This window comes from Acinetobacter sp. BEC1-S18-ESBL-01, from assembly GCF_014169935.1.
Lineage (GTDB): Bacteria > Pseudomonadota > Gammaproteobacteria > Pseudomonadales > Moraxellaceae > Acinetobacter > Acinetobacter pittii.
Genome location: NZ_AP022302.1, coordinates 458,851 through 516,521 on the forward strand (window position 1 = coordinate 458,851; position 57,671 = coordinate 516,521).

Below are 57,671 nucleotides of genomic sequence, written 5' to 3' on the forward strand. Positions count from 1 at the left end.
TTACGTCGCATTCTATTGTCTTCTTTACCTGGCGCTGCTGTGGTTGAAGTAGAAATAGAAGGTGTCGAGCACGAGTACAGTACTTTAGAAGGCTTGCAGCAGGACATCGTCGAGCTCTTGCTGAACCTAAAAGGATTGTCTATTAAGCTGTTCGATCAAAATGAAGCATATTTAACATTAGAAAAACAAGGTCCTGGCGATATTACTGCTGCTGACCTTCGTTTACCTCATAATGTTGAAGTGGTTAACCCAGAACATTTAATCGGTACTTTAAGTGCTTCAGGCTCATTAAAAATGCGCTTGAAAGTTGCTCAAGGTCGTGGTTATGAAACATCTGATTCTCGTTTCCCTGAAGGTGAAACACGTCCGGTTGGTCGTTTGCAATTAGATGCTTCTTATAGCCCGATTAAGCGTGTTTCTTACACCGTTGAAAATGCGCGTGTAGAACAACGTACCGATTTAGATAAACTGGTAATCGACCTCGAAACAAATGGAACGGTTGATCCTGAAGAAGCAATCCGTAAAGCGGCAACAATCTTGCAACAACAAATTGCAATTTTTGTTGATCTTCAGAAAGACCAAACTCCAGTTGCTCAAGAGCCTCGTGAAGAAGTTGACCCAATCTTGCTTCGCCCAGTAGATGATCTAGAGCTTACTGTTCGTTCTGCTAACTGTTTGAAAGCAGAAAATATTTACTACATTGGTGATCTTGTTCAACGTACTGAAGTTGAGTTATTAAAAACTCCTAACCTTGGTAAAAAATCGTTAACAGAGATCAAAGATGTTTTGGCATCGAAAGGCTTACAACTCGGTATGCGTCTTGAAAACTGGCCACCAGCTAGTCTTCGTATGGACGACCGTTTTGCCTATCGTAGCCGTTAATTAAGTAGGACTATCACCATGCGTCATCGTAATAGTGGTGTGAAATTAGGCCGTACAAGCAGCCATCGTAAAGCGATGTTCCAAAACTTGGCTAATTCTTTATTTGAACACGAGTTGATCAAAACAACTGTGCCTAAAGCTAAAGAATTACGTCGTGTTGCTGAGCCTTTAATCACTCTAGCAAAAAACGATACTGTAGCAAATCGTCGTTTAGCATTTGCTCGTACTCGTAATGCTGCAACTGTTGGTAAATTATTTACCGTACTCGGCCCTCGTTACAAAGAACGTAACGGCGGTTATCTACGTGTTCTTAAAGCGGGCTTCCGTGCTGGTGATGCAGCACCGATGGCTTACGTTGAGCTTGTAGATCGTGAAGTAAACACTTCAGCTGAATAATTGATTTTATTCAAAAAAGACCGGTTTTATACCGGTCTTTTTTATTTCTAGTCAAAAAATAAATTATAAAAATGTCCTCAAGTGACATAAAAAAGTAGATAAACGGTCAAACTTGACATTGTGTATTGTCAAAATTGTGTTTTAATAAACTTATATTCTCAACAATGGGTATAAAAATAAAATGGAAAAGCAAGTTGATATTTTAATCATTGGCGCAGGTATTTCAGGAATCGGAATCGCTGCCCATTTGTCAAAAAATTCACCACAACGACAATTCGAGATTTTAGAACGTCGTGAGTCTTTTGGTGGAACATGGGATCTTTTCCGTTATCCTGGTATCCGTTCAGATTCAGATATGTCTACCTTTGGTTTTAACTTTAAACCATGGTGTAAAGCGAATGTATTAGCTGATGGTGCTTCTATTAAAGGATATTTAGGTGAAGTAATTAATGAATTTAAATTAAAAGAAAAAATTCATTTTGGTCATCGCGTACTTTCTGCTAATTATGATTCGGCTTCAAAAAAATGGCAGGTTGTAGTCGAAGATAGCAATAAAAAACACCAGACTTGGATTGCTAACTTTGTGGTCGGTTGTACAGGTTACTATAATTATGATCAGGGTTATGCACCTTCTTTCCCAAATCAAGAAGCATTTAAAGGGCAACTCATTCACCCACAGCATTGGCCTGAAAACTTAGATTACGCAGGTAAAAAGGTGGTTATTATTGGTAGTGGTGCAACAGCGATTACTTTAGTACCAGCAATGGCTAAAGGTGGGGCAGGTCATGTGACCATGTTGCAACGTTCACCAACGTATATTGCTAGCGTTCCTTCTATCGATTTCATCTATGAAAAAACGCGTAAATTTATGTCTGAAGAGGCAGCTTATAAATTTACCCGCGCACGTAACATCGGTATGCAGCGCGCTATTTATGCGTTGTCTCAGAAACATCCTAAAACTGTACGTCGTTTACTTTTAAAAGCAATTGAAGTGCAGCTTAAAGGTAAGGTTGATATGAAGCATTTTACGCCTTCATACAACCCTTGGGATCAGCGTTTATGTGTAGTGCCAGATGGGGACTTATTTAAAATTTTACGTGAAGGCAAAGCAAGTGTAGAAACTGATCAGATCGAGAAATTTACTGAAAAAGGTATTTTACTTAAATCTGGCAAACATCTTGATGCTGATATCGTTGTTTCTGCAACAGGACTACAAGTTCAGATTATGGGTGGAGTTCAGGCGACTCTTGATGGGAAGCCAATCAACTCATCTGAACATATGCTTTATAACGGCATCATGCTAAGTGATGTGCCGAATATGGCTATGATTATTGGCTATGTGAATGCCTCATGGACACTCAAAGTAGATATCGCTGCCGAATATATTTGTCGCTTATTAAACTATATGGACAAAAATAGTTATGATGAAGTGATTCCATCGGGTGATAAGACTGTGATGGAAGAAGATACTGTAATGGGTAAATTATCTTCAGGTTACATTAACCGTGCGGCACATGAACTTCCTAAACAAGGTAAGCGTGCTCCATGGCAGGTGACTAATAACTATTTAGAAGATAGAAAGTCTTTGAAAAATGCAAAATTTGAAGATGGCATTCTTCATTTTCATAAGCGTTCTGAAGCAAATGAGCGTAAACCAAAATTAGTATCTTAATTCGTATGAAATAAGAAAAGGGGCGTAATGCCCCTTTTTTATTTAAGGTATTAAAGTGTTCTTGAAATTAATTCTTTCATGATTTCATTTGTACCTGCATAAATTCGATTTGCTCGATGATCAATGTATGCACGTGCAATTGGATATTCAAGCATATAGCCATAACCGCCATGTAATTGAAGACATTCATCTACAATCTTTGAGAACATATCAGAAATTTTATATTTAGCAGCTGCTGCAGCTTCTACACTCAACTTTTCTTCAAGTTGTAATTCCATACAACGATCTAAATATGTCCGGCAGAAATCTATTTCTGTTCTGAGTTCGGCAAGTTTAAAGCGTGTATTCTGAAATGCGCCAATAGGTTTACCAAATGCTTTTCGATCTTTTGTATATTGAACGGTATGTGCAAATGCTGCTTCAGCACCGGCCTGACAAATGATAGCAACTAAAATTCGTTCCCATGCTAATTCTTTCATGAGCATGATAAAGCCCATACCTTCCATGCCTAAAAGATTTTCTTTAGGAACGCGAACATTATCAAAGAATAATTCGCAGGTATCTTGGCCTTTCATACCAATTTTGTTTAGAGGTTTACCTTTACTAAAACCAGCACGATTTGCTTCTACAATAATTAAGGATAAGTTCGCCGAACCTTTATCACTATTGCCAGTCTTACAAACGACTACGGCCATATCGCATAAGTAGCCATTCGTAATAAAAATTTTGGAACCATTAATGACATATTCATCACCCTCAAGTACGGCGGTGGTTCTTACCGCTTGTAAATCTGAACCAGTGCCTGGTTCCGTCATTGCAATAGCAGTAACAACTTCTCCAGTTGCCATTTTGGGTAACCATTTTTGTTTTTGCTCTTCATTACCAAAATTATTAACGTAATTAGCAACAATATCGGAATGTAGAGAAAAACCTGTACTTGAGTCCATCGCATACGCTTGTTCTTCAATAAGAATCATACTGTATAGGCGATCTACCCCAGAGCCACCATATTCCTCTGGCATTGTGGTGCAAAGAAGACCTAGTTCTCCAGCTTTATTCCAAAGATCTCGGTCAACATGTTGCTGTTTTTCATATTTCTCTATATTGGGAACGACTTCCTTTTCATAGAATTTACGCACTGTCTCACGGAAGGCTTCGTGTTCTTCATTGAATAATTGTCTTGGTAACATATTTGGAATAGGACGGATGGCACCAGATTGCATTTGTATTTCTTCCTTGGTTCAGGTGTGATGTTATGCCCTAAACATACGTAAGCATTTCATGCCTAACAATGTGATGAATGCTCAATTATGCGGATAAGATGATAAATTTGGTCAATTTGATATTTTTAGCGATCTTTAGGATGTGATCAGGTAAACTAGGCGCACTATCAACACAGATGGGGACGTAAATGTCTGACGAAATGACCTTGGAAGAACGTAAAGTAATTTATCGAGCACGCCGCGGCTTAAAAGAAATTGACGTCTATTTTGACCCGTATGTAAAAAACTATTATTTAAAAGCTGATCCAGCAGAAAAAGCATTATTTGCAGAGTTAGTCGATCAAGAAGATCCGGATTTATTAGATTGGTTCATGGAAGTTTCTGAACCTCCACGTACTGAGTTACGTGAATTTATTTATAAACTAAAACAGTATGTACATGGCTAAACTGTTTTGATAAAAGAATTAAATTTTGAGCTGAAATATAGCCGTGTCTCGGTAATATTTCAGCTTTTTGTTGGTTTAGGTTTAGCAATCCTGCTTTATCAATTATTAACGCCGATATGGTGGCTATGTGCTGTCATTCTTCTATTTATTGGTTTTATTTTCTTTCTAAAGCAAGCTCAAATATCTCAAATTGAATATTTAGATCAAAAATTATGGTCGGTTGCATATTTTTCGAAAAAAGAAATTTACCGTGGGGAAATTACTAAAATAATTGATTATCAGTTATTTGTGGTTATTTATCTTGAAGAAACTCCTACGAACATAGCTATTGTTTGGTTCGATCAGCTTCCTATTCAGCAGTGGAAAAGATTAAAAGTTTTAGAAAAACTCTATTAATTGTTAGACAATTCTACAATTGTATATTTATTTAAAAATTATAAAAAACAAAAACTTAATAATTTTTTTCTTCATTAAACTTTGGATTGTCTAATTAAAATATAGAAAAAAGCCAAGGAAAGACAATTGTCTGACAATTTCACCTATGGGTAGCTATTTGATCGGTTAAAGTACAAACACCAACGTAAAGTGTGTCGGAGGTCTCAAAATGGAGATGCCAACATGGTCGTTCTTGGTCATTGCCATAATTCTGGCAGTGGTGATAGGAAGAGCAGGAACTTTACTCAGGGAACATCTTAACAAAGTTAGTTTTAACAAGGTTAAGAGACAGAGGATGCAAGGTCGTCGATTAGTCAATTATTAAAGTTGGTTAATCGATTAATTTCATCAAGTGTCCAGTTTATAACTGGGTGCGATTGTAGTAAGGAGGTCTCTCATGGAGATTTCAATGTGGATGTTTCTGTTAATTGCAGTTGTTATGGCTGTAGTAGTAGGAAGAGCAGGAACTTTACTTAAGGATTATATAGAACAAAAATAATATAAGCCGTTAAAAGCTTATCCCAGTTAATAAGTAGCATGTGCTGAACCGTCGCAATGCTACTTTTTTTTGCCTAAAATTTCTGTTTCCTCGAAAAACTGTCAATTTTATCTGCTGTGAAGTGTGTCAAAGTATAAGCGCTACAATTAGAGTAATTACTCTTTTATTCAAGATATGCATCTGCTAATGTACATCTGAAAAGGAAAAAACAAATTACATAGAGGACAGGAAGATGTCTAAAGTCCAAAAAATAAGCCAAGGTTTGGCGGTGAGTTTTCTTGCAGCTTCAGTTTTATCAGGTTGTTCATACGTCGTGAAAACCGGAGCAAATGTTGCTCTAGGTTTTACGGAAAAGCACGTCGTTCCACCTATTTTGGCAATGCAAGATGCTGAAATGGTATGTAATACCGGTAGTGCGTTAACGCCTGCAATCATGTCTACCAAAGGGATGGGTGCAGATCCGACACGTGTTGCAGTATTAATGTATGCAGCATCAGGTGTATGTGCGGAAAATCAAGCTTTAGAACAAGAACTGCGTTATTTACGTGCTTCAAAAGCAGGTCAAGTGACAGAAGCCCAAGATGCACGTATTGCACAGAAGCGTTGGGCAGCAATTGCAGCTGAACGTCAGTATACAGGCTATAAGTTATTTGCTGATCGTTGGGAATCTAAATATAAATATCACTTAGGTGACTCTTGCCCAACGATGCGTAATGATACTGATCAAACTGTTTATTTACTTGGCATGATCAGTGGTCTTCAGGCTGTGACCAACGATATTAACTCAGGCGGTGCAGTCAATGTTCCTAAAGATATCGCTGCTATTGTAGAGCGTGGCATGGTTTGTCTAGATAATGAAAAATTCTGGGGCGCACCTAATGCAACGCGTGCTGTTATCTGGACTTTATTGCCAGGTGCTGATGAAGGGAAACCTGATCCGTACCAAACTTTAAAACAGTCAATTCAGATTGGTGAGAAAAAAGGTGTTCGCCTATCTCATGCCTTATATGCTGTAGCTGCTCAAGCAAGCGGCGATGATGCAAAAATCCGTGATGCATTAAGAACCTATGCAGCATCACAAGCTGATGACAAACCTGTCAATCCGAACTTTAAGTTAATCGATAGTATGGCTGGTCTTATTGTACGTGGTATCTCTGACCGTTACTGGACTGAGCATACTGGTGTACGTACCGGAGATGATGGTATGTCTCATTTCTGGGATGATAAAAATGAAGGTGCAGCAGAGCTAGATGAGTTGTTTGATGGGGGCGCCGCTTCAGAGGTTCCTGCGGATTCATCTGCTCCACCAGCAGCGCAGTAAGAATATTTGAAAGACTAACTTCTTGCGAGTCTATTGTTAAGTTCTACAATAATTGTAAGAAGTTTAATTTCAAGGAGTGTGCCATGAAGGATCATGTACTGAATAGTAAAGTGCTTTTGGTCGCAGTGTGCATTTCCATATCTGCATGTCTACAGGTGTTTCCTGATACTTTTATTTATTGGCGCGAAAGTTTACTTGGCGAATTCTGGCGTTTGTGGACTGCACATTGGGTACATGTTGGATGGGTTCATTTCCTTTTAAATATGATGGCATTCGCTTGTTTACCCTTTATTTTTCCACATACAAAAGCATGGCATCTTCTAAGTCTACTTTTGCTGTTGCCACCCTTTATTAGTTTGGTGTTCTACTTTTATTTACCTTATATCGAAGCTTACGCAGGTCTGTCTGGTGTCTTACATGGACTATATACAGCGGTTGCTTTGGTCTATCTGCAATATCGTAAAGAGCGAAATTTTGCTTTGCTGGTTTTAGGGTTAATTATTGCCAAACTCATATGGGAAAACACTTTTGGACAAACAGGAACTGCTCAACTAATAGGGAGTCCAGTTTTAACTGAAGCTCATCTATATGGGGCAATTGGTGGAGCAATCTTTGGAGGATGTTATTGGATTTTCCAGAGATTAAAAAAGAAACATTGACAATACAAACTGTTAAAAAAGAGATTTTAGTCATTCTTTATTAACAAAGTTTGATGCAAATTTGATCGTTGAATAAAGGGATTGGTAGAAGGGGGATGGATTTAACCCCTGACCAAGAAAAATTGCATGACTCAAGTCCTTATTTTTTTTAGGGATTTGAGAGAACAAAATTGGAATATTTATGCAAGAACATCAAGAAAAAAGATCTGGATTAGGTCTGCTGGGTTATATCTGGAACGAATGGATCTCAACATTCGTCATCCTCATTCTGCTATTAATGACGCTAATTATTGGTACCGGGGAAATGATCCACGGACAATTATTACGTATCGGGGAACGTCTTTATGGCGACCCTGCTACAGGTATGCAATATTCTTTTTTGCGTGCTGAGCCTGAAAAGCCAACTTGTGATCGACATCCAAATATCGAGGCTCAAGTAAAAGAACAAATGAAAGCGAACGCGTCTGATGATTTCGCGAGTTTCTTTGGTGCAGCATCGGAAAGTGATGTCCGTGCATCACTACTCGCAGCAAAGCAACAATGTGATGAAAAATATCAGGCGTATGATAAAACTATTAAATATATCGAAGCTAACCCAGGGGTACGTACTTACCGTGCTATCGAGACAGGTTTCTTCGGTATTTTTAAATTTGGTACAGAGAACCGTGCCATTTTACTGGTCTTTATGGTTTTGATTTCTGCGATTACTGCATCGTTGAAATATCACCATATTGGTTTGCGTAATCCGGCAACAAAAATAGATTACAAAGTATATTCCCTGTTTATGTTGATTGGTAATGCACTACTTAGTACCTCTGTCATTAGTCAGTATCGTTCCGTCATAAATTCTGGGGTAACACCTACCTATGAAACAGTAACGATTTACTGGATGTGGATGATTCTATTTGTTGTTCTGACTTTAATTAGTTTGTATCAATTATTTGTTTCACCTCCACCAAAACGTGAAGGCGGTAATATAGGTTTAGCCTTACTATCGGTGCCTCTATATGCTTACATGGCGTTAATTACAGGCATCGTATTTACGTTCTTTATGGATTACCCAATGGGGCAAGGTATTTACCTTGGTTTATTGGTTGAGTTCTCGGGTATCTTCTTAAACCTTGCCTTGTTTATTTGGGCAGGTATGCTTTTAACTCAAACACGCGTTATGGACTTGTTCCTTAATGTGCTTCGTCCATGGAACTTGGCACCAGAAACCTTAACTTGGTTAATTCTAATTGCTGCTGCTGTACCAACAGCTTATACAGGTGCATCAGGTATTTTCGTTATCGCAGCAGGTGCAATTATTTATAAAGAAGTCTGGAATGCGGGTGCTCGCCGTCAATATGCTTTGGCTGTGTCTGCAATGTCAGGTTCTTTAGGGGTAGTTGTACGTCCATGTCTACTGGTCGTTTTAATTGCAATGCTTGATAGCCGTCATGTTACGTCGGATGAGCTATTTGGGCATGGTATTTATGTATTTTGGTTAACTGCATTTATTTTCTTGGGTGTTTCACTACTTTTAGCTGAAGAAAAATTCCGTGTGAATTCACCAAAAGTTGCGATTCCGGGCATGATGCGTGCCTTTGTACCTGTAATTCCATACATTCTGATCACTGCTGTTGTTCTTGCGATCTATAAATATGCATTAGATACAGGAATGAACGAGTTTACTGCACCAGTAATTTTGCCATTAGTTCTGATCGCAATGATCTTGTACGACAAATTGGTTGCGACCAAAGAAGCGCCTGCAATCAATATTCATGAAGCGATTGTTCGTGAACACGAACAAAAATCACCATTCTTGCGTGCACATGATCCGCATAGCTCTCAATACCGTCTTGGTTTTGGTGGAGCACTTCGATTTGCGACCTCAGAAACTGTAGGTCATATCGGTGCTTTAATTATCTTGATGGCATTGTCTGCAAGTGTAGGTGGTTTAATTGAACGCTCTGAAGTGGTCGAATTATTACCGACTCATTTGGGCAGTATTTACATTTCACTTGCATGTATTGCGCTATTACTTGCCATTATTGGTATGTGTACAGATCCATTTGGTGCTGTAATTTTAGTTGCTGCAACTATTGCACCTGTAGCATACGAAAATGGTATCCATCCAATTCATTTCTGGATGATTGTGTTGGTTGCATTCGAATTTGGTTACGTAACACCACCAGTTGCCTTGAACCATCTACTTACGCGGTTGTCCGTCGGAGATGATGAAGTGAATGCTGCTGATGCTGAAGCGAAAGAGAAATATACAAGCTTCTACTTCCGTTATGAGCGCTGGTTGCTACCAATTATTGTCTTGTTCTCATCATTGGTATTAGTGACTTATGTGCCATATGTATTTAAGTTATTCGATTGGTATAAATAACTTAAATCAAAGTATTGGTTATACAAAAAAGCCTTCCTAAATGGAGGGCTTTTTTAATAAGTAGATTGAGTAAATTTAGAACAAGATGATTAGAATTATTTAAATCCGGCTAAAAAAGCTAAAGATGTACAGCTTTAGCTTTTTTTAAGAGTTCATTGAAAAACTATTGCTGTTTAAGCTGAGCTTCAAGCAATTTAACTTGTTCTTCTTTGAGTTTAGTTAGTTGATCCGCATCTGCATGCTGAGCTTTTAAGGTGGCTTCCTGATCTTTTAGCTGCCGATGAATATCTTCAAGTTTAGATACTTCTTCTTTTGCTAAAGACTCTTGTGCTGGGACAGGCTCTTTAAGCACATTTTCACTGACAAGTTGCTGAGAGCTTGCATTTTCAGCTAAGGGTTCAGAACTTGGTAATGGCTCAGCTGGTTTCGGTTTAGCAGGAGCAGGAGTCGAGACAGGTTGTGGATCAACCAGTGGTGCTGACGACTCGGTTTTTTTAAAAAACCATTGCGCTGCAAAAAAAAGCACTACGAGAATGCTTAAGCCCCCAATTAAAATCCATAATAATTTTGAGTTTTGTTTTCTTTGTAGTGGCATGTTTAAGACCTTTAGTCGGGACGACGTGGCTTGAACTGTATTACCCCAATTTCATCCGGTTCAGCAGGTGTTTCAGGCTCATCAACATGAGTCGGACGATTTTCGCTATAACCGCATTCGATACATTCAATCCATTCGTCTTCTGCGGTGGTTAGCATGATAATCCGATCTATGGCTTCACATTTTGGACATTTTGCCCCAGCAATGAAACGTTTTTTCATCTTTATCACCCTAACCACACGATCAATTTAGGCCCATAGTTTAAGCGGTTTTGTTGTCATTCGTCCAACCTTGATGACGTAACAATGCGTCAATTTTAGGCTCGCGTCCACGGAAATTCACAAATGCCTCAAGCGCAGTGTCTTTTCCACCCACAGCTAGAATTGCCTGACGGAATTCTTTACCCGTTTGAGTGTTAAAAATGCCTTCATTTTCAAAACGATCAAATGCATCGCTCGCTAAGACTTCTGCCCATTTGTAAGAGTAATAACCTGCGGCATAACCGCCAGCAAAAATATGACTAAAACTATGTTGGAAACGGTTGTAGTCGACAGTAGGAACGACCGCATATTGCTTACGAATATCGTCTAAGGTTTGCTGAATTTGCTCACTGTTAAGGGCTGGCGTTTTGGTGTGAATGGTCAAGTCAAATAATGCAAATTCAAGCTGACGTAAAGTTTGCATACCAGATTGGAAGAATCGAGCATTTAATAAAGCATCTAGTAATTCTTGTGGCAAAGTCTGTTTACTATCGATGTGTTCACTTAATACATCTAGGCTTTCTTTATCCCATGACCAGAATTCCATAAACTGGCTTGGTAATTCTACTGCATCCCAAGCAACACCATGAGTTCCTGCAACCGAGATATTATCTACTTCGGTCAACATATGATGTAAACCATGTCCGAACTCATGGAACAAAGTAATCACTTCGTCATGAGTCAATAAAGCAGGTTGGTCACCTACTGGAGGAGTAAAGTTACACACCATATAGCAAATTGGTTTTTGTAAGCCATGAAGTGTTTGCATGCGCGAGCGGAAGCCATTCATCCATGCGCCACCACGTTTGCCTGTACGTGCATAGATGTCAAAGAAGAAGCCACCAATCACTTGACCTTGGTCTTCTAATTCAAAATAACGTGCATCTGGGTGCCAGACAGGTGCTTGTCTTTCAATAATGTTAATGCCGTATAGACGCTGCACAATCTGGAATAATCCCTGAATAACTTTAGGTGCAGGGAAATAAGGTTTTAATGCTTCTTGAGATAAGTTGAATTGTTGTTGTTTAAGTTTTTCAGAATAGTAAGTTGTATCCCAAGGTTTAAGCTCATCAACACCATCTTGTTTAGCAATTTCTTGAAGTTCGGCAACTTCTTGAAGCGCAGGAGCACGCGCATGCTCTGCTAGGTCAACCAAAAACTCATGTACTGTTTTTACGTCCGGTGCCATTTTACTTGCCAGAGAATATTCAGCATAGTTATTGAAACCAAGTAGTTTCGCCATTTCCTGACGAAGACTCAAAATTTCTTCCATAATTTTGCTGTTATCAAATTCAGTTGGTTCAGACTGATCAGATGCGCGAGTCACATAAGCTCTATAAAGCTCTTCACGTAATGCACGGTCATCTGCATAAGTCATGATTGCAAAATATGCTGGGAAATCTAGGGTTGCTACAGCTTGGTCAAGTTCACGTTGTTTGCCGTACTGTTTTAATAACTCAATATTACTTTCTGGAAGACCTTTTAGCTGATCTTCGGTAAGTGGTTTAAAGTAAGCTTGTGTTGCATCAAGTACGTGGTTTGAAAAATCAGAAGAAAGCTGTGAAAGACGCGCAGAAATCTCTGCATAACGTTTTTTCTCTTCACCCTCTAAGGCTACACCTGAAAGTTTAAAGTCACGTAAAGCTAGATGGATAGCACTTTGCTGTGCAGGGCTAAGAGAGGTATAACTTTGACCATCATGGATGTGTTGATAGGTTTGATAAAGCGCCGTGTGTTGACCAAGCTGAGTGTAATATTCACTTAATGCTGGTAATAAAGATTGATAGACTTCTCTCGTTTCTGCATTGCTCATTACCGCGTTTAAATGCGATAAAACGCCCCATGATTCACTTAGATTATTTTCAAGTGTATCGACTTGCTCAAGTACGGCAAGTTGCTGAGTTACATCTGTAGGTGCAGCCGTAAGAGTATTTAAAAATTCCTGACCTGCTTGGATCGCTTGTTGAATGTCTTGTTTTAAATTTTCTAATTCAATTTGGTCAAAACGCGGAGTTGGTAAAGTCGCTTGCTGTAAAGTCATTGCTAATAGCCACATTATTTTTTAAACATGGTATTAGATGTAGGTCCTCTCAGGCTGGAAATCAAGCTTAATGTGTAAAATAACCCTTTTTAAAAAGAAATAAGTCTCCTATTGGAGACTTATTTCTGAAGTGTGATAATTATTTACTCACTATTCAGCCTTTGATTTTGCATTCGACTTTTTCTTTTTAGGCTTAGATTTTTTTTTCACCTTTTCTGATTTAGTCTCGGCTTTTGCTGAGGTTTTTTTACCAGATTTTTTGGTGTAAGAACTTGGCTTACTTTTTTCTTTCTTTTTGTGAACAGGTCTTTCACCATCACTGCTGACGGTTGGTTTGCTAAAGACCTCTTCATTAGCCTGAGCAGCTGTTTTAGTCGTACGCGGCGCACGGCTACGAACTACTCGACCCGCATGGGTAATTTGCTTAATGAGCTGGAAGTCAATTTTACGTTCTTCCAGATTGACACCAGCGACCTGAATTTTAACTTCATCACCTAATCCAAAGACTTGACCACGATTTTGTCCTACTAGATTTTGACTCGCTTGATCATAAATAAAGAAGTCATCGCCGAGTTGGCTAATATGAATCATGCCATCGACATATAGATCTTTCAGGGTCACGAATAAACCAAATTCGGTTACCGCACTCACAATACCTATAAACTCATCTCCTAAGTGCTGTTGCATGTAGTGACATTTCAACCAAGTTGTTACGCTACGAGAAGCTTCATCAGCACGGCGTTCTGTTTGAGAGAAATGTTCACCTGCATCATCTAGTGCAGCACCAGAGAGTGGATAAGGCTTTTGTTTCAAGTGAGCTTTAATGGCACGGTGTAATAATAGGTCTGGGTAACGACGAATTGGCGAAGTGAAATGCGTATAAGCTTCATAAGCCAAACCATAGTGCCCTGCATTTTTTGCGCCATAATAAGCTTGCATCATTGAGCGTAATAAGACGGCATGAATACTAGGAGCATCAATACGATCTTTAGTTGCTTCAATTACTCTTTGATAGTCTGCTTGAGTTGGTTGGTCAGGGAAGGGTAGACCCAGTAATTTAACAAAGTCTTTTACTTTCTGAATACGTGAGAACTCTGGAGCTTCATGTACGCGATACAACATTGGAACATCATGTTCTAATGCATATTCAGCCGCAGCAACGTTAGCAAGTAACATGCACTCTTCAATAAGTTTATGTGCTTCATTACGTGTACGTGGCAAAATTTCTTTAATCCCGCCTAGCTCATCAAAAGTCATGTAAGTTTCAATGGTTTCAAATTCCATTGCATGACGATCAGCACGTAAATTTTTCAAAATCTGATAAAGCTGGAAAAGCGTATTTAAAGATTTATGAACATCACGATCTTTTGGAATCGCATCTGTTGCGCCGTCAAAATATTGTGCTACCTGTGTATAGGTCAAACGTGCTTTTGAATGCATCACTGATGGATAAAAATCGTAACCAGTTACGCGGCCTGTACGAGAGAGTTTCAAGTCGCAGACCATACATAAGCGGTCTACATGAGGGTTCAGAGAGCATAAACCATTTGACAATGCCTCTGGTAGCATTGGTAATACGAAATGCGGGAAGTATACCGAAGTACCACGTTCCTCAGCTTCTTCATTGAGGGCTGAGTCTAAGCGTACATAATGGCTAACATCAGCAATTGCGACAACTACACGATAACCGCCACCTGGACGTTTTTCAGCATAAACCGCATCATCAAAATCTCGAGCATCTTCACCATCGATCGTAACTAATGCTAAATCTCGTAAATCAATGCGGCCTTCACGGTCTTGAGCAGATGGTTCTTTAAAGCTTTCAGCTTCTTTTAATACCTGATCTGGAAATTCGTAAGGTAAGCCAAACTCAAGAATAGTCTGCGGAATAATAATTTCTGTATCAGCTTTGTCGGCCATAGACTGAATAATATGCGCCGTCGCAAATTCTTCACGAGTCGGATAACTATCTATTGCGACACGTAGCATATCGCCAACATTTGCTCCAGCATGCGTTACCAGTTCTTTTTCTAAAGGAATAGGCTGGTGCTGATTTGGATTGTTGGGCTGAATAAAATATTCGCCATCATGAACCGACAATTTACCAATTAATTGTTTAACACGATGTTGTAAAACTTCTGTGATAAAACCCCAAGGTTTGCCTTTACGGTCAACTGAAGTCTGTCGCACTCTAACTCGGTCACCGTTAAAGACTAAACGCAATTCACGTTCAGGAAGTAAAAGGTCACTTTGACCATCAATATGCGCTGTGCCTAAACCTTTACTATTGATATAAACAGTTGCTTCATAGGTCGGTTGATCTGCCACCAACTGAAATTTAAACCCGTCTTTCATGATTTGACCGTCACGAACCATAGCACTTAAGCGGTGACTGAGTGCTTCAATACTTTTTTGGTCATGAATATTAAAATGATCGACAAGTTCTGCATGAGATTGCGGTGTCTGCAATTGTTCCAATGTATCTAAAATAAGAGTACGGCTTGGAATAGGATTGTCATAACGTTCAGCTTCAGCTTTCGCTTCGGGGTCAGCCCAGTTTTTTGTCATGTCGTTTGGTTTCACGCTTGGCAGATAAGTTTAGCATAAGTCATGCAGACCCGAACTGCACGTTTAGGTTTGCAATAATGTGTTATGCACTACAGTATTTTGATGAAGAAATAATATCTATCTTAACAAGCGTTTGATCGAAAAAGACGAAAATAATGAGAAAATTGCTTAAAAAATAATTCATTGAACTAAAAAACAAGAAAATTTCACTATGATGACTTGAACAATAGGGTTTTAGTTTGTATTATGGCGGCTCGTTCCGGTGAGGTGGATGAGTGGCTGAAATCACTTCCCTGCTAAGGAAGCATACCTATTACTGGTATCGAGGGTTCGAATCCCTCTCTCACCGCCATTTACTTAATGCGCTCATAGCTCAGCTGGATAGAGCACTTGGCTACGAACTAAGGGGTCGGGAGTTCGAATCTCTCTGAGCGCACCAAGTAAAATAGAACGAATCGCTGAAAGGCACACAAGTTACGCGCTCATAGCTCAGCTGGATAGAGCACTTGGCTACGAACTAAGGGGTCGGGAGTTCGAATCTCTCTGAGCGCACCAACTTGAAGAATTAACCGCTTTTATAGCGGTTTTTTTGTGCCTATTTTTTAGTACTTTAAAAAATCTAAATTTATAACTTTATAACTTTATAACTTTTTAATTATATTAGAGATAATCATAAATGAACTTAGCTTTATTTGATTTTGACGGCACGATCACGCACAGCGATACATTCAGCCTATTCCTTAAATTTTCTTTAAATAAAAAAACTCAAATACTAGGTGGTATTCGACTTGCACCTTATATAGCGGGTTATAAGCTTGGATGGGTAACCGATAAAACCATTCGAACTAAACTCTGTCAGGTGGGATACGTGGGCTATGATGCGGATTCCGTAAAATATATGGGGCAAGAGTTTGCTAAAAATGTCCTTCCTACCTGTGTGCGTCAAAATGCTTTAGAACGTATTCTTTGGCATAAACAACAAGGTGATCAGGTTGTTGTTGTATCTGCATCATTAGATGTTTATTTAGAAAGCTGGTGCCAATCTTTAGATTTAGACGTTATATGTAATCAACTTGAAATACGTGATGGTATTTTGACAGGTGATTTTATTAATGGTGATTGTGGTTATTTAGAAAAAGTAAATAGAATAAAAAACAAATATGATTTAACTCAGTATTCTACAATTTATGCTTATGGTGATACACCTAATGATTATGCAATGTTAGAGCTGGCGCATAAGAAATATTATAGATGGGAAGAAGTGAATTAATATTTAAAGATATATTAATAAATAAAGCCACTTGTAATAAGTGGCTTTATTTTAACGACTTATATTAAACAGTATTGAAAGAGTTTTCTAAGAAGTTATCGGTAAGTAATGATGTAGGTACGATAGTATGCGTTGTATTAGTTACGCTTGATACTGTCGACGTTACTCCACCGAGTAAGCTACCACCAGTTAATCCACCTAGTAAATTAGAAATAACATCTAATCCGCCTTCACCAGTCACACCGCCCGTTAAGCTACCCACGATATCTGTTACGATGCCGATAGGGTTGTCTGTACCGCCAGTAACGCCACCAGTTAAGCCGCCTAGAAGGTCGGTCACTAAGCCAAGAGGACTATCACCATCTACGCTACCAGTTAAACCGCCAAGTAAATCAGTGACTAAGCCTAGTGAGCTATCTCCACCAGTAACCCCACCAATAGTTCCTGTCAATCCACCAATGATTTCTGTCACTAAGCCAGTAGCAGTTGTGCCATTTGTAATGAGCGTATCAAGGATACCGGTAGCAGATTCAGTAGCACCTTGAATGTCTCCACCCACTAGATCAGAAATGACTTCAAGCGTGCCATTTACTGTGTCACGAGAAGTTTCGAAAGTTAATGTGCCGAGGTCTGCAAGTTCAGAAACAGGATGCTCTGCTTGTGGAAGAATGCTGATAATTGTATCTGCAACTGTATCAATGCCAGTGTTGATAATTTCAGTTTTTAGGCTTTCTACCCCCTGAAGAATATCAATACCGCCTTGAACAACATCAATCACTGGAGAGATTGGAGAAGTTCCACCACCGATACCGCCTGTTACACCACCGATAATGTCAGTAATTACTTCAAGCGGGTTGCCGTCAACACCACCAGTTACACCACCGATGATGTCAGTAATTACTTCAAGCGGGTTACCGTCAACACCACCAGTTACACCGCCGATAATGTCAGTCACGACTTCAAGAGGATTACCACTAACACCGCCAGTTACACCACCAATAATGTCGGTTACCACGCCAAGTGGACTATCACCACTTGTTGCGCCGCCGATAATGTTATTAATAATTCCAGTAGCAGTTGACCCATTTGTAATCAGTGTATCGAGAATACCGGTAGCAGATTCAGTAGCACCTTGAATATCACCACCAACTAAATCAGAAACAACTTCAAGTGCACCGTTTACTGTGTCACGAGAAGTTTCGAAAGTTAAAGTGCCAAGATCTGCTAGGTCTGAAACAGGATATTCAGTTTGTGGAAGAATACCGATAATAGTATCAGCAACAGTGTCGATACCAGTATTGATGATCTCAGTTTTTAGGCTCTCTACACCTTGTAGAATATCAATGCCGCCTTGAACGACATCAATGACTGGAGCGATTGGAGATGTGCCATCACCGATACCGCCAGTTACGCCGCCGATAATATCAGTAATTACTTCAAGCGGATTACCGTCAACACCACCGGTTACACCACCGATAATGTCAGTAATTACTTCAAGCGGGTTACCGTCAACGCCACCAGTTACGCCACCGATGATGTCAGTAATTACTTCAAGCGGGTTGCCATCAACGCCACCAGTTACACCACCAACGACGTCTGTAATGCTTCCGACAACGTCAGTAACAATACCTGTAGCAGTTGTACCATTAGTGATTAATGTTTCAACGACACCAGTAGCAGACTCAGTTGCGCCTTGAATGTCTCCTCCCACTAGATCAGAAATGACTTCAAGCGTGCCATTTACTGTGTCACGAGAAGTTTCGAAAGTTAAAGTGCCAAGATCAGCAATTTCAGAAACAGGGTGTTCAGTTTGAGGAAGGACACCAATGATAGTATCAGCAACAGTGTCGATACCTGTATTGATGATTTCAGTTTTTAGGCTTTCAACACCCTGAAGAATGTCGATACCACCTTGAACAACGTCAATAACTGGAGCAATTGGAGAGGTTCCAAGATCAATACCGCCAGTTACACCACCCACAACATTGGTTACTGTTTCTAATGGATTTGTAGAACCGACAGTACCGGTTACAGTGCCAACCACATCAGAAATTAAGCCTGTTGTGGTTGTTGTCAGGGTGTTGGTTACCGTTGAAATTACATTAGAGAGTAAACCTGATGTAGAGATATTTACATCAGAAATGTTTATATCAGAAACGTTTACATTAACAGCGGAACCTGTGTTTACGTTTGTGTTTACCGATACAATATTACCCAAATCTTGAGTAATTTTTGATATCGAAGATACGAGGTTTGTTAGTAAGAACATGTTGGTCTATTTCCTATATAATTTTGTATTTTTAAGTAAGTATTATTTATTGCGCTTTATAATTAATGAGATGTGTATCTCAATAATTGCGATTTAGTATTGGTTAGATCTCAAAAGCTGTCAATGTGTATTTTTAGTCACATTTTTTGTTATTAAATAATATTTAAAGAAATAATAATTTATTTAATTTAGACATAAAAATAATAATAATTTTTATATTATATAATTTTAACTAATTATTTTTTTAATCATATTTTCACTTATTTGAAGCATTATCTTAGTTAAATTTCAAACAGTCTTATAATGGTTAGGTTCAACCAGAAATATATTATTTATATAATGTTGACTAAAACAGTAGCCTTTATCTTCTAGATAGATGGCAAAAAGCTTCAAAAACTCTATAAAACTTATTTGAAAAAAAATATTTCAGATACATCTTTGGTGAGCAAAGTTTCAATAATTTTAGCTATAAAGCTATGTAAACTAGAGTGATGGCTAAGAACTAGACGTTTGATGACAGAAAGATGAAAAAAGGCTTCCTAAGCCTTAAAAAATGCGTATAATGCGCAACATCAAGTACGCGCTCATAGCTCAGCTGGATAGAGCACTTGGCTACGAACTAAGGGGTCGGGAGTTCGAATCTCTCTGAGCGCACCACTTGAAGAATTAACCGCTATATATAGCGGTTTTTTTGTGCCTGTTTTTTATTATTTCGATTTAAAAGCTAGTGCTCATGGCAACCAGCTCTTAAATGATTTGAAGTTGAAAAAAATTAGCCAAATGTTTTAAAACGGCTTTCATCTTCAATAAAAGCTTTTTCACCTGCTTCGCCTTCAATTGAACCAAATACTAATTGGGCTCTTAGTTTCCATTGAGTAGGAATATCAAAAGCAGCATTAATTTTCTCATCGATAATTGGATTGTAATGTTGTAAAGAAGCTCCAATACCTTGTTCAGCCAATACATTCCATACTGCAAATTGTGCAATTGCTGTTGAGTGTTCAGACCAGACTGGGAAATTATCAGCATATAATTCAAATTGCTCTTGTAGACCTTTAATCACATCTTGGTCTTCAAAAAATAAAACTGTACCAGCACCCGCTGCAAAACTTTGAATTTTTTGTTCAGTTCCAGCCAGTGCTTCGGCAGGAACAATAGTTTTTAATACATCTAAAACAATATTCCAGAAATTTTGATGAGACTCATTAAATAAAATAACAATGCGAGATGACTGAGAGTTAAATGCTGAAGGGCTATGTTTGACTGCTTCTTGAATTAACCTTTCAATTTCCGAAGGAGTATGTTGTAAGTTTTTCCCGATCGAATAAATAGAACGACGTTTTTTAATTAATTCTAAAAAGCTTGGCTGATTGAAAAGAGGGGACTCTTGAGTGGCTTGAGTAACCACATCTTTTGAGACTGTTGCTTTTTGATTTAAGCCAAATAATTTTGCAAAGAAAGACATGAGACATTCCACTAAGAAGGTAATGCTCTTATTGTAGAAATTTTAAAAACTGAAATAAGCTCAAAAAATATGAATCTACGTTCTATATATGCAACGTAGTTGATTTTCGAATCTCATCATAAGCTCTACTTTTAAACAAAATAAAAAATAGCCTTTGATTCATTTTAAAGCTGAAATGAATATGCTCTAATAGTTTCGATTTATTGAGTATTGATGCAGTGCAATGACTGAGCAAAAAACAGCTTTATCTTTACGTTACTATTTGAATTTAGAAGAGTCACAAGATGGGTTTTCATTAGTGACATTTGGGAAAAAGCAATTTACCCGTTTTCTTACACCTGCAATTAGTATTGCAATTATTATTTGGGGATTTTATTTAGGTCTCTCTGGGGTTGGACGATATTATGTCGGGTTAGGCGTATTTTTTCTGGTGATGCAAGGCCTGATGCGTTACTGGCTTTTACCTATGTTATTTAAGCGTCAATTTGTTCGTTACCAGTTTGGAAAGAGTGAGCAGGGAATCGACTTATATCAAGATTACTTTGAGCTTTATGCCAATGGTCGTAAGCAAGTGATGCAATATGCAGATGTACAAATTTTTGCTAAAGGCAAACTGACTTACATGCTTGAGCTAAAGAATAAAACTGTAATTATTGTACCAAAGCGTGCATTTGCACAGGTTTCAGATCAAACCATATTTGAAAATACATTTAAGAAATAAATTATTGGAATTATTAGCCGCAACAACAAAGGAAGCCTCATGAATACACGTCCTTCAAAAATCGTTTGCGTGGGCAGAAGTTACGCCGATCATGTCAAAGAATTAAATAATGCTATGCCTGACAGCCCTATATTATTTATTAAACCACCGAGTAGTTTGATTGGTTTAAATGACGGTATTTCTTGGAATCCAGCGTGGGGCAGTTGCCATTTTGAATGTGAGTTAGTGTTACGTATTGATCAACCTTTGAAAGGTGAAACAGATCCTGAAAAAGCTTTAAAAGCGATTGGAGCAGTAACTTTAGGTCTTGATTTAACAATGCGTGATTTACAGAATGATCTGAAAAGTAAAGGCCACCCATGGGAGCGAGCTAAAGCTTTTGATGGTGCTTGTGTTTTGGCAGATTGGGTTGATACAAAAGAAATTACAAATTGGCAAGAGACCAAATTCACTTTCCATATTAATGATGAATTGCGTCAAGATGGTAATACTGCACTGTTAATGTTTACTATTGCTGAACTTTTAACTGATATTAATCAGGTTTTTTCACTAGAACCAGGTGATGTGATTATGACAGGTTCACCTGCTGGGGTTGGACCATTACATGCAGGCGATCAGTTGAAAATGACATTAAAAGGTGCAACGCAAGATTTTGCATGGGAAACTTTTGTAAAAGCATAACCCATTCCTAAAATTGCCAATTTTTAACCCTATTATTTTTTTAATAATAGGGTTTTTTTATTGGGTAGGAAAGAGTGCCTATACTGTTAAATAGTTTTACTTTCTTATTTCTCTTCAAAAATTGTTGAGAGCGGAATAGAAAGTTTTGCTGCTAAATAATCATTAGATTCGACCAAGGCGGGTCCTATTTTTTCCATCCATTCATCGTCATCATGTACATTCAAAACATCTTCACGTAATGGGAGAGGGTATGGGAGAGCAGTGAAAAAACTCCAGAAGTCAACTTGGGATAAATTGCGCGCAAGCACATATTCATCTTTATCGGTACGTTTAACCAAATTTTGCTCTTCAAGCAAAAGTACATAAGCTGGCCAGCGGCCAATTTCTCCGCGACCTAAAATTTCTAAAGCTTCTTTGTCACTTACACTTTCACCGAGTTTCTGTTTTTTATAAAACAGCTCGAGAATATCTAATAGCATTAAAACAGGATGACGTTTCTGCTCTTTACCCGAGTGAAAAGCAGTTAGAGCAAAACTTACTTCTACACCAAGTAAAATAATGTTCCATGACAGGAAGATCCATAGAAGGAAAATTGGCACTGCTGCAAATGCACCATAAATAATTTCATAACTAGTGAAATTTGACATCACAAAGCTAAAGAAATTTTTGAGTATTTCAAACAGTACAGCACTTAAACAAGCCGCTATTCCTGCCGCATAAACTGGGACTGTACGATTGGGAATGGTCCAATATAAAATGAAGAAACCCAAAATTGTGAGTACAAAAGAAATTAGCCAGAGTAGAAATGCGCCATCAAGTTGATAACCTGTGAAGTTATTACTTAATAAGTTCATCGATGCAACTGTTGATGAAATAACAAATGCACTTCCTAAAATAATCGGACCTAAAGAGATGATCGTCCAATAACGCATAAAACCCATAATGCCACTGCGTGTTTCTTTTACACGCCAAATACGGTTAAAGACGGTTTCAATTGAGGTCAGCATTAAGACAGTAGTAACGAATAAAAACAGCACACCAATAACGGTTAAGTTGCTAGATTTTTCTGTAAAAGCATTTAGCGCTTTATCAAATGCGATCGTGCTTTTTGGTAAAAAGTTACTATAGATTAAATGTTGCAGTTGTTGTCTTGCTGGTTCTAATGCTTTGATTGAAGAAATAATTACTAAAAAAACCGTTAACATCGGCACAACTGCGAATAGCGTTGTATAGGTGAGAGAGCCAGCTTGTTCACGGCACCGATCAGCTTCAAAACGCTTAAATACATATAAAACGAACTGAAACCAAGTTTTATTATAAAAAGGAAGCTTACTTAAAAAACGTTGTAACATGCGTCGTCTATCCCGATTTTTTTAATCATCATGTTGGGCGATTGATAGCTTATCAAAGTATGAGCTTAAGTACTCAAATCGTAGATTAAAGCAAAATAATAACTTATAGAATTAAAGTCGTTCTGTAAGTTTACTAGGTGCTATAGAAAGAATTGTAGCCATAAATTTTTTTCAAAAAAGTAGGCTTTCTGTTGTCTGAGCAAGGGTTTACCAAAAGTAGATAAACTTTTTACTCAATGAGTCCGAGAAAATTGCTCGCATTATCTTTTGTGCTGCACCATCAATCACCTCTAGAATTTCATAAAATTGGTTGCGCCAAAAAAATAAAAAATCCCGTATAGTGTTCTTTTTAACAAAATTTATGAAACCGATGCAACCTTACATTCTTGTACTCTATTACAGCAAATATGGTTCTACTAAAGAAATGGCTCATTTAATTGCCAACGGTGTTGAGTCTGCGGGTATGTCAGTGAAAATTCGGACAGTACCAAATATTGCTTCAGCTGTCACAATAGCCGAGCCAAGCATTCCGGAAGAAGGTGATATCTATTGTACGTTAGATGATCTAGCGAATTGTTCAGGTTTAGCGTTAGGTTCTCCAACCCGCTTTGGCAATATGGCAAGTGAAATGAAATATTTTTGGGATCAAACAACCAGTCTTTGGCTCAATGGGGCATTACATAATAAACCTGCTTGCGTTTTCACTTCTTCTGGTTCAATGCATGGTGGGCAGGAAAGTACTTTACTCACTATGTTACCGCCGTTATTTCATCATGGCATGATGATTTTGGGATTACCTAATGCAATTCCAGCGTTATCTAATACTAAAACAGGTGGAACACCTTATGGCGCAAGCCATGTAAGTGGACCGCGTCATGACCAGAACTTAAGTCAGGACGAAAAGATTTTGTGTGAAGCTCAAGGAAAACGTTTAGGAGAGGTTGCCAAAAAGCTTTTAGTTTAGTTTTGAGCAAATAAAAAAGAGCGGATATCCGCTCTTTTTTAGGTGTACATCTTATTCTTTTACAAAAGTAACTTTGCCATCTGTAAGAGAATGAACACGTGCTAATGATTCAACACGGTAGCCTTTTTCAAGCAATAAATCACGACCTGGCTGGAATGATTTTTCAATCACAATACCCACACCTACAACTTCTGCATTTGCTTGGTGAATTAAATCAATCAGGCCTAATGCTGCTTGACCATTTGCCAAGAAGTCATCAATAACTAATGCTTTATCAGTTGAATGAAGATGTTTATTTGAAATCGCAATCGTGCTTTCAGTTTGTTTAGTAAAACTAAATACTTTAGAGCGATATAAGTCATCTTTTAAGGTCAATGACTGATATTTGCGAGCAAAAATTACAGGTACACCAAGTTCTAAACCTGCCATGATTGCAGGTGCAATACCTGATGCTTCAATGGTAATAATCTTGGTAATCCCTGCATCTTTAAAGCGAGCGGCAAATTCTTTACCAATCTGCTGCATTAATACAGGATCAATTTGGTGGTTTAAGAAAGCGTCGACTTTCAAGACTTGATCAGATAGAACGATACCTTCTGTTAAGATTTTCTGTTCTAGTGCGTGCACGGGAGAATCCTCTAGACGGATGCTTTTTAAAGCAAATGCGTATTTTAAAAAGCATCCAAAAAAATGCAAGCTTTAATTCGTCTTACCTGTATAACTTGTTAATAACAATCCATAAGAAGTTTTACCATCAATATGACTTACTTTAACTGGTAAATAATCTAATTTCGGCGCTAACCAAAAGATTGTACTGCGTTCAGGTTTGTTGTGTTGTAAAACCACTTTAATGGTATCGAATGTTCCATAAGAGGTTTTAATTTTCTCATTACCTTGTTTTACAAATCGACGATTTTCAACTTCTTTTGCATCTGCAAGTGGATAAGAGGACTTCAATGAACCATTTTTTAAGTCTTCACGCAGTTGTAACTCTGCATTTAACTCATCAAGAACGCCTGCCTGCCAAGCAAATGAACGAGCTTTATCATCTTTCTTGGTAGAGATAGTTTTGCTATTTGGATTAAAGTTAATACTCATGGTGTTGTTATGAATCAAAATTTTGCTGGTACGGCTAAAACTTTGAGACCCAATTTTACCATTGGTGAAACTAAATTTACTTGTTTCACTGGCGGACGCAATTCCACCTGCTTTTGCAGTGAATTTATAAGTCCAGTTATTACCTTGTTGGCTTAAGGCACGTGTAGCCGACCCCATGCCTTTATTATTGTAAGTAAACTGATAATTTGCCTGAAATGGGCTCATGGCAAGTGCATGGCTTGAGAAGCCTGCAAAAAGCAAAGTTGTTGAAATACCTGTTGCGATGCCAAACGATTTCAGAAATTTTGTTGCCATAAGTAAATATCCTTGTACAGACTAAAAAGTCAGTGCTGATGCATCTGTAACTTAAACATATTATGCCTGTTGATCATGGAGAAAAAATCAGGATTTATGCTAAATGTGTAATCTATTTGTGTTTTTTGGCAGTTAATTAATCTTCATTTATAAACCGTTTATTCATCTTTTTGCTGAATTGGCGTTATTTCAGAATCCGCGAATTCTTCTTCAAAATCGTCGTCCTGATCACGAGAAAGTAAGGCTGCTAAATTCACATTTCCAAATACAACTAACTCAGCTTCACGAACTCGTGCGTAATTTATATGTACTTTGCCTAATGTTTCGATGATGCTGGCTTTTTTGCCAAACCAACGGTTGAGATCAAGAAATATAAGTTCATCGCGTTCTTCTGCTACATTAAAACGTTCAAGAATCATCCCCAAAGGGTCTTTTTTCAAAATTTTATGGTAGTAAAAAACTGCGGCTTTTACGGCGATCTTTTGCCAAAAGTTTTTATATTTCGCTTCAATAATTTGTGTATTACTAATTTGTTCAAAAACTAAAAGTTGTTGTTCTTTATTAAATTCCATCTGGATCAGTTTTAAATCAACCGATAGTGTGGTTTCTAAACCTTTTACATGCATGGTTGCATATAACCTTAACCAGTCATGATAAAGATCTGCATGTAGGTCATCTAAAAACTCAACATTATTCGTCACGTAACGTTGCAAAGTGGCATTCAGAAAGGTTTGTGATAATGTAAAATCTCTTTCTTCCTCAATGAATGCTTCTGCTTTTTTATAGACTTTTTGAAGGCGTCTGACTAATGAGGAAAATAGCGTTTGCATAAAAGAACTTCCAGAAGATAATTTACTAAAGAGCCCACACAATCTTTATTATGATAAAAAACGGGTTTTGATATTGCAGTGTAGCAAATTTACTTGATACATTTTGACAAAATGAAAATGGATAAAACCCTATATTTGAAGTGAATCACACTTTTATCCATATTTGAATATCAGTTTGTATTTTATTCGGTATTAAACCGTGGGGAAAAGGCATTTATATGCTTTTAAGATTATGTTGAACAAAAGAAGTTTATCCATAGAGCCTTTTCATTATTGGTGGCAAGACCGAGTCTTTATTGCCGCAACAATATTAGCAATCTTACTCCATATTTTTGTATTGCTCATTCACTTTGCCATGCCTAGCCCATCAGAGCAATCTACTAAAGAAATTGCAATTTCAATTCGGCCAAGCAATGAGCCAGTTCATCAGGCAGATTTTTTAGCGCAAGCAGATCAGCAAGGCTCGGGCGCATTTCGTGAAGCTCATCGGACTTCTAGTGATACTCCAAATCCGATGCTCAATGATGCTTCAACTGGAGATACTGAGTTAGAAAGTTTGCAAAAGATTCAGCAGCAAAGAGAACTTAAATTTGAAGAAAAAGTTTTAATGACGGTTTTGAGTTGGCAGAAACAAGCGGATGCAAGCCAAAGAAAAAAAGAACTAGAACAATTACAAAGTCAATTTCAAGCAAAAGCTGCGATGGTTGCAAGCCTTGAAGCACAATATTTGCAACGCCAACAAGATTTCAGCCGTCAGCAAAAGATAAAAACAGTAGATGGTATTCAAGCAAAGAAAGATGCTTCGGCTGCTTATTTGGATAAGTTCCGTGAAAAAGTAGAGCTTTATGGCAACCGCTATTACCCTGAAGAAGCCAAACAGCAACAGCTAAGAGGTGAAGTGCGTTTAATGGTAATTTTGAATGCTCAAGGGGGAATTCGTGCAATTCGCTTGCTTGAAAGCTCAGGTCATCCAGTTCTAGATGAAGCAGCGAAGTCTTCAGTACGCCGCGGCGCACCATTTGGGCATTTTGATGCCAATATGAAAGATATTTCGGAGTTGCGTATTGTACGTACTTGGCGTTTTGACCCAGCTGAAGCTGAATTTGAGGTTCACTAATTAAAAAATGTGGATAACTTTTAGGATATCCACATTTTACTAATGATCAGATTATTCCTGATAAGGGTTAGCAATATTGAGTTTTGCTAAAATTTCAATTTCTAAGCCTTCCATCTCTTCTGCATCTTCATCACTGGTTTCATGGTCATAACCAAGTAAATGTAAAACACCATGTACTAACAGATGTGCAAAATGATTTTGTGCAGTTTTCTTTTGTTCCAAAGCCTCTTGTAATACCACTGGAATGCAAATAACTAAATCACCTAATGGTAAGGCATCTAGCATTGGTAGAACTTCTTCTGGAATATCACTTGGGAAAGATAAAACATTAGTTGGTTTATCTTTTTCTCGGTATTGCAAATTGAGTTGCTGGCTTTCATCCAGATCTACGCAAGCAACTCCAATTTCACAATCTTCTTTATAACCAACGTGGCGTAAAGTGGTCTCAATAATTTTTTTGAGTTGAGCCCGTTTGAGCTCTAACTCAGGTGATTGAAAGTCTTGTTGTAAACTTAAACTGATTTTCAAAATGAATCCTTAAGCATCCTGGTGTTGCAAGTCTGCTGCTGTATCGTTTTCAGCAACTAATGCTTCTTGACGTGCTTTACGTTCAGCACGTGCTTCAGCATTAAGACGCTGTTGTTCACCATCCCAACCTTCATACGCTTCAACAATTTTTTGAACAAGTTGATGACGTACAACGTCACGGGAATGGAAACGGGTAATATGAATTTCTTTAATATTCTCGAGTACACGTAGTGCATGTGCCAAACCAGATTGTTGGCCTCGAGGTAAATCTACTTGGGTAATATCACCTGTAATCACTGCACGAGAACCAAAACCTAAACGGGTCAAGAACATTTTCATTTGTTCTGGCGTTGTGTTTTGAGCTTCATCCAAAATTACAAATGAATGGTTAAGTGTGCGACCACGCATATATGCAAGAGGTGCAACTTCAATCACTTGACGCTCGATTAACTTGGCAACTTTTTCGAAGCCGAGCATTTCGTAAAGAGCATCGTAAAGAGGGCGTAGGTATGGGTCGATTTTCTGAGTTAAATCACCCGGTAAGAAACCTAGCTTTTCTCCAGCTTCTACAGCAGGACGTACAAGTAAAATCCGTTGGATTTCATTACGTTCGAGCATATCTACTGCGGCGGCAACTGCTAAATAGGTTTTACCTGTACCCGCAGGGCCAACACCAAAAGAAATATCGCTTTGCAAAATACGCTGTACGTAGCGTTTTTGATTAGCACCACGTGGGTTAATACGGCCTTTTCGAGTTTGGAAATAGACATCCATTGGTGCATCATGTTCATCCATTTCTTCTCCAACTAACTCGAAATTACGTTCGGTTTGAGAAGATTGAATTAACAGATGCAACAGATCTGCACTGATTTGCTGGGATACCTCAGACTCTTCGTAGAGTCGTTGCAATAATGCTTCGGCTCTCCCAACAGCATCTATCTCACCATCGATATGAAAAACATCTCCACGATGAGTAATTTTGACATCTAAACGCTGTTCAATTTGCTTAAGGTGCCCATTATAGGCACCCAAGATGCTCTTTAAACGTTCCATTGAAATTTCAGGAAATGTTAAGGTACGTCGAATCGCTGCAGTCAAGAGAAAACCTTTCAGTAGACTTTAGAATACCTCTACATTACGCCACGTCAGGCTCAAGATTCAAGAGCTCACCGTAAACTAAATTTAAAGTTTTAATTTCAGTAATCTCGATCTCTGCAAAACGACCTACCCAAGAAGCATCACCGACAAAAGTGACTAGACGTGTATTATCGGCTGTACCTAGTAAAATATTAGGGTCTTGGTCCGAAACTTTTTCAATAAGAACACGTTCAATTTTGCCAAGCATTGCATCAGTTTTTTCAATGCTGGACTGTTTAATCACTTTTTGAACTTGAGCTAAACGCTCTTTCTTAACGTGCTCAGGCGTAGTATCAGGTAAGTCTGATGCAGGTGTACCTGGACGTTTTGAATAAACAAAGCTATATGAGTGATCAAAATCTAAGTCTTTGATAAATTGAAGTGTTTCGGCGAAGTTTTCATCAGTTTCACCAGGGAAACCAATAATAAAGTCACTCGATAAATGCATATCTGGACGTATTTTTCTTAACTTGGCAATCTTGTCGATATAAACATCAATCGTATGATTTCGCTTCATTGCCTGTAAGACATCATTAGAGCCACTTTGAACAGGCAAGTGTAAATGCGACACCATTTGAGGTAAATCTTCATAACACTGAATAAGTTCGTCAGAGAACTCAAGTGGGTGCGAAGTCGTATAACGTAAACGGCCGATACCCGGAATTTCTGCAATGAGTCGTAACAATTCAGGGAAGGTACAGATGCCGCCTTCGAAAGTTTCACCGCGGTAACCATTTACATTCTGACCCAGAAGTGAAATTTCACGGACACCTTTTTCCGCAAGACCCGCGATTTCAGCAAGTACATCATCTAGTGGGCGAGAAACTTCTTCACCGCGTGTGTAGGGAACTACACAGAAAGAACAGTATTTAGAGCAGCCTTCCATAATAGAAACGAATGCTTTAAAGCCTTCTACACGTGGTTCGGGTAAAAAGTCGAATTTTTCAATATCTGGGAAAGAAATATCAACCAGTTTGATTTTATCTTTTTTAGGTTTTTCTACTTGAGCATTATGTTGATCAAGCATTTGCGGTAAACGGTGTAATGTTTGTGGGCCAAAAATCATGTCTACATAAGGCGCACGTTTTTGAATATTGTCACCTTCTTGAGACGCAACACATCCACCGACACCAATCACAAGATCAGGATTTTTGTCTTTTAGTTTGCGCCAGCGACCTAATTCACTAAATACTTTTTCCTGCGCTTTTTCACGAATAGAACACGTATTCATGAGCAGAATGTCTGCTTCATTAGGGTTGGTCGTCAAAACGTAACCGTGAGAATCTCCTAAAAGGTCTGCCATACGGTGACTGTCATACTCATTCATCTGACACCCTTGAGTTTCAATATAAAGTTTTTTTATTGAAACATCAGTGGTGTGCGTTGGCTGGGTAACAGTGTTTTCTGAGGCAGCTTTGGCACCATTGGGAATGAAGGTTTGAACCGTCATGCAGGCTCCTAACAGATCGATCTAAAAAGAATAAATTGGCCCAAAATGGGTCAAACTATCTATTATAGCAGTATTTGAGCTGAACCGATAACAGTAAACTTTCAGAACATGACACGGTTTTTGTGAAGTAAATTAGGTGAATTTTAATGATGTTGAATCATAGAGTTACATAACACAACAAAAGAAAGCACGAAGAATAATTAAACTATGCGTTGAAGGTGAATAGTCAGGGTTTAGCACATATATGAGACCAAGTAGAAAGAGCTCATCAATCCATAGTCGTGTAATGAAAAATAAATATATGCATCGTAGCTGGTTAGGAGCTATGTGTTTACTTGGTTGTTCATTTACCTATGCTGCCGAAGAGCAGTTTAATGATGCACTAAATGCTGCAAATAGTGGTAATACTGCGTTATTAGACCAATATCAGCTTGCTATGCAAAATGATGTGTTGGGATATTACCCAGAATATTGGAAACTTAATACAAACCTTGGCTTTCAACCTACTGCCTCTATCGTAAGCTTTGCTCAACGCTATCCACAATCAGCAATGGCTGAAAAATTAGCAGCCGATTATGTTGAAGAAAAAGTTAAACAAGCTGACTTTGCATCTGCACAACCCGTCTTATCTTATGTCACCAACCCTGACCAAGCCGAAAATTGTGCTTTGGCACAGGTGCGGGCGAGAAGTGGTGATGCATTAGTTTTTGCTGAATATAAAGATGTTTGGTTAGCAACTGAGTCACAACCAGAATCCTGCTTAGGTTTAGGGCGCATGATGTTATCTAGCCCTTTAATGAGCGCACAAGATAAACAACAGCGTCTATGGGTACAATTGCGTGCAGGTTTGTCGGGGCAGGCGCTCGCAACAGCACAAACTTTGGGTTTGAATTTGTCCTTGGCCCAGCTTAACCAAATTCAGGCCAATCCACTCAATTATTTATGGAGTGCGCCTAAAACAAATGATGCAGATTATGCTTATTTGATTTTCGCGTTAGGGCGTTTAGCTAATAATGACTTAAGTAATGCTTTTTCAAATGTGCAGCGTGTTGCCCAAGGTACGCCACAAAATGTACAAAAATATTTATATCGTACGGTAGCCTATATTGGTGGCACCACGGTAATGAAAAATAATTTTAATCGTGAAGTTCTTCAATATTTTGATGCAAGTTATGGTTATCCATTAAGTCCGGAAGAAGCTGAAATTTATGCGCGTCAGGCGATTCGTTTTGGGGCGTGGGAAAGTTTAATTCGCGCTATTGATAGTATGACGGTAACCCAAAAACAAGAAGACCGTTGGCAATATTGGCTTGCTCGTGCGTCAGAGCAGCGTGGTGATAGTGCTTCTAAAGCAACAGCACAACAAATTTATAGAAAACTGGCTCAGGCTGGTGATGACTATCATAACCTTTTAGCAAAAGATCGTTTAGGTGAGCGTTATAACCACCAACCTTATGATGATCAGCCGACAGCAAGTGATTTAAGACGTTTAGATCAGAATATTCACTTTAATCGTGCTTTTACTTTAAGACGTATTAATGCAAATCCAACTTATACGAATCGAGAGTGGAATTGGGCAGTTCGTCAAGCGTATCTTCAGCATGATGACGGTTTACTTTTAGCTGCGGCAAAGCGTGCTCATGACATGGGGTGGTATGACCGTGCAATTTATGCAGCAGATCGTACAACAAATAAGCATAATGATACTTATCGCTATGTGACTCCTCATAAGACTAATGTCGTAAGTCATAGTTACAATGCAGGAATTGATCCTGCATGGGCTTATGGTTTAATGCGTCAAGAAAGTCGGTTTGTTACTTCTGCGCGTTCTCACGTTGGGGCGGGCGGTCTTATGCAAATTATGCCTGATACGGCGAAGTTGATTGCACGTCAAATGGGTGAAACTTATAATCCGGCTGCATTAAATGAAATGAATACCAATATTCGATATGGAACATTTTATTTGTCGATGATTCAGGGACAATTAAGCAATAACCCTGTTTTGGCGACAGCAGGTTATAATGCGGGCCCTAATCGGGCTAGACGTTGGCAACCGGATTATCAATCAATTTCGGCTGACCAATATACTGAGACAATTCCATTGTTAGAAACCAGAGACTACGTCAAGCACGTTATGACGAATGCAACACATTACGGTGTAATATTGGGTCAAGGCGCCCAGTCGTTATCGCAGCGTATGAAAGTCATTCCAATGCGTACGTCGCCTTAGCTTTAAGGTGGTTGATGATGGATCTTCTTTTAATTGGCATATTCAAGTTTTAATTAAATGAAATATAGATATTTGGAACTTCGTTCAATTTTGCAACTTGCATGGTGGCTCATCTGTGCGGGAGTAGGATTGATGAGTTCCGTTTTACATGCCGAACCTGTTAATTTACAGGGGTATGTTATGCATGTGCAAATGACACCTGCCGCATGTGCATTAGATCCCTCTAAACAAAAACAACGTAAATGTCTTGAAGGATATTCACTGACAATTACAGGCCTTATGCCGGAAACAAACCAAAGTAACTGCTCAACAGACAGTTCTGCAACCTTATCTCCATTGCAAGCCAAAGTCGTAGCTCGGGTTATGCCTGATAATAATGCTCGTGTACAGCTATGGAAAAGTGTAGGTGGATGCGTTCCTATGAATGCAAGCCAATATTTCCGTACGGTTATTAATTTCGCTGAACGTTTAAAAATTCCGGCCAGTCTCACAAGTTCAACAAATGTTGAAATGCAGCAATCTGCGTTAAGACAGCAGTTTGTACGTCTTAATCCGAGCTTACCTCAAAATGGTATCCGTTTTAGTTGTCAATTATCACGTTCGGATGTGGTCTTAACGGAAGTGAAAGTTTGTTACACGGTAAAGGGCCAATATAAACAGTGTGCAAATCATGTGGTATCGAATTGCCCTGGTGAAATCATGATTAAAGGTAGTTATTAAAGATTACAGACATTTCGTAAGGAAATGCTCACCATACATTGAATCTATTTGTAAAGATTAATTTGTATTTTCTATCAGACTTTTGGTGAAAACGAGTGGCTTTTACATGCATCTGCCAAATCTTTAGAGTACAATCTTTGCCGTTTATGATGATTTGGTTAGATGGAATTCCTATTTAACCCGATTAAGGACACTCATTGGAGACAATTACATGAAGCAACCCGTTCGTGTTGCCGTGACTGGCGCTGCAGGTCAAATTGGTTACAGCTTATTATTCCGTATCGCAAGCGGTGAAATGTTAGGTAAAGATCAACCTGTTATTTTACAATTGCTTGAAGTTCCAGTTGAAAAAGCACAACAAGCGCTTAAAGGCGTAATGATGGAACTTGATGACTGTGCTTTCCCTTTATTGGCTGGCATGATCGGGACTGATGATCCGAAAGTTGCATTTAAAGATGCTGACTACGCATTATTGGTAGGTTCTCGTCCACGTGGTCCTGGTATGGAACGTGCTGACTTGTTAAAAGTTAACGGTGAAATTTTCATCGGCCAAGGTCAAGCATTAAACGAAGTTGCTAGCCGTAACGTTAAAGTATTAGTTGTAGGTAACCCTGCAAACACTAACGCTTACATCGCAATGAAATCTGCTCCAGATCTTCCAGCGAAAAACTTCACAGCGATGTTGCGTCTTGACCACAACCGTGCGTTGACTCAAGTTGCTCAAAAAGCTGGTGTTGCAGTTGCTGACATCGAAAACTTAACAGTTTGGGGCAACCACTCTCCAACAATGTATGCTGACTACCGTTTTGCAACTGCAAATGGCGAAAGCTTAAAAGACAAAATCAACGATCCAGCTTGGAACAAAGACGTATTCCTTCCAACTGTTGGTAAACGTGGTGCTGCGATCATCGAAGCGCGTGGTTTGTCTTCTGCTGCTTCTGCTGCTAACGCTGCAATTGACCATATGCGTGACTGGGCGCTTGGTACAAACGGCAAATGGGTAACTATGGGTATTCCATCTGATGGTTCTTATGGTATTCCTGAAGGCGTTATGTTCGGTTTCCCTGTTACAACTGAAAACGGTGAATACAAAATCGTTCAAGGTTTAGAAATCGATGAATTCAGCCGTGAGCGTATCAACTTCACTCTAAACGAGCTTGAAGAAGAACGTGCAGCAATTGCTGACATGGTAAAATAATTCATCAGTTTGATGAGTTAAAAAAGCACTCTTTTAGAGTGCTTTTTTATTGAATTCTGAAAAAGCAAACACAAAAAGCAACAAGAAAATATAGACACTATCATGCAAGTAAAAACGTTTTATTGTTAGATTAGTTAATAGATGATTTAAAAGAAGTTATAGGAGAATAACAATGTTTGAACAGCAACCGACTTTAGAGCTTTTATTTGATCAGTTGGGTTTAGATTCTGATGAAGCAAGTATTGAAAACTTTATCAAAACACATCAATTGCCAGCCGAGCAAAAATTACATGAAGCATCTTTTTGGTCAAAAGGTCAAAGCGATTTTTTGAAGAGTCATTGGGAAAAAGATGATGAGTGGATTGTGGTTATTGATGAGCTCAATGAACAACTGCATGAAGACAGTGTGAAAAAATAATTTCAAAAAAATAAAGCCTGTTTTACAAGTAATACGTAAAACAGGCTTTATTGCATTAAGAGTTTAATGTGTCTTTACTTTTAATTTATCTTTATACCATGGCTCATGACGTACAAGGTCAAATACAGGTTGGCCATGAAGCAATTCAAGATCACATGTAGACGTTGATAAATATTTAGTTAACCAATGTCTTGTTAATGCTGACTCTTGTCGTGCTGCTGACGCATATGCCAAGAAGAAGTAGATATCAGCATGTTCATGATGTGCTAATGGCTTCAAAATTTGTTGAGTAATCAGCGCAAAACGTTTTTCTTTATTGAGTTCAAAATAAAGCATATAGGCTTTGGCTAAATGTAAAGACAAATTAAGATATAAGCTCAATGGCATTTCTTCATATTCCATGCGTGCTTGTTCAAGCAAGACAATAGCTTCTTGTAAGAAATGTAGCTGTTCTTGGCGAACACGACTTAATACTACAAGTTGCATGCGTAACTCAGCACGCTCTAAAGCAAGCTCAGGCGTATTTTCAGTCAAATAAAGTTGGTCTGTTTCACCAATTCGGTTCACAATTGTTTTACTTTCAATAGACATACGCCATCACCTTTTTTAATCAATAGCTTTTATATCGGGTTCATTTATCAAATTTAAAGAGTAACCTTTAAACCCAAATAGAATTTCCACTACGAAGCCAAGCCGTAATAGATAGCCTTTGTTGTTTTGAAATTAATACTTCATGTAATAAATCGCTTTGAAATATTACCAGTCGATTGGGTTCGGGATTAACAATATGCCATTTCTCGTTGTTATCTTGTAGTCGCAATTGCCCACCCCAATCCTCTTGCCATTCTGGATGTAGATAATAGACAGTTGAGATAATACGATCATTTTTTTGTTGAGGATTGTCTCGGTGTAAAGCATAAAATTCACCCAAATTATAACGGGCAAAATGAGCTTCAACCTCTTTAATCCCTAAATAGAATGCTTGATTTAGACTTTGTGAAAATAAAGTTAAGGTTTCAATATGTAGCTGAGCAATAGGGAGCCGGTCATTAATCCAGAGAATATGGTCGCTACGAATATTACTTACAACGCCGTTTTGAATGCCTGCTTCTCTAAATTCATCCATATGATGGCTACATTCTTGAGAAACCTGTGCGCGATATTGATCTGGATATGCTTGATTTATAATGGCAAAGCCATGCGCATTTAAATCATCTAAAATTTGATCCAAATTCCATGAATCAGGAAGTGAGTGAGAACGCATATAACCTCGAGTAGATCGTAAAAATATCAAGCAGCTCTATTTTAGATGATCACAACCTTACGAAAGAATATTTTTTTCATGTTAAACTATTTGTTGAATTGAGGAATTAAAGTCAACATGAATTACCGTCACCATTTCCATGCGGGCAACTTTGCAGATGTTATGAAGCATGTGCTTTTGCTACAGCTGCTCAACCGTTTAAATGCTAAAGATAAACCTTATCGTTATATCGATACGCATGGAGGGGCCGGCAAATATGATTTATCTCTGGCACCTGCACAAAAGTCTGGAGAATTTCTCACAGGCATTCATCGTCTAGTTCAACTATCTGAAATGGAAAAGCGTCAGGCACCTGAAGCAATCCAACAATATTTGAAGTTAGTCGAACAATTGCGTTCTGAAGAAGGTAAGGGGAGTTATCCAGGTTCTCCTTGGTTTGCTTTGCAAGGCATGCGTGAAATTGATAAGGCAACAATTTTTGAAATGCAGCGCGATGTATTTCAGCAATTACGTCATAACATTCGTGATAAACGTGCAGGTTTACATGAGCGTGATGCATATGAAGGCTTGCTCGGCGTAATTCCGCCAAAAGAAAAGCGCGGTCTTGTTATGATCGACCCTCCTTACGAATTAGAACGTAAAGACTTTCCGCAATTAGTTGAACTTTTACAACAAGCTTATAAAAAATGGCCAACAGGCGTTTTTGCAGTTTGGTATCCAATCAAAGACCGAGCGATGATTGAACGTTTTGAAAAGAAAATGTTTAAAACGGGTATTCGCCGTCAGTTAGTTTGTGAAATTTGTGTGTGGCCAGATGACACACCTGTGGGTCTAAATGGTTGTGGTCTATTAGTGATTAACCCACCTTGGCAGTTCTCTGAACAAGCAGACCAAGCACTACAGTGGTTATTCCCGCATCTTCGCATGCAAGAAACTGGTGGTCATGCTGCTGTTCGCTGGTTGGTAGGTGAGTAACAGTTAACTTAAATCAATGCACATGTTTGGAATAGAAAATAATGACAAATGCGCCTAAACCAGAGCAAGATTTAACTCATAATGAACATTCATTTGATGGGATTACATTTGAAGTGGTTGAAGAAGAAGATAATCCGGAAGGACAAAAAGTGAAGCGCCGAGGTATTTATCTTTGGCCTAACTTAATTACAACCGCTGCTCTGTTGTCCGGTTTCTATTCCATCATTGCAAGTATGAATGGGGATTTTAACCAAGCGATCTATGCCATTTTTATTGCAGCGCTATTAGATGGCTTAGATGGTCGAGTTGCTCGAGCAATTGGCGCACAAAGTGCTTTTGGCGAACAATATGATTCTCTCTCAGACTTGTTAGCTTTTGGTGTGGCTCCAGCAATGCTGATGTATAGCTGGAGTTTGCATGATTTAGGCCGTATTGGTTTAGCTTGTTGTTTTGTTTATACAGCCTGCGCAGCCTTCCGACTAGCGCGTTTTAATGTGCAAATAGGCGTTGTTGATAAGCGTTATTTTATCGGCATTGCAAGTCCACTCGCTGCTATTATCATTATTTCACTCGTCTGGGTTGCTCGCGATTATCCTTTCATTTTTGATTTACGTGATATTGCGATTCAAACTATTAATGCTGTTCTTATGGTAATTGTGGGATTACTCATGATTTCCAATATTAAATATTATTCTTTCAAGCAGATGGATCGTAAACGCGTTCCTTTTGTAGTTATGTTGCCAGTAGTACTGATTTTTGCGGCAATCACTTATAATATTCCAATGGGCATTTTGACAGTTTCAATTATCTATGCTCTATCTGGTTTTGTTACGACTTTATTTGCACGCAAGAGTAATGAAACACTAAAAACATAAAATAGAAGAGGTTCAGTATGCCTAAGTTGATAAGTGAAATTAATCAATTACAGCAGCTGGGCCCTAATGTTAAAGAGGGGGTTGTTTATCAACCTTCTCGTGGCTTTTTTAAAATTGTTTATCAAGGCTTGATCCTTCCTAATTTACCAACCCCACTTCGTTATTTTAATTATATTAGTTTAGTGGGACAGCCACGTATTCCTCTGTGTTATAACGCCCATAGCATTACAACTTCAGCTATCGACACTGCAACAGTGCTTGTAAGTAATAGCCAACATAGTGTGGGACATTTAAAAACATATTCTATTCGACGCCAATGCCAGTTTGATTCGGCGCTATATCAATTTGATAAAACCGACCTGATTCAATGGCAAATTCCCGTGATTCGCCTTCAACGATTAGACCCAGAAATGGGGTGTGATCTTACGATTCAGATTCCAGAAAATATATCTAATGCCTCTGCTTTGCAGTGGGGTGTTTCTGACTATTGGTCAACACTATGTGTATGTGAAGGGGAAATTTTTTATAAAGGACAGAAATATCAAATTGAAGGGTTGGGGCGATTTAAACACGCGCGAGCTTTGCACTTACCGTTCTTATCTTTATGTTTCTATACGTGCCAAATTATTAACTTAAATGAAACGACGCAGCTTACATTCTTACAAATAAGAAATCAGTGGAATATCATCCTATGTTCAAGATTAGATATTCAAGAATTTGGGAAGCCTGTTGAAAGTTTTACAGAAGACGTAAATTTACATATCCACCGAGTTTATCCAAAGGTTAAAACACCAAATGGTAAAGAGATGTACTTGCCTAGGGAGTTTTCTTGGCAATGTGAGAAAAATGGAAAAATAATTTTTGAACTTTATGCACAAAGTCGTGGTGATTATAAGTTTGGGTTGGCGGCCGGATATGTGGGAAGCTTTCAATATCAATTAAGTTGGAATGAACAGTGTCTGCAAGGAGAGGGGGGATACTGTGAATATATTGATTGTCGCCCACTTAGATGGCAAGAAAAGAATCAAGACGAGAAAATTTTAGATAAATTGATGCTTTTACAACCATGTTTATATAAAAAATGACTATTTTTATCGTTTTTGATTAAAAAGCGAACTGTTGTTGCACTAATATTAAAAAAGGTATTGCAAAGGGGATGAGATGGTCTATAATGCACATCCATCGGCGGTGATGCAGATAGAAACTTGTTGAAAAACAGTTACTTGTGATTAAGTTGATTGCTTTAAGTGATGAATTTGATGGTAAGTTGGTTTGAGAGATAAGTTTTAAAAATATCGAAATTACCTGTTGACTTTTAAGAGATTAAGAGTAATATAGCCGACCTAGCTTGCTGGTGACGAACCAGGAAGAAGATCATTAAGAGAATTGAAGAACAACTTGTGTGGATTTTTACTGATTGATTAATCGAAATAATTTTCATTAATTGATTGGTTTAAATTACTCGAAGTTTATTTGAGCGAAATTTAAGTCAGTAATTGATGAGCCAGAATTGGCACCTTGTCTTTAATAAGGTGCAAAATGATTTTAACTGAAGAGTTTGATCATGGCTCAGATTGAACGCTGGCGGCAGGCTTAACACATGCAAGTCGAGCGGAGAGAGGTAGCTTGCTACTGATCTTAGCGGCGGACGGGTGAGTAATGCTTAGGAATCTGCCTATTAGTGGGGGACAACATTTCGAAAGGAATGCTAATACCGCATACGTCCTACGGGAGAAAGCAGGGGATCTTCGGACCTTGCGCTAATAGATGAGCCTAAGTCGGATTAGCTAGTTGGTGGGGTAAAGGCCTACCAAGGCGACGATCTGTAGCGGGTCTGAGAGGATGATCCGCCACACTGGGACTGAGACACGGCCCAGACTCCTACGGGAGGCAGCAGTGGGGAATATTGGACAATGGGCGCAAGCCTGATCCAGCCATGCCGCGTGTGTGAAGAAGGCCTTATGGTTGTAAAGCACTTTAAGCGAGGAGGAGGCTACTTTAGTTAATACCTAGAGATAGTGGACGTTACTCGCAGAATAAGCACCGGCTAACTCTGTGCCAGCAGCCGCGGTAATACAGAGGGTGCAAGCGTTAATCGGATTTACTGGGCGTAAAGCGCGCGTAGGCGGCTAATTAAGTCAAATGTGAAATCCCCGAGCTTAACTTGGGAATTGCATTCGATACTGGTTAGCTAGAGTGTGGGAGAGGATGGTAGAATTCCAGGTGTAGCGGTGAAATGCGTAGAGATCTGGAGGAATACCGATGGCGAAGGCAGCCATCTGGCCTAACACTGACGCTGAGGTGCGAAAGCATGGGGAGCAAACAGGATTAGATACCCTGGTAGTCCATGCCGTAAACGATGTCTACTAGCCGTTGGGGCCTTTGAGGCTTTAGTGGCGCAGCTAACGCGATAAGTAGACCGCCTGGGGAGTACGGTCGCAAGACTAAAACTCAAATGAATTGACGGGGGCCCGCACAAGCGGTGGAGCATGTGGTTTAATTCGATGCAACGCGAAGAACCTTACCTGGCCTTGACATAGTAAGAACTTTCCAGAGATGGATTGGTGCCTTCGGGAACTTACATACAGGTGCTGCATGGCTGTCGTCAGCTCGTGTCGTGAGATGTTGGGTTAAGTCCCGCAACGAGCGCAACCCTTTTCCTTATTTGCCAGCGAGTAATGTCGGGAACTTTAAGGATACTGCCAGTGACAAACTGGAGGAAGGCGGGGACGACGTCAAGTCATCATGGCCCTTACGGCCAGGGCTACACACGTGCTACAATGGTCGGTACAAAGGGTTGCTACCTAGCGATAGGATGCTAATCTCAAAAAGCCGATCGTAGTCCGGATTGGAGTCTGCAACTCGACTCCATGAAGTCGGAATCGCTAGTAATCGCGGATCAGAATGCCGCGGTGAATACGTTCCCGGGCCTTGTACACACCGCCCGTCACACCATGGGAGTTTGTTGCACCAGAAGTAGCTAGCCTAACTGCAAAGAGGGCGGTTACCACGGTGTGGCCGATGACTGGGGTGAAGTCGTAACAAGGTAGCCGTAGGGGAACCTGCGGCTGGATCACCTCCTTAACGAAAGATTGACGATTGGTAAGAATCCACAACAAGTTGTTCTTCATAGATGTATCTGAGGGTCTGTAGCTCAGTTGGTTAGAGCACACGCTTGATAAGCGTGGGGTCACAAGTTCAAGTCTTGTCAGACCCACCATGACTTTGACTGGTTGAAGTTATAGATAAAAGATACATGACTGATGATGTAAGCTGGGGACTTAGCTTAGTTGGTAGAGCGCCTGCTTTGCACGCAGGAGGTCAGGAGTTCGACTCTCCTAGTCTCCACCAGAACTTAAGAGAAGTTCGGATTACAGAAATTAGTAAATAGAGATTTAGATCTTGGTTTATTAACTTCTGTGATTTAAGTATCACGGTATTAAGCATGACCTGACGAAGGCATGTTTATTCATTAACAGATTGGCAAAATTGAGTCTGAAATAAATTGTTCACTCAAGAGTTTAGATTAAGCAATTAATCTAGATGAATTGAGAACTAGCAAATTAACTGAATCAAGCGTTTTGGTATATGAATTTAGATTGAAGCTGTACAGTGTTTAAGTACACAGACAACAGATAGTAGCGATGAAGAATCGCACGGACAACACTCACTTGTAGGTGTTGACGACTGTTTGGGGTTGTATAGTCAAGTAATTAAGTGCATGTGGTGGATGCCTTGGCAGTCAGAGGCGATGAAAGACGTGATAGCCTGCGAAAAGCTCCGGGGAGGCGGCAAATATCCTTTGATCCGGAGATTTCTGAATGGGGGAACCCACCTACTTTAAGGTAGGTATTGCAACATGAATACATAGTGTTGCAAGGCGAACGAGGGGAAGTGAAACATCTCAGTACCCTTAGGAAAAGAAATCAATTGAGATTCCCTCAGTAGCGGCGAGCGAACGGGGATCAGCCCATTAAGTTATGTGTGTTTTAGTGGAACGCTCTGGGAAGTGCGAACGTAGAGGGTGATATTCCCGTACACGAAAGGGCACACATAATGATGACGAGTAGGGCGAGGCACGTGAAACCTTGTCTGAATATGGGGGGACCATCCTCCAAGGCTAAATACTCCTGACTGACCGATAGTGAACCAGTACCGTGAGGGAAAGGCGAAAAGAACCCCTGTGAGGGGAGTGAAATAGATCCTGAAACCGCATGCATACAAGCAGTGGGAGCACCTTCGTGGTGTGACTGCGTACCTTTTGTATAATGGGTCAGCGACTTATATTCAGTAGCGAGGTTAACCGTATAGGGGAGCCGTAGAGAAATCGAGTCTTAATAGGGCGTTTAGTTGCTGGGTATAGACCCGAAACCAGGCGATCTATCCATGAGCAGGTTGAAGGTTGGGTAACACTAACTGGAGGACCGAACCCACTGTCGTTGAAAAGCCAGGGGATGACTTGTGGATAGGGGTGAAAGGCTAATCAAGCCTGGTGATAGCTGGTTCTCCCCGAAAGCTATTTAGGTAGCGCCTCGGACGAATACCATAGGGGGTAGAGCACTGTTTCGGCTAGGGGGTCATCCCGACTTACCAAACCGATGCAAACTCCGAATACCTATGAGTACTATCCGGGAGACAGACTGCGGGTGCTAACGTCCGTAGTCAAGAGGAAAACAATCCAGACCGCCAGCTAAGGCCCCAAAATCATAGTTAAGTGGGAAACGATGTGGGAAGGCATAGACAGCTAGGAGGTTGGCTTAGAAGCAGCCACCCTTTAAAGAAAGCGTAATAGCTCACTAGTCGAGTCGGCCTGCGCGGAAGATGTAACGGGGCTAAAACTATGTGCCGAAGCTGCGGATTTGACATTAGTCAAGTGGTAGGGGAGCGTTCTGTAAGCCGATGAAGGTGTATTGAGAAGTATGCTGGAGGTATCAGAAGTGCGAATGCTGACGTGAGTAACGACAAAACGGGTGAAAAACCCGTTCGCCGAAAGACCAAGGGTTCCAGTCCAACGTTAATCGGGGCTGGGTGAGTCGACCCCTAAGGCGAGGCCGAAAGGCGTAGTCGATGGGAAATTGGTTAATATTCCAATACTTCTGTGTAATGCGATGAGAGGACGGAGAAGGTTAAGTCAGCCTGGCGTTGGTTGTCCAGGTGGAAGGATGTAGGTATGTATCTTAGGCAAATCCGGGGTACTCTATACTGAGATCCGATAGCAAGCTGTACTTGTACAGTGAAGTGGCTGATACCATGCTTCCAGGAAAAGTCTCTAAGCTTCAGTTACACAGGAATCGTACCCGAAACCGACACAGGTGGTCAGGTCGAGTAGACCAAGGCGCTTGAGAGAACTCTGCTGAAGGAACTAGGCAAAATGGTACCGTAACTTCGGGAGAAGGTACGCTGTTGTTGGTGATGGAACTTGCTTCCTGAGCTGACGACAGCCGCAGAAACCAGGCCGCTGCAACTGTTTATTAAAAACATAGCACTCTGCAAACACGAAAGTGGACGTATAGGGTGTGATGCCTGCCCGGTGCTGGAAGGTTAATTGATGGGGTTAGCGTAAGCGAAGCTCTTGATCGAAGCCCCAGTAAACGGCGGCCGTAACTATAACGGTCCTAAGGTAGCGAAATTCCTTGTCGGGTAAGTTCCGACCTGCACGAATGGCATAATGATGGCGGCGCTGTCTCCAGCAGAGGCTCAGTGAAATCGAAATCGCTGTGAAGATGCAGTGTACCCGCGGCTAGACGGAAAGACCCCGTGAACCTTTACTGCAGCTTGACACTGAACTTTGACCTTACTTGTGTAGGATAGGTGGGAGGCTTTGAAGTTGGAACGCTAGTTCCAATGGAGCCGTCCTTGAAATACCACCCTGGTAATGTTGAGGTTCTAACTCTGTCCCGTTATCCGGGACGAGGACCGTGTCTGGTGGGTAGTTTGACTGGGGCGGTCTCCTCCTAAAGAGTAACGGAGGAGTACGAAGGTGCGCTCAGCGTGGTCGGAAATCACGCGTAGAGTATAAAGGCAAAAGCGCGCTTAACTGCGAGACCCACAAGTCGAGCAGGTACGAAAGTAGGTCTTAGTGATCCGGTGGTTCTGTATGGAAGGGCCATCGCTCAACGGATAAAAGGTACTCTGGGGATAACAGGCTGATACCGCCCAAGAGTTCATATCGACGGCGGTGTTTGGCACCTCGATGTCGGCTCATCTCATCCTGGGGCTGAAGCAGGTCCCAAGGGTATGGCTGTTCGCCATTTAAAGAGGTACGCGAGCTGGGTTTAGAACGTCGTGAGACAGTTCGGTCCCTATCTACCGTGGGCGCTGGAAATTTGAGAGGATCTGCTCCTAGTACGAGAGGACCAGAGTGGACGAACCTCTGGTGTACCGGTTGTGACGCCAGTCGCATCGCCGGGTAGCTATGTTCGGAAGGGATAACCGCTGAAAGCATCTAAGCGGGAAGCCTACCTCAAGATAAGATTTCCCTAGGAATTTATTCCTCTAAAGAGCCGTTCGAGACTAGGACGTTGATAGGTTGGATGTGGAAGCATAGTGATATGTGAAGCTGACCAATACTAATTGCTCGTGAGGCTTGACTATACAACACCCAAGCAGTTGTATATGAAGCATCAATCGATTCATAAACATGCAAAGCAACTTGATTTAGTTATACCACTAGCTAAAATGAACAACGAAAAATCAGATTCAATCAGCCCATCTGTCAAGATTTGGAAAACGCAACGTATCACACAGTGAATAAAACGAAGCAAGTATCCATACCAGTTGTGCTGGCGACCATAGCAAGAGTGAACCACCTGATCCCTTCCCGAACTCAGAAGTGAAACCTCTTAGCGCTGATGGTAGTGTGGGGTTACCCATGTGAGAGTAAGTCATCGCCAGCTCATTATTCTAAACACCCCCGTTCTAACGAATGGGGGTGTTTTTTTATGCGCGGAATTAGTATCCTCAATTCTTTAGATACTGAAATTAATTCAAATTATAAAGAAATAAAGCTACTCTAAAATTATTTACCTAATTAGAAATTTAATATGCAATGGATCGTAATTAAAACTTTCTCATTTCCTTATGAGGCACAAATTGCAAAGACTCAACTAGAAGCATTTGGAATTCCTGTTTATATTGAAAATGAGCATACAATTAATATGGATTGGTTTTATTCTAATGCTTTAGGTGGGGTTCGTTTATTAGTTCCAGAAAACTATGTTGATGAAGCGAAGTCATTTCTTGAAAAAGACTTTAGTGATGAGCTTGAACAAAAGTTTGGGGAGAGTAAAGAATGTTGCCCTGAGTGTGGAAGCTTGGATATAGAAGTTAATAATAAAGGAAAAAAATCTGCCTTTTTAGCGTTTATGTTTTTGGGCCTACCTTTATTTTCTTTTAGAAATGGTAATAGATGTAAGCGTTGTGGACACTTTTGGAATTAAATATATAGTAAACGATTATTGATTATCTTAATTATGGAACCTAATGTAGAGGTATTGGATTTAGTTCTATCTCTGCAATTAGTGTACTAGGCGGAGAAGCCATTGATATTAAATAAAATAAATTATTTTGATGGCCGTTCAATTTAATAAATATAAGGACTTATTTAATGGTAGATAAAAAACAGCTAACTCAAAAGCAAATAGAGTTACTCCTTGAATTATTAAAGAATAGATTTGAAAAAAATACACATCGTCATACAGAAATAGAGTGGTCGGATGTGCAAAATAAACTAATTAAGGTTCCTGATAAACTTTGGTCATTGCTGGAAATGGAAAATACAGGAGGGGAGCCTGATGTTATTGCTTATGATCAGCAGAAAGACGAATATTTATTTGTAGATTGCTCTCTTGAGACACCTAAAGGTCGTAGAAGCCTTTGCTATGATCGTGAGGCTCTAGAATCTAGAAAAGATCATCCTCCTAAAAATAGCGCAATAGATATAGCTAAGGAAATGGGTGTTGAACTTTTAACAGAAAAGCAATATTACCAATTACAAGAAATCGAAGAGTTTGACCTTAAAACATCAAGTTGGCTCAAAACCCCAAATGAGATTCGTAAACTATATGGAGCACTTTTTGCTGATCGTCGATATGGTCGTGTCTTTATTTATCATAATGGAGCGCAGTCTTATTATGCTGCTCGTGATTTTCGTTGTTGCTTAAAAGTATAGGCATTGCATTGTATTTGAATAAACAGAAGAAGCTTTGATGTTTTATGCCAAGAAAATGGAGATTCTTGCAACTTTTGATTGATGGCAAACATGACAAGATATGTTCTGGAATTAAATAAAAACATCAGGACATCTGTAGAAATGCAACCAAACCCAATTTACTATAATGAACAACATATTGCTTTTGCTGATAATGTTCGTCGATTTGTACAAAAAGAAATAGCTCCTTTCGTTAATGAATGGGATGAGGCTGAGACATTCCCAAGAGAGCTATATAAGAAGGCTGCTGAAATTGGTCTATTAGGTTTAGGTTTTTCTGAGGAATATGGCGGTATTCCTGATGCAGATCCATTTTATTCATTACTGGCTGGTGTAGAAATGGCAAAAGCTGGTTCGGGTGGAGTACATATTTCACTCATGGTACATACAATTGGAGCACCACCGATTCAGCATTTTGGAAGTGAAGAACTAAAGTCAAAAGTTTTACCAAGGATTATTTCAGGAGAAAAGATTTCGGCATTAGCGATTACAGAACCAGGCGGTGGTTCTGATGTGGCTGCATTACAGACTAAAGCTGTTCGTGATGGTGACTATTATATTGTCTCGGGTGAAAAAACATTTATCACATCGGGAATTCGTGCAGATTATTATACAGTTGCGGTGCGTACAGACCCAACCAAAACAGGTGCTGAAGGCATTTCAATGTTGCTCGTTGATGCGCACAGTGAGGGAATTACTAAAACACCTTTAAAGAAAATGGGATGGTGGGCTTCTGATACAGCTCATTTGCATTTTGATCAAGTGAGAGTACCTGCATCAAATCTGCTCGGTAAAGAAAATGCTGGTTTTAAAGTTATTATGAATAATTTTAATATGGAGCGTTTTTTCTTAGGTGTAGTAGCGTATGGCTATGCTTTAGTCTGTTATGAAGAAGCTCTAGATTGGGCACAGCAACGAAAAACTTTTGGTAAGCGATTAATAGATCATCAAGTGGTTCGTCATAAATTGGTAGATATGGCAACGCAATTAACCTCAACACGGGCATTACTTGAAGAAACTGCATGGAAAATGACTCAGCCAAAACTGCATGGGCCTGAGTTAGTCGCTCAAATCTCGATGCTGAAAAATGTTGCGACTCGCACTATGCAATTTTGTGCTGATGCGGCTGTACAAACGTTGGGAGGTATGGGTTTTATGCGAGGTACTAAGTCTGAACGTATTTACCGTGAAGTAAAGGTCAATATGATTGGCGGTGGTGCTGAAGAAATTATGAAAGATTTGATTAGTAAGCAGCTCGGTTATTAATTCTTGCAGGGTGGTCATTGAGCCACCTTTTTATTTCAAAGCCATTTCCCACACCATTTCTGTTAACTCATCAATTTTGACTTTACCCTCAGCTTTATACCAAGTTACGGTCCACGAAATTGCACCACCAACTAATCTTCGCCAAATAAAGGCATCATGTTTTATCTTGCCTTGAATGCGTAACTTTTCAATGACATCTAACCAGATTTGTTCATATTCATTACGCATTTCTAAAAGATAATCTTGTTTTTCTTTTGACAGCGCAAACCACTCATAAACTAAAACAGCCATGGCTGCACCAGTATCTCCAGTAATTGAAATGAGTTCCGCTTTAATAAGAGCTCGTAATTGGTGTTCTGGATCGGTAGATTGAGCTGCGGCCTCTTCTAAACGAGCAAGATTGTAAATGATAGTTTGCTCCATTACATGAGCGAGGATGTCATCTTTACTCTTGAAGTGATGGAATAAGCTACCTGATTGAATTCCAATAAATTGAGCAAGTTCGCGGACAGTGGTTTTATCATAACCTTGTTTGTGAAATAGATAGGCTGCTCCCTGTAATAAACGACCACGCGGGCTATCGTCAAAGCAAGAAATATTTGGAATCTGTTCAATTGAAGTAGCAATCATACGAAAGCTGGATCCTTTATATAAAAATATTTACGGAAAAAATTTTGCTAAATCTCACCATGTTTTAGGCTAGTTGTCGAGTTTGGCAGTTTTAGTCAATTTCACAATAACATTTTGCTCTTTACAAACCAAGCGCTTGCTTGGTAATGTTGAGTGTAATTTTTAAACAAAATAATGAGAAACAAGATGGCAAGTAATCAACTGGATGATGAGCGTGTCGTAAAAATAGGGTGTGCCTCAGGTTTTTGGGGAGATACCAATACTGCTGCTTTTCAATTGGTACATCTAACCGATATTAATTATTTGGTTTTTGATTACTTGTCAGAAATCACCATGTCGATTATGGCCAAAGCGAAAATGGTAGAGCCGAAACATGGCTATGCTTTAGATTTTGTCAGTCGTGTCATGGCGCCTCTACTTAAAAAAATTGCAGAGAAAAAGATTAAGGTGATTAGTAATGCTGGTGGTGTTAACCCATTGGCATGTCGAGATGCCTTGCAAAAAATAATTAAAGAATATGGTCTAGACCTGAAAGTTGCCGTAGTGTTAGGTGATGATCTTTTGCCAAAACATGAGCAGCTAAAATCACAGAATATTCAGGAAATGTTTAGCGGGGAAGCTTTGCCAGAACAGGTGGCGAGTAGTAATGCTTATTTAGGGGCGGTGGCTATTCGTGATGCCTTAGACTTAGGCGCCGATATTGTGATTACTGGTCGTGTTGTTGACTCTGCTGTGGTACTTGCACCCTTAGTTCATGAGTATCAATGGTCTTTAGATGACTACGATAAGTTGGCGCAAGGTTCGTTGGCAGGTCATGTGATTGAATGTGGCGCCCAATGTACGGGTGGTAATTTTACCGATTGGCAATTGGTGCAAGGCTTCGACAACATGGGCTTTCCAGTGGTTGAAGTGAGTGAAGATGGCTCATTTGTTGTAACTAAGCCTCAAGGTACAGGAGGTCTGGTTTCTACTGCTACAGTTGCAGAGCAAATTCTTTATGAAATAGGCAATCCTCAAGCGTATTTACTACCCGATGTAATTACTGATTTCAGCCAAGTGCATTTAGAACAAGTTGGGGAGCACCGAGTTCGTGTGACGGGAGCGAAAGGACAAGCACCGACTGCGCAATATAAAGTCAGTGCGACCTATCCTGATGGTTATCGGGTTTTAGTAAGTTTTTTAATTGCAGGGCGTGAGGCACCACAAAAAGCACAAGTCATTGCCGATGCGATTTTGACTAAGTGTGAACGTGTTTTAGCAATGCGCTCAGTGCCACCTTTTAGTGAGAAATCAGTTGAAATCTTAGGGATTGAAAGTACCTATGGCGAACATGCCCAAACATTAAATAGTCGTGAAGTTGTGGTCAAGATAGCTGTAAAACACATGTTCAAAGAAGCATGTATGTTCTTTGCATCTGAAATTGCTCAAGCTTCAACAGGTATGGCTCCAGCCTTGGCAGGTATTGTTGGAGGCCGACCCAAAGCATCTCCAGTGATTAAACTATTTTCATTTTTAATAGATAAAAATCAAGTAAGTGTCGAAATCGATTTTGAAGGAAAACGCTACCCAGTTGAGATTCCACCAGGAGTTTCTACAGAGCAATTGCCTACTTTAAAGGCAGGTGAAAATGCACTTTATCAAGGAGATGAAATTGAAGTTCCTTTGATTGAAATTGCTCACGCCCGCAGTGGTGATAAAGGCAATCATAGCAATATCGGTGTGATTGCACGTAAAGCAGAATATTTGCCATGGATTCGTGCAGCACTGACTGAAGAGACTGTTGCAAGCTATATGCAACATGTCTTGGATGCTGAGAAAGGGCGAGTAATTCGTTATGAGTTGCCGGGTTTAAATGCACTGAATTTTATGTTGGAAAATGCCTTGGGTGGCGGTGGTGTTGCAAGCCTACGTATAGATCCGCAAGGGAAGGCCTTTGCACAACAATTATTGGATATGTCTGTAAAAGTTCCGGCACATCTTTTAGAAAAATAAAATGAATGGATGAAACAAAGATGAGTTATCAATCAATTTTTAGACCAGATGCTTTTGCTAATAAAGTCATTATTGTGACAGGTGGCGGCTCAGGAATTGGCCGTTGTACGGCCCATGAGCTTGCAGCTCTTGGCGCTCATGTGGTGATTACAGGACGCAAAATTGAGAAATTAGAGAAAGTAAGCCAAGAAATTATAGAAGATGATGGGCGGGTTCATTTCATTGTTTGTGATAACCGTGAAGAAGAACAAGTGAAAAATATGATTGCCGAAGTGATTGAGAAATTCGGCAAACTCGATGGTCTGGTAAATAATGCGGGTGGCCAGTTCCCCTCAGCTTTAGAGAATATTTCGGCGAATGGTTTTGATGCAGTGGTGCGTAATAACTTGCATGCAACTTTCTATTTAATGCGTGAAGCTTATAACCAATGGATGGCTAAACATGGTGGCAGTATTGTCAATATGACTGCTGATATGTGGGGCGGTATGCCGGGAATGGGGCATTCTGGCGCTGCGCGTTCGGGGGTTGATAACTTAACTAAAACAGCATCAGTTGAGTGGGGGAAATCAGGTGTTCGTGTAAATGCGGTTGCACCAGGGTGGATCGTGTCATCCGGTATGGATAATTATAGCGGTGATTTTGCCAAAGTAATTATTCCAAGTCTTGCTGGCAATGTACCGTTAAAACGTATGGGAACTGAGTCAGAAGTGTCATCGGCGATTTGTTATTTACTGTCTGATGCTGCGGCTTTTGTTTCAGGTGTAACTTTGCGTATTGATGGCGCTGCATCGCAAGGAACACGCATGTACCCACTAGTTGATGCGACAAATAGCCAGTCTTATAATGGTTTCCATCGCGCGTTTATTCCTGAAATTTTTCAGAAAAAGACTGAGGCTGAGGAGAAGTAACAGTGACTATTCTCCAATCCGAAATTGCTGTTGGTAGTGAACAGTATCAAAAGAATAAAGAGGCATTGCTTACTCAACTGAGTGAAGTCCGTGCAATTCAACAAAAAAGTATTGATAAATCGTATGCTGCCAAACCGAAATTCGATAAAAAGGGCAGGATTCTGCCACATGAGCGTGTACGGTTGTTACTCGATGCTGATTCACCTTTCGTTGAGCTTTGTGGTTTGGTTGGCTACAACATGCATGATGACAAGGATGGCTCCGAAGCTGGTGGTGGTGTAATTGCTGGGATTGGTTTTGTCAGTGGTGTGCGTTGTCTGGTCTCTGCAAGTAATAGTGCGATTAAAGGCGGGACCATGTCTCCTATGGGCGTACAGAAAACTTTGCGTTTGCAAAAAATTGCCTTAGAACAAAAACTCCCACTGATTACGCTGACCGAAAGTGGTGGTGCAAACCTTAATTATGCTGCGGAAGTATTTACCTATGGTGGTATGACATTTGCCAATCAGGCACGTCTTTCAGCGGCAGGTATTCCCCAACTTGCAGTGGTGCATGGTAATGCAACGGCAGGTGGTGCTTATCAGCCCGGTCTTTCCGATTATGTGATTGCTGTACGCAAGCAAACCGAGATGCTTCTTGCAGGTCCCCCTTTACTTTTGGCTGCCACTGGCGAAGTGGCAACAGCTGAAGAGTTGGGCGGGGCAGAAATGCATGCACAGGTTGCCGGAACTGCAGAATATTTGGCAGAAAATGATGCTGACGGTATTCGACTTGCACGTGAAATTTTTGAACATCTGAACTGGAAAGAACAAATCAAACCAGTTAAAACGACATATAAAGAACCTCGTTACGATGTCGATGAACTGTTGGGTGTGATTCCAAACGACCCGAAACAACCATTCAATATGAAAGAAGTGGTTGCCCGCATTATTGATGATTCAGATTTTCTAGAATTTAAACAGGAATATGATGATTTAACGGTGTGTGGCTGGGCAAAAATTGGCGGATTACATATCGGTATTATTACCAATAATGGTCCGATTACACCCCAAGGGGCAGCGAAGGCAGCCCAGTTTATTCACCTGTGTGAGCAGACCAAGCGCCCATTATTATTCTTGCATAATACCACTGGCTTTATGGTGGGAACCGATGCCGAGCAAAATGGCATTATTAAACATGGCTCAAAGCTGATTCAAGCGGTTGCCAATTGTTCTGTACCTAAAATTTCAATTGTTGTGGCAGGGTCGTATGGTGCTGGCAATTACGCGATGTGTGGTCGGAGTTTATCGCCAGACTTTATTTTTGCATGGCCAAATTCGCATGTTGCTGTAATGGGTGCTGCACAAGCTGGAAAGGTACTGCGTATTGTTGCTGAAGGTAAACAAAAAGCTTCAGGGCAGGAGCCGAATCCGCAAATGCTCGATTTTCTTGAGCAAAGTACGGCCATGAAATTAGAGCAGCAATCTACCGCGCTTTTCAATACAGCTATGCTACATGATGATGGCATTATCGATCCGCGAGATACCCGAAAATTATTAATTTTCCTTTTACAGACCATTTATGAAGCACAGCAACGAGAGCTAAATCCAACTCGTTTTGGTGTGTCCCGTTTTTAATCAACCTTTACCGCAATTAAAAAAATTAATAGGAATAACACAATGAAATTTACTAATGAACATGAAGCATTGCGCCGTACAGCTCGTCAATTTGTTCAAAATGAGCTGAATCCACATATTCCAGAATGGGAGGCCGCGGGACGTTTCCCAATCCATGAAGTATTTAAGAAGATGGGTGATCTTGGTTTATTAGGAATTTGCAAGCCAGAAGAAAATGGCGGTTTAGCGTTAGATTATTCATATAACCTCGTGGTTGCAGAAGAAATTGGCTATGCAGCTTGTGGCGGGGTGCCTTTAGCTATTGGTGTACAAACCGATATGGCAACACCTGCTTTGGCACGTTTTGGTAGTAAAGAATTACGTGATGAGTTTTTAACACCAGCGATTGCAGGGGAATATGTTGCATCCATTGCAGTATCAGAAGTACATGCTGGTTCGGATGTTGCTGCTATTAAAACAACTGCAAAAAAAGATGGTGATGACTATGTCATTAACGGCAGCAAAATGTGGATTACCAACTCCTTGCAGGCCGACTTCTTCTGCCTTTTAGCCAACACGTCTGATGATAAACCACACGTTAATAAGTCGATGATTATTGTGCCCGCAAAAACCAAAGGGATTAGTTTTTCAGAGCCACTTAATAAATTAGGGATGCGCTCAACGACCACAGCACAGGTTTATTTAGACAATGTACGTGTACCACAGCGTAACTTAGTGGGTGTTGAAGGCATGGGCTTTATGATGCAAATGATGCAATTTCAGGAAGAGCGCCTATGGGCTTGTGCCAATGCGATTGGTGGGTTGGAAAATTTAATCCAAAAGACCATCGACTATACCAAAGAGCGTACCACTTTTGGTCAACCCCTCATTAATAACCAATATATTCATTTTCGTTTTGCCGAACTCATGACCGAAGTGGAAGCACTCAAAGCATTAACCTATCAAGCATGCGAACAGCATATTGCAGGCGAGGATGTCACGATGTTGGCGTCTATGGCAAAGCTCAAAGCTGGACGTTTAACTCGTGAAGTTGCTGATAGTTGTCTGCAATACTGGGGCGGTAATGGCTTCATGTGGGATAACCCTGCGTCGCAGCTGTATCGTGATGGCCGCCTAGGGTCTATTGGGGGCGGGGCAGATGAGATTATGTTGGGAATTATCTGTAAGTTGATGGATATTCTGCCTAAAAAGCACAAATAAATATAAGGAATACACCATGACACTTTCAGCATCTCTACAAGTTTTAGATATAGATGACAGTATTCAATTGGAACAGGACGGCAGTATTTTATACCTTTGGTTAAATCGACCAGAGAGTCGCAATGCCATGAACCTGAATATGGTCAATGCAATTCAGCAGGTTTTTGCTGCCATTCGCGATGACCTTTCGATTCGTGCGGTGATCATCCGTGGTGAAGGCGGTACTTTTTGTGCAGGTGGTGACATTAAAGATATGGCTACTTTACGAATTGAAGCGACTACTGCCGGCAGTCTACAACCTTATGTGGACTTTAACCGCCGTTTTGGTGCCTTGCTTGAGCAAGTTGAAGCCGCACCGCAAACGGTTGTGGTGATTTTAGAAGGCGCGGTGTTAGGTGGTGGTTTTGGTCTGGCATGTGTTTCCGATGTTGCCATTAGCCGTGACAATGCCCAGTTTGGTTTACCTGAAACTGGACTTGGTGTGATTCCTGCGCAAATTGCTCCTTTTGTAGTGAAACGTATTGGTCTAACTCAAGCTCGTCGATTAGCTTTATTAGGTATGCGCTTTGAAGGGCATACTGCACTGAGTGTCAGCGTGGTTCATCAAATTGCACATAATGAAATCGAACTTGAACAAGCTTTACAGGAAACCATTCAACACATTAAACGTGCCGCCCCCGAGGCTTCCCGCGTGACTAAAGCACTGTTACATCGAACGCTCAATGAGCCTTTGAGTGATTTGTTAGATGATGCTGCACAGCAGTTTGCTCAAGCAGTTGGTGGTACCGAGGGACAAGAAGGTACGATGGCTTTTATCCAGAAACGGTTGCCGAATTGGGCCGATGAATCATAAGCGATAGGGATAAAAATAATGAAATTTTCAAAAGTACTGATTGCCAATCGTGGTGAAATTGCAGTTCGAGTCATGCAAACTGCTAAGGCAATGGGCTATCAAACTGTCGCAGTTTATTCCAATGCAGACCGTCATGCTCGCCATGTGCAAGAGGCCGATGAAGCTGTCTATATTGGTGCTTCAAAAGTATCTGAGTCATATCTTTCAATTACCAAGATAATAGATGCATGCAAAAAGACAGGTGCTGATGCAGTTCATCCGGGTTATGGTTTTTTGTCTGAAAATACTGATTTTGCTCAGGCGTGTATCGATAACCAGATTACGTTTATTGGGCCTACCGCTTCTGCAATTGAGTTAATGGGCAGTAAACGCCTTTCAAAAATCGCCATGATTGAGGCGGGCGTCCCTTGTGTGCCGGGTTATGAAGGTGACCGACAAGAGCTTGAATATTTGGCTACACAAGCAGAGCAAATAGGTTTCCCTTTGATGGTTAAAGCTTCTGCGGGTGGCGGCGGTCGTGGCATGCGTTTGGTACAGCACCTCTCTGGGTTGGTGGAAGCTTTACAAACTGCGCGTTCAGAAGCTGAAAATGCTTTTGGTTCTGGCGAGCTTATTTTAGAAAAAGCTGTCATTGCTCCGCGCCATGTCGAAATTCAGGTTTTTGGCGATACACACGGCAATTATGTTTATTTGTTTGAGCGTGATTGTTCGATTCAACGTCGTCATCAAAAGGTCGTTGAAGAAGCACCTTGTCCAGTGATGACGCCTGAATTACGTCAGCAAATGGGCGAGGCTGCAGTGGCAGCAGCGAAAGCATGTGCTTATGTGGGGGCTGGTACAGTTGAATTTTTGCTAGATGCATCGGGTGCATTTTACTTTTTGGAAATGAATACCCGCTTACAGGTAGAACATCCTGTGACTGAACTTATTACTGGATTAGACTTGGTTGAATGGCAGTTGCGTGTTGCCAATGGTGAACAGTTACCTTTAAAACAGCAAGAGTTGACCTTACATGGACATGCCATCGAGGTACGTTTGTATGCAGAAGATCCACGGCAAGATTTCTTACCACAAACAGGACAAGTTCTGCGTTGGCAGCCAGCAACTTTGCCAAATGTACGGATTGATCATGGGATGTTGGCAACTGATGAGGTTAGCCCCTTCTATGACCCGATGGTAGCAAAGGTGATCGCATATGGGAAAACCCGTGAGGATGCGATTCGCTTACTCGCTCGTGCTGTGGATGATTGTGTTTTGCTAGGTGTAAATAGCAATAAACAGTTTTTGGTCAATTTACTGCGTCATCCAATTGTTGTTGCAGGAGATACGAATACTGCATTCATTCAACAGCATTTTCAAAACGACAGCAGTCTACATAAGCAGGTTCTATCTTTAGAAACCTTAGCCATTGCTGCGGCATTATTTAGCCAAAGTAACGGTACGGCAGTGTGGCAAACTGGTCTAGGTGTGCCATTACCATTAAAGCTTAAATATGATGATCAGCAAGTTCAATTGCAGCTTTCATCGCTAAATAATACGTTTACGGTACAGCTCTGCGATCAAACTATTTGTATTGAAGTGCTTGAAAGAACGATAGAGCAATTGGTTTATTTAATTGATGGTGTACATCGCCGTTTGCAATATGTATTGGATGGCGATCAGCTTTATCTAGATAGAGATAATGGTAATGTTGTGATACGAAATGTGACTTATGCTGCTCCAGAAATAGCTGATGTGGCTGGTGATGGCAATATTCGTGCGCCGATGGATGGTGCGGTGGTGAATATTTTGGTTAATAAAGGTGATCAAGTCATAAAAGGCCAAACTTTATTAGTGCTTGAAGCCATGAAAATCCAACAGCAGATTAAATCGGATGTGGATGGTGTAGTTGAAGATGTTTTAGGTCAGCAAGGGCAGCAAGTAAAAAAACGGCAGATGTTATTTACTATTCAAATCTAGTAAAAAATACCGCTCTATATGAGCGGTATTTTACTTTAAATGAGGAGTTCTGAGTTATTCTCCATCGGCCTCTGCAATTGTCTGACTTGCTTTTTTTAGGCTATATAGTAGTTGACCTAAAAGGACTTCTTTATTACTTAGCGTAACCATGACCATTGGGTGATGAACAGCAGGAATAGCAGTTAAAATGGCCTTGCCATTATCTGCATCTAAAGTAATGTTGTTACAGCCCGTGAGTTGAATCTCTTTTAAAAATGCAGTGACCATTGCCAAAATTGAGCTACTTACGGCTGCTAACTTAGTAGTGTTATGGTGGTTCTTGTGGCTCACTGTTGCTAATTCAAAACCATCAGAAGAGCAAATCATGACAAAATCTACACCACGCGTATTCATCAAAATATTATGAGCTTCGACTTTTGCAAGTTGTAGTAACTGTGTTGGAGCGGTTCGTTTTTGAGTTGGGATACTAAGCATGATCATTCCCTTGAGATGTTGAGCCTACCTTGACTTCAAGTGATGCAATTAATGATTCAACCATCATTAAAATTTGTTCTTGCTCACGCGCATCAATAAAAAAAAGAGGGTATGGTAGTGCATTTGCTTTTATCCAATGACGATATTGTTGAAGTGATGACTCTTTATTTTCGTCAACATGAGTAATACCAATCGCAATATTATCGTTATAATTTTTAAAGGTTTCTAAATAGCTTTCTAACTCGGCAATTGGATTAGAGCTATTATGATCTAATAATAAAATAACACCGATTGCACCTTCACAAATGACCGA

The 57,671-nt window shown here is 40.0% G+C and carries 48 protein-coding genes, 6 tRNA genes, 3 rRNA genes and 1 pseudogene (2 of these 58 only partly in view); 39 read left to right on the forward strand and 19 right to left on the reverse strand.

Annotated elements, in window-relative coordinates; all coding sequences use genetic code 11:
* The 3 genes from H7R46_RS02245 to H7R46_RS02255 form a co-directional block, all read left to right on the forward strand.
* On the forward strand, positions 1 to 882 hold the 3' portion of the coding sequence (locus tag H7R46_RS02245) for a DNA-directed RNA polymerase subunit alpha (RefSeq protein ID WP_002116730.1). It extends 126 nt beyond the left edge of the window; only the last 882 of its 1,008 coding nucleotides appear in the window; the start codon falls outside the window, past its left edge; it ends in the stop codon at positions 880 to 882.
* Between the two features lie 18 nt (positions 883 to 900).
* The gene (rplQ, locus tag H7R46_RS02250; protein WP_002049717.1) at positions 901 to 1,278 is read left to right on the forward strand and encodes a 50S ribosomal protein L17; all 378 of its coding nucleotides are present in this window, start codon (positions 901 to 903) and stop codon (positions 1,276 to 1,278) included.
* 181 nt (positions 1,279 to 1,459) lie between these two features.
* Complete coding sequence (locus H7R46_RS02255) at positions 1,460 to 2,950, forward strand: flavin-containing monooxygenase (RefSeq protein WP_005067285.1); 1,491 nt, start codon at positions 1,460 to 1,462, stop codon at positions 2,948 to 2,950.
* Positions 2,951 to 3,000: 50 nt separating this feature from the next.
* On the opposite strand, the gene H7R46_RS02260 is transcribed toward H7R46_RS02255, so the two are convergent.
* The gene (locus tag H7R46_RS02260) at positions 3,001 to 4,173 is read right to left on the reverse strand and encodes an acyl-CoA dehydrogenase family protein (protein ID WP_005067286.1); all 1,173 of its coding nucleotides are present in this window, start codon (positions 4,171 to 4,173) and stop codon (positions 3,001 to 3,003) included.
* Between the two features lie 188 nt (positions 4,174 to 4,361).
* On the opposite strand from H7R46_RS02260, the gene H7R46_RS02265 reads away from it, so the two are divergent.
* From H7R46_RS02265 to H7R46_RS02285, 5 genes are all read left to right on the forward strand, one after another.
* Positions 4,362 to 4,619, forward strand: a complete 258-nt coding sequence (locus H7R46_RS02265) for a succinate dehydrogenase assembly factor 2 (protein WP_002117064.1) — start codon at positions 4,362 to 4,364, stop codon at positions 4,617 to 4,619.
* 6 nt (positions 4,620 to 4,625) lie between these two features.
* Positions 4,626 to 5,015 carry a hypothetical protein gene (locus H7R46_RS02270; protein WP_005067287.1) on the forward strand — a complete coding sequence of 130 codons (390 nt, stop codon included), beginning with the start codon at positions 4,626 to 4,628 and terminating at the stop codon, positions 5,013 to 5,015.
* A 770-nt stretch (positions 5,016 to 5,785) separates the two neighbouring features.
* Entirely contained in the window at positions 5,786 to 6,874 is a 1,089-nt protein-coding gene (locus H7R46_RS02275) for a hypothetical protein (RefSeq protein ID WP_005067288.1), read from the forward strand.
* A gap of 83 nt (positions 6,875 to 6,957) precedes the next feature.
* Positions 6,958 to 7,533 carry a rhombosortase gene (gene rrtA / locus H7R46_RS02280; RefSeq protein ID WP_005067290.1) on the forward strand — a complete coding sequence of 192 codons (576 nt, stop codon included), beginning with the start codon at positions 6,958 to 6,960 and terminating at the stop codon, positions 7,531 to 7,533.
* 181 nt (positions 7,534 to 7,714) lie between these two features.
* Positions 7,715 to 9,910, forward strand: coding sequence for a TRAP transporter large permease subunit (locus tag H7R46_RS02285; RefSeq protein ID WP_005067292.1), 2,196 nt, complete (start codon positions 7,715 to 7,717; stop codon positions 9,908 to 9,910).
* Between the two features lie 163 nt (positions 9,911 to 10,073).
* Here the strand turns inward: H7R46_RS02285 and H7R46_RS02290 are convergent, their stop codons facing one another.
* From H7R46_RS02290 to rnr, 4 genes are all read right to left on the reverse strand, one after another.
* The gene (locus H7R46_RS02290; protein ID WP_005067294.1) at positions 10,074 to 10,505 is read right to left on the reverse strand and encodes a hypothetical protein; all 432 of its coding nucleotides are present in this window, start codon (positions 10,503 to 10,505) and stop codon (positions 10,074 to 10,076) included.
* An 11-nt stretch (positions 10,506 to 10,516) separates the two neighbouring features.
* Positions 10,517 to 10,726, reverse strand: coding sequence for a YheV family putative zinc ribbon protein (locus H7R46_RS02295; protein WP_005067296.1), 210 nt, complete (start codon positions 10,724 to 10,726; stop codon positions 10,517 to 10,519).
* A gap of 40 nt (positions 10,727 to 10,766) precedes the next feature.
* Positions 10,767 to 12,821, reverse strand: a complete 2,055-nt coding sequence (locus H7R46_RS02300; RefSeq protein WP_025469785.1) for a M3 family metallopeptidase — start codon at positions 12,819 to 12,821, stop codon at positions 10,767 to 10,769.
* Between the two features lie 135 nt (positions 12,822 to 12,956).
* A complete protein-coding gene (gene rnr, locus H7R46_RS02305) occupies positions 12,957 to 15,374 on the reverse strand; it encodes a ribonuclease R (RefSeq protein ID WP_005067299.1) in 2,418 nt (805 codons plus the stop codon).
* A gap of 261 nt (positions 15,375 to 15,635) precedes the next feature.
* On the opposite strand from rnr, the gene H7R46_RS02310 reads away from it, so the two are divergent.
* From H7R46_RS02310 to H7R46_RS02325, 4 genes are all read left to right on the forward strand, one after another.
* Positions 15,636 to 15,726, forward strand: a tRNA-Ser gene (locus H7R46_RS02310).
* A 10-nt stretch (positions 15,727 to 15,736) separates the two neighbouring features.
* Positions 15,737 to 15,813 (forward strand) — tRNA-Arg (locus H7R46_RS02315).
* A gap of 39 nt (positions 15,814 to 15,852) precedes the next feature.
* Positions 15,853 to 15,929, forward strand: a tRNA-Arg gene (locus tag H7R46_RS02320).
* A 121-nt stretch (positions 15,930 to 16,050) separates the two neighbouring features.
* Positions 16,051 to 16,644 carry an HAD-IB family hydrolase gene (locus H7R46_RS02325; protein WP_005067301.1) on the forward strand — a complete coding sequence of 198 codons (594 nt, stop codon included), beginning with the start codon at positions 16,051 to 16,053 and terminating at the stop codon, positions 16,642 to 16,644.
* A 64-nt stretch (positions 16,645 to 16,708) separates the two neighbouring features.
* Here H7R46_RS02325 and H7R46_RS02330 read toward each other — a convergent pair whose 3' ends face one another.
* Positions 16,709 to 18,913 (reverse strand): beta strand repeat-containing protein, encoded by a 2,205-nt coding sequence (locus tag H7R46_RS02330; RefSeq protein ID WP_005067303.1) that lies wholly within the window; start codon positions 18,911 to 18,913, stop codon positions 16,709 to 16,711.
* 372 nt (positions 18,914 to 19,285) lie between these two features.
* On the opposite strand from H7R46_RS02330, the gene H7R46_RS02335 reads away from it, so the two are divergent.
* On the forward strand, positions 19,286 to 19,405 hold the full coding sequence (locus H7R46_RS02335) for a hypothetical protein (RefSeq protein ID WP_147548252.1): 120 nt from the start codon (positions 19,286 to 19,288) through the stop codon (positions 19,403 to 19,405).
* A gap of 88 nt (positions 19,406 to 19,493) precedes the next feature.
* Positions 19,494 to 19,570 (forward strand) — tRNA-Arg (locus tag H7R46_RS02340).
* Between the two features lie 115 nt (positions 19,571 to 19,685).
* Here H7R46_RS02340 and H7R46_RS02345 read toward each other — a convergent pair.
* Positions 19,686 to 20,378, reverse strand: a complete 693-nt coding sequence (locus H7R46_RS02345; protein WP_005067305.1) for a nitroreductase family protein — start codon at positions 20,376 to 20,378, stop codon at positions 19,686 to 19,688.
* Positions 20,379 to 20,601: 223 nt separating this feature from the next.
* Here H7R46_RS02345 and H7R46_RS02350 point away from each other — a divergent pair, with 223 nt between their 5' ends.
* Positions 20,602 to 21,099: a YcxB family protein gene (locus tag H7R46_RS02350; RefSeq protein ID WP_005067307.1), complete on the forward strand. Its 498-nt coding sequence runs from the start codon at positions 20,602 to 20,604 to the stop codon at positions 21,097 to 21,099.
* Positions 21,100 to 21,138: 39 nt separating this feature from the next.
* Positions 21,139 to 21,780: a fumarylacetoacetate hydrolase family protein gene (locus H7R46_RS02355; protein ID WP_005067309.1), complete on the forward strand. Its 642-nt coding sequence runs from the start codon at positions 21,139 to 21,141 to the stop codon at positions 21,778 to 21,780.
* A 104-nt stretch (positions 21,781 to 21,884) separates the two neighbouring features.
* Here H7R46_RS02355 and H7R46_RS02360 read toward each other — a convergent pair whose 3' ends face one another.
* Positions 21,885 to 23,132 (reverse strand): YihY family inner membrane protein, encoded by a 1,248-nt coding sequence (locus tag H7R46_RS02360; protein WP_002119535.1) that lies wholly within the window; start codon positions 23,130 to 23,132, stop codon positions 21,885 to 21,887.
* Positions 23,133 to 23,493: 361 nt separating this feature from the next.
* Between H7R46_RS02360 and wrbA the strand changes: the two genes are divergently transcribed.
* On the forward strand, positions 23,494 to 24,096 hold the full coding sequence (wrbA, locus tag H7R46_RS02365) for an NAD(P)H:quinone oxidoreductase (protein ID WP_005067313.1): 603 nt from the start codon (positions 23,494 to 23,496) through the stop codon (positions 24,094 to 24,096).
* A gap of 51 nt (positions 24,097 to 24,147) precedes the next feature.
* Here wrbA and H7R46_RS02370 read toward each other — a convergent pair whose 3' ends face one another.
* The 3 genes from H7R46_RS02370 to H7R46_RS02380 form a co-directional block, all read right to left on the reverse strand.
* Positions 24,148 to 24,723 (reverse strand): xanthine phosphoribosyltransferase, encoded by a 576-nt coding sequence (locus H7R46_RS02370; protein WP_002119547.1) that lies wholly within the window; start codon positions 24,721 to 24,723, stop codon positions 24,148 to 24,150.
* Between the two features lie 72 nt (positions 24,724 to 24,795).
* Positions 24,796 to 25,509 carry a DUF3108 domain-containing protein gene (locus H7R46_RS02375; RefSeq protein ID WP_002119525.1) on the reverse strand — a complete coding sequence of 238 codons (714 nt, stop codon included), beginning with the start codon at positions 25,507 to 25,509 and terminating at the stop codon, positions 24,796 to 24,798.
* A 158-nt stretch (positions 25,510 to 25,667) separates the two neighbouring features.
* On the reverse strand, positions 25,668 to 26,339 hold the full coding sequence (locus H7R46_RS02380) for a hypothetical protein (RefSeq protein ID WP_002119526.1): 672 nt from the start codon (positions 26,337 to 26,339) through the stop codon (positions 25,668 to 25,670).
* 232 nt (positions 26,340 to 26,571) lie between these two features.
* Between H7R46_RS02380 and H7R46_RS02385 the strand changes: the two genes are divergently transcribed.
* The gene (locus H7R46_RS02385; protein WP_005067319.1) at positions 26,572 to 27,456 is read left to right on the forward strand and encodes an energy transducer TonB; all 885 of its coding nucleotides are present in this window, start codon (positions 26,572 to 26,574) and stop codon (positions 27,454 to 27,456) included.
* 51 nt (positions 27,457 to 27,507) lie between these two features.
* On the opposite strand, the gene ybeY is transcribed toward H7R46_RS02385, so the two are convergent.
* From ybeY to miaB, 3 genes are read right to left on the reverse strand one after another with little or no spacing between them, the layout of a single operon-like run.
* On the reverse strand, positions 27,508 to 27,984 hold the full coding sequence (gene ybeY, locus H7R46_RS02390) for an rRNA maturation RNase YbeY (RefSeq protein WP_002119528.1): 477 nt from the start codon (positions 27,982 to 27,984) through the stop codon (positions 27,508 to 27,510).
* 9 nt (positions 27,985 to 27,993) lie between these two features.
* Positions 27,994 to 29,082: a PhoH family protein gene (locus tag H7R46_RS02395; RefSeq protein WP_182924238.1), complete on the reverse strand. Its 1,089-nt coding sequence runs from the start codon at positions 29,080 to 29,082 to the stop codon at positions 27,994 to 27,996.
* Positions 29,083 to 29,119: 37 nt separating this feature from the next.
* Entirely contained in the window at positions 29,120 to 30,571 is a 1,452-nt protein-coding gene (gene miaB, locus H7R46_RS02400) for a tRNA (N6-isopentenyl adenosine(37)-C2)-methylthiotransferase MiaB (protein ID WP_005067325.1), read from the reverse strand.
* Between the two features lie 286 nt (positions 30,572 to 30,857).
* On the opposite strand from miaB, the gene H7R46_RS02405 reads away from it, so the two are divergent.
* The 4 genes from H7R46_RS02405 (at position 30,858) to H7R46_RS02420 (ending at position 35,137) form a co-directional block, all read left to right on the forward strand.
* Positions 30,858 to 32,801, forward strand: coding sequence for a lytic transglycosylase domain-containing protein (locus tag H7R46_RS02405; protein WP_005067327.1), 1,944 nt, complete (start codon positions 30,858 to 30,860; stop codon positions 32,799 to 32,801).
* A gap of 57 nt (positions 32,802 to 32,858) precedes the next feature.
* Positions 32,859 to 33,521, forward strand: coding sequence for a ribonuclease T2 family protein (locus H7R46_RS02410; protein ID WP_005804634.1), 663 nt, complete (start codon positions 32,859 to 32,861; stop codon positions 33,519 to 33,521).
* Between the two features lie 211 nt (positions 33,522 to 33,732).
* The gene (locus H7R46_RS02415) at positions 33,733 to 34,719 is read left to right on the forward strand and encodes a malate dehydrogenase (protein ID WP_002119517.1); all 987 of its coding nucleotides are present in this window, start codon (positions 33,733 to 33,735) and stop codon (positions 34,717 to 34,719) included.
* 172 nt (positions 34,720 to 34,891) lie between these two features.
* The gene (locus H7R46_RS02420) at positions 34,892 to 35,137 is read left to right on the forward strand and encodes a DUF2789 family protein (RefSeq protein WP_002119522.1); all 246 of its coding nucleotides are present in this window, start codon (positions 34,892 to 34,894) and stop codon (positions 35,135 to 35,137) included.
* 63 nt (positions 35,138 to 35,200) lie between these two features.
* Here H7R46_RS02420 and H7R46_RS02425 read toward each other — a convergent pair whose 3' ends face one another.
* Positions 35,201 to 35,728 carry a hypothetical protein gene (locus H7R46_RS02425; protein WP_002119538.1) on the reverse strand — a complete coding sequence of 176 codons (528 nt, stop codon included), beginning with the start codon at positions 35,726 to 35,728 and terminating at the stop codon, positions 35,201 to 35,203.
* 67 nt (positions 35,729 to 35,795) lie between these two features.
* Positions 35,796 to 36,401 carry a 2OG-Fe(II) oxygenase gene (locus tag H7R46_RS02430; RefSeq protein ID WP_005067331.1) on the reverse strand — a complete coding sequence of 202 codons (606 nt, stop codon included), beginning with the start codon at positions 36,399 to 36,401 and terminating at the stop codon, positions 35,796 to 35,798.
* Positions 36,402 to 36,518: 117 nt separating this feature from the next.
* On the opposite strand from H7R46_RS02430, the gene H7R46_RS02435 reads away from it, so the two are divergent.
* The 11 genes and pseudogenes from H7R46_RS02435 (at position 36,519) to H7R46_RS02485 (ending at position 47,726) form a co-directional block, all read left to right on the forward strand.
* A complete protein-coding gene (locus H7R46_RS02435) occupies positions 36,519 to 37,376 on the forward strand; it encodes a 23S rRNA (adenine(2030)-N(6))-methyltransferase RlmJ (RefSeq protein ID WP_002119552.1) in 858 nt (285 codons plus the stop codon).
* Positions 37,377 to 37,417: 41 nt separating this feature from the next.
* Positions 37,418 to 38,251 carry a CDP-diacylglycerol--serine O-phosphatidyltransferase gene (pssA, locus tag H7R46_RS02440; protein ID WP_002119541.1) on the forward strand — a complete coding sequence of 278 codons (834 nt, stop codon included), beginning with the start codon at positions 37,418 to 37,420 and terminating at the stop codon, positions 38,249 to 38,251.
* 17 nt (positions 38,252 to 38,268) lie between these two features.
* A pseudogene (locus tag H7R46_RS02445) lies at positions 38,269 to 39,355 on the forward strand (DUF6670 family protein).
* Positions 39,356 to 39,797: 442 nt separating this feature from the next.
* Positions 39,798 to 41,335, forward strand: a 16S ribosomal RNA gene (locus H7R46_RS02450).
* Positions 41,336 to 41,394: 59 nt separating this feature from the next.
* Positions 41,395 to 41,471: transfer RNA gene (locus tag H7R46_RS02455), tRNA-Ile, on the forward strand.
* Between the two features lie 55 nt (positions 41,472 to 41,526).
* Positions 41,527 to 41,602 (forward strand) — tRNA-Ala (locus H7R46_RS02460).
* A 352-nt stretch (positions 41,603 to 41,954) separates the two neighbouring features.
* A 23S ribosomal RNA gene (locus H7R46_RS02465) occupies positions 41,955 to 44,845 on the forward strand.
* A gap of 187 nt (positions 44,846 to 45,032) precedes the next feature.
* A 5S ribosomal RNA gene (gene rrf / locus H7R46_RS02470) occupies positions 45,033 to 45,147 on the forward strand.
* The 16S, 23S and 5S rRNA genes sit together here with 2 tRNA genes alongside, the layout of an rRNA operon.
* Before the next feature lie 147 nt (positions 45,148 to 45,294).
* Positions 45,295 to 45,690 carry a DUF2007 domain-containing protein gene (locus H7R46_RS02475; protein WP_002117882.1) on the forward strand — a complete coding sequence of 132 codons (396 nt, stop codon included), beginning with the start codon at positions 45,295 to 45,297 and terminating at the stop codon, positions 45,688 to 45,690.
* Positions 45,691 to 45,857: 167 nt separating this feature from the next.
* Positions 45,858 to 46,421, forward strand: coding sequence for a DUF4256 domain-containing protein (locus tag H7R46_RS02480; RefSeq protein ID WP_005065278.1), 564 nt, complete (start codon positions 45,858 to 45,860; stop codon positions 46,419 to 46,421).
* Positions 46,422 to 46,562: 141 nt separating this feature from the next.
* On the forward strand, positions 46,563 to 47,726 hold the full coding sequence (locus tag H7R46_RS02485) for an acyl-CoA dehydrogenase family protein (RefSeq protein WP_005065276.1): 1,164 nt from the start codon (positions 46,563 to 46,565) through the stop codon (positions 47,724 to 47,726).
* Between the two features lie 30 nt (positions 47,727 to 47,756).
* Here the strand turns inward: H7R46_RS02485 and H7R46_RS02490 are convergent, their stop codons facing one another.
* Positions 47,757 to 48,356: a TetR/AcrR family transcriptional regulator gene (locus H7R46_RS02490; RefSeq protein WP_005065274.1), complete on the reverse strand. Its 600-nt coding sequence runs from the start codon at positions 48,354 to 48,356 to the stop codon at positions 47,757 to 47,759.
* Between the two features lie 186 nt (positions 48,357 to 48,542).
* Between H7R46_RS02490 and H7R46_RS02495 the strand changes: the two genes are divergently transcribed.
* From H7R46_RS02495 to H7R46_RS02520, 6 genes are read left to right on the forward strand one after another with little or no spacing between them, the layout of a single operon-like run.
* Complete coding sequence (locus H7R46_RS02495) at positions 48,543 to 50,348, forward strand: acyclic terpene utilization AtuA family protein (protein ID WP_005065273.1); 1,806 nt, start codon at positions 48,543 to 48,545, stop codon at positions 50,346 to 50,348.
* Positions 50,349 to 50,368: 20 nt separating this feature from the next.
* The gene (locus H7R46_RS02500; protein ID WP_197976153.1) at positions 50,369 to 51,256 is read left to right on the forward strand and encodes an SDR family oxidoreductase; all 888 of its coding nucleotides are present in this window, start codon (positions 50,369 to 50,371) and stop codon (positions 51,254 to 51,256) included.
* A 2-nt stretch (positions 51,257 to 51,258) separates the two neighbouring features.
* Positions 51,259 to 52,872 (forward strand): acyl-CoA carboxylase subunit beta, encoded by a 1,614-nt coding sequence (locus tag H7R46_RS02505; RefSeq protein WP_005065268.1) that lies wholly within the window; start codon positions 51,259 to 51,261, stop codon positions 52,870 to 52,872.
* 42 nt (positions 52,873 to 52,914) lie between these two features.
* The gene (locus H7R46_RS02510) at positions 52,915 to 54,072 is read left to right on the forward strand and encodes an acyl-CoA dehydrogenase family protein (RefSeq protein ID WP_005065266.1); all 1,158 of its coding nucleotides are present in this window, start codon (positions 52,915 to 52,917) and stop codon (positions 54,070 to 54,072) included.
* 16 nt (positions 54,073 to 54,088) lie between these two features.
* Positions 54,089 to 54,925 (forward strand): enoyl-CoA hydratase/isomerase family protein, encoded by an 837-nt coding sequence (locus H7R46_RS02515; RefSeq protein WP_005065264.1) that lies wholly within the window; start codon positions 54,089 to 54,091, stop codon positions 54,923 to 54,925.
* An 18-nt stretch (positions 54,926 to 54,943) separates the two neighbouring features.
* The gene (locus tag H7R46_RS02520; RefSeq protein ID WP_005065262.1) at positions 54,944 to 56,884 is read left to right on the forward strand and encodes an acetyl/propionyl/methylcrotonyl-CoA carboxylase subunit alpha; all 1,941 of its coding nucleotides are present in this window, start codon (positions 54,944 to 54,946) and stop codon (positions 56,882 to 56,884) included.
* Positions 56,885 to 56,938: 54 nt separating this feature from the next.
* Here H7R46_RS02520 and H7R46_RS02525 read toward each other — a convergent pair whose 3' ends face one another.
* Positions 56,939 to 57,358 carry a roadblock/LC7 domain-containing protein gene (locus H7R46_RS02525; RefSeq protein WP_005065259.1) on the reverse strand — a complete coding sequence of 140 codons (420 nt, stop codon included), beginning with the start codon at positions 57,356 to 57,358 and terminating at the stop codon, positions 56,939 to 56,941.
* Positions 57,351 to 57,671, reverse strand: the 3' portion of a protein-coding gene (locus H7R46_RS02530) for a GTP-binding protein (RefSeq protein WP_005065256.1). 240 nt of this gene lie beyond the right edge of the window; only the last 321 of its 561 coding nucleotides appear in the window; its start codon lies off the right edge, out of view; it ends in the stop codon at positions 57,351 to 57,353. The genes H7R46_RS02525 and H7R46_RS02530 overlap by 8 nt, the downstream gene beginning before the upstream one ends.

Bases quoted from the DNA above. Each gene is read 5' to 3' on its own strand.
- rplQ (WP_002049717.1), top strand. From the start codon at position 901: ATGCGTCATCGTAATAGTGGTGTGAAATTAGGCCGTACAAGCAGCCAT.
- H7R46_RS02255 (WP_005067285.1), top strand. From the start codon at position 1,460: ATGGAAAAGCAAGTTGATATTTTAATCATTGGCGCAGGTATTTCAGGA.
- H7R46_RS02260 (WP_005067286.1), bottom strand. From the start codon at position 4,173: ATGCAATCTGGTGCCATCCGTCCTATTCCAAATATGTTACCAAGACAA.
- H7R46_RS02265 (WP_002117064.1), top strand. From the start codon at position 4,362: ATGTCTGACGAAATGACCTTGGAAGAACGTAAAGTAATTTATCGAGCA.
- H7R46_RS02275 (WP_005067288.1), top strand. From the start codon at position 5,786: ATGTCTAAAGTCCAAAAAATAAGCCAAGGTTTGGCGGTGAGTTTTCTT.
- rrtA (WP_005067290.1), top strand. From the start codon at position 6,958: ATGAAGGATCATGTACTGAATAGTAAAGTGCTTTTGGTCGCAGTGTGC.
- H7R46_RS02285 (WP_005067292.1), top strand. From the start codon at position 7,715: ATGCAAGAACATCAAGAAAAAAGATCTGGATTAGGTCTGCTGGGTTAT.
- H7R46_RS02290 (WP_005067294.1), bottom strand. From the start codon at position 10,505: ATGCCACTACAAAGAAAACAAAACTCAAAATTATTATGGATTTTAATT.
- H7R46_RS02295 (WP_005067296.1), bottom strand. From the start codon at position 10,726: ATGAAAAAACGTTTCATTGCTGGGGCAAAATGTCCAAAATGTGAAGCC.
- H7R46_RS02300 (WP_025469785.1), bottom strand. From the start codon at position 12,821: ATGTGGCTATTAGCAATGACTTTACAGCAAGCGACTTTACCAACTCCG.
- rnr (WP_005067299.1), bottom strand. From the start codon at position 15,374: ATGACAAAAAACTGGGCTGACCCCGAAGCGAAAGCTGAAGCTGAACGT.
- H7R46_RS02325 (WP_005067301.1), top strand. From the start codon at position 16,051: ATGAACTTAGCTTTATTTGATTTTGACGGCACGATCACGCACAGCGAT.
- H7R46_RS02330 (WP_005067303.1), bottom strand. From the start codon at position 18,913: ATGTTCTTACTAACAAACCTCGTATCTTCGATATCAAAAATTACTCAA.
- H7R46_RS02345 (WP_005067305.1), bottom strand. From the start codon at position 20,378: ATGTCTTTCTTTGCAAAATTATTTGGCTTAAATCAAAAAGCAACAGTC.
- H7R46_RS02350 (WP_005067307.1), top strand. From the start codon at position 20,602: ATGACTGAGCAAAAAACAGCTTTATCTTTACGTTACTATTTGAATTTA.
- H7R46_RS02355 (WP_005067309.1), top strand. From the start codon at position 21,139: ATGAATACACGTCCTTCAAAAATCGTTTGCGTGGGCAGAAGTTACGCC.
- H7R46_RS02360 (WP_002119535.1), bottom strand. From the start codon at position 23,132: ATGTTACAACGTTTTTTAAGTAAGCTTCCTTTTTATAATAAAACTTGG.
- wrbA (WP_005067313.1), top strand. From the start codon at position 23,494: ATGAAACCGATGCAACCTTACATTCTTGTACTCTATTACAGCAAATAT.
- H7R46_RS02375 (WP_002119525.1), bottom strand. From the start codon at position 25,509: ATGGCAACAAAATTTCTGAAATCGTTTGGCATCGCAACAGGTATTTCA.
- H7R46_RS02380 (WP_002119526.1), bottom strand. From the start codon at position 26,339: ATGCAAACGCTATTTTCCTCATTAGTCAGACGCCTTCAAAAAGTCTAT.
- H7R46_RS02385 (WP_005067319.1), top strand. From the start codon at position 26,572: ATGTTGAACAAAAGAAGTTTATCCATAGAGCCTTTTCATTATTGGTGG.
- miaB (WP_005067325.1), bottom strand. From the start codon at position 30,571: ATGACGGTTCAAACCTTCATTCCCAATGGTGCCAAAGCTGCCTCAGAA.
- H7R46_RS02405 (WP_005067327.1), top strand. From the start codon at position 30,858: ATGAAAAATAAATATATGCATCGTAGCTGGTTAGGAGCTATGTGTTTA.
- H7R46_RS02410 (WP_005804634.1), top strand. From the start codon at position 32,859: ATGAAATATAGATATTTGGAACTTCGTTCAATTTTGCAACTTGCATGG.
- H7R46_RS02415 (WP_002119517.1), top strand. From the start codon at position 33,733: ATGAAGCAACCCGTTCGTGTTGCCGTGACTGGCGCTGCAGGTCAAATT.
- H7R46_RS02420 (WP_002119522.1), top strand. From the start codon at position 34,892: ATGTTTGAACAGCAACCGACTTTAGAGCTTTTATTTGATCAGTTGGGT.
- H7R46_RS02425 (WP_002119538.1), bottom strand. From the start codon at position 35,728: ATGTCTATTGAAAGTAAAACAATTGTGAACCGAATTGGTGAAACAGAC.
- H7R46_RS02430 (WP_005067331.1), bottom strand. From the start codon at position 36,401: ATGCGTTCTCACTCACTTCCTGATTCATGGAATTTGGATCAAATTTTA.
- H7R46_RS02435 (WP_002119552.1), top strand. From the start codon at position 36,519: ATGAATTACCGTCACCATTTCCATGCGGGCAACTTTGCAGATGTTATG.
- pssA (WP_002119541.1), top strand. From the start codon at position 37,418: ATGACAAATGCGCCTAAACCAGAGCAAGATTTAACTCATAATGAACAT.
- H7R46_RS02475 (WP_002117882.1), top strand. From the start codon at position 45,295: ATGCAATGGATCGTAATTAAAACTTTCTCATTTCCTTATGAGGCACAA.
- H7R46_RS02480 (WP_005065278.1), top strand. From the start codon at position 45,858: ATGGTAGATAAAAAACAGCTAACTCAAAAGCAAATAGAGTTACTCCTT.
- H7R46_RS02485 (WP_005065276.1), top strand. From the start codon at position 46,563: ATGCAACCAAACCCAATTTACTATAATGAACAACATATTGCTTTTGCT.
- H7R46_RS02490 (WP_005065274.1), bottom strand. From the start codon at position 48,356: ATGATTGCTACTTCAATTGAACAGATTCCAAATATTTCTTGCTTTGAC.
- H7R46_RS02495 (WP_005065273.1), top strand. From the start codon at position 48,543: ATGGCAAGTAATCAACTGGATGATGAGCGTGTCGTAAAAATAGGGTGT.
- H7R46_RS02500 (WP_197976153.1), top strand. From the start codon at position 50,369: ATGAGTTATCAATCAATTTTTAGACCAGATGCTTTTGCTAATAAAGTC.
- H7R46_RS02510 (WP_005065266.1), top strand. From the start codon at position 52,915: ATGAAATTTACTAATGAACATGAAGCATTGCGCCGTACAGCTCGTCAA.
- H7R46_RS02515 (WP_005065264.1), top strand. From the start codon at position 54,089: ATGACACTTTCAGCATCTCTACAAGTTTTAGATATAGATGACAGTATT.
- H7R46_RS02520 (WP_005065262.1), top strand. From the start codon at position 54,944: ATGAAATTTTCAAAAGTACTGATTGCCAATCGTGGTGAAATTGCAGTT.
- H7R46_RS02525 (WP_005065259.1), bottom strand. From the start codon at position 57,358: ATGCTTAGTATCCCAACTCAAAAACGAACCGCTCCAACACAGTTACTA.